Genomic DNA, 57,475 nt, shown 5'->3' on the forward strand with positions numbered 1-57,475 from the left:
CTCGCTCCGAAAGCGAGCGCTGCTGCGTGAACTCCTCGCCGGTCGCGTCGGCACCTATGACCTGTGCGACGCGTCTCCCTACCTGAAGAACGCGGCTCGGTTCCACGGCGAGTCCACGGACCAGCGATGCCCGATTTGCCGGAGCGAGAACCTCACGCACGTCCATTACATTTATGGCGACGAGCTCAAGCAGTCAGCCGGCCAAGCCCGCACGGTCGCGGAGCTGTCCGTGCTGGCAATGACGCTGCGTGAGTTCCAGGTCTTCGTGGTGGAGGTGTGTCTCGGCTGTGACTGGAACCATCTCGTCGAGCAGTACCTGCTCGGGCGGGACGGGTTGACCGGTGGCGAGTCGGAGCAGGAGACGCCGGGTGGAGTGGCTGCCGCGAGTGGAGCGGGTGCCCGGCGAAGGCGAGAGGCGCAACGGTGATTCGAGCTCGATCGGCCGGCCCCGGCCGTACTGCACGTGACCGGGGTGACCGACGGCTTGTAGGTCTGAATAGTCCGAATGATTCGGATGTGGCACTGATGCGGCGGCACCCCCGTGCCCCGCGCTCGGGGTGTCCCAACTCACGGCAAACCGGTGGCGGTGCGAGTGCGCCCCACCGCGACGGCAGGGTGTGAGGAATGAATTCGTACGGCGATCCCAGCTCCTCGCGCGGACGGGCCCGGATTCCGGGCCAGGACGACCCGGGGCAGGCGGACGACGCGTACCGCTATCCGGGTGGTGATCCTCGCGGAGGCAACTGGTCGAGCGGTCCGGAGTCGTCCGGCCCGTCGGCCCGTGCCTCGGCCGGTGGCCGCGCCTCGGTCGGCGGATCGGCGAGCGTACCGCCGCGCGGCGGTACCGCCGCCGGTTCGGCGTCGGTCGGTTCCGCCTCCGTCGGTCGCGCCGGCCCCGGCCGGGCCTCCGTGCCGGTCTCGCCGGCCGGGCCCGGTCGCGCCTCGGTGCCCGTCTCGCCCGCCCCCGGTCGGTCCGGGCGGGCTTCGGTGCCGGTGAGCCCGGCCCCGGGCGGGCCCGCAGGCCGCGCGTCCGTCGGCGCGGCGTCGGCCGGCCGGGCGAGCGTCGGTGCGGCGTCCGTGGGCGGTGCCGGTGGCCGGGCCGCGGTGGCCCGGGCCAGTGTCGGCGGTCCCGGTGGACCCGGCGGGCCTGGCGGCCCGGGCGGTCCGGCGGGTCCCGGTCGCGGTGGCCGCGACCCGGACGCGGTGTCCCGCGCCCGCAAGCGCAAGCGGATGAACATGCTGATCGCCAGCTTCGCGGTGTTCATCATGCTGGCCGGCATCGGCGTCGTCGGGTTCACCTACTACTCGACGAACGTGGTGCTGCCCAAGGAGATCCCGCTGCCGCTCTCCACCACGGTCTACGCCAAGGACAACAAGACCGTCGTGGCCAAGCTGGGCAACGAGAACCGGATCTTCGTCACCATCGACAAGATCCCCGAACATGTACAGCACGCCGTCGCCGCCGCCGAGGACCGCAACTTCTACCGGCACTCCGGCGTCGACTACAAGGGCATCGCCCGGGCCGCCTGGAACAACCTCTCCGGCGGTGACCGACAGGGCGCCTCGACCATCACCCAGCAGTACGCCCGTAACGCCTACGAGAACCTTCAGGACGACAGCTACGGCCGGAAGGTGAAGGAGGCGATCCTCGCCTCCAAGCTGAACGACAACTTCGGCAAAGAGCAGATCATGGAGAACTACCTCAACGTGATCTACTTTGGTCGAGGTGCGTACGGCATCGAGGCGGCGGCACAGACGTACTTCAAGACCACCACCGAGAAGCTCACCCCGGCACAGGCGGCGGTGCTCGCCGCGCTGATCAAACAGCCGGTCGCCAGCGCCACCCACCAGGGATTCGACCCGGAGGTCAACGAGGTCGACGCCAAGTCCCGGTGGGAGTACGTCATCAACGGCATGGTCGAGGAGGGCTGGCTGGGCGTGCCCGGCAAGCTCGAGCGGCCGACCGAGTACCCGAAGGTCCAGAAGATCAAGAAGGACAACGGGTTCGGTGTCGCCACCCCGGTCGGCAACGTGATCAACTATGTGCGCAAGGAGATGGAGGAGTGGGGCATCTGCTCCAACTCCGGCGCGCCGGAGTTGCCGAACTGCGTGACCGAGCTGCGTGAGGGCGGCTACCGGATCACCACCACCATCGACCCCAAGATGCAGAAGGCCCTGGAAGAGGCGGCCCGGCCGGACCGCAAGGGCTCGGTGCTCTACGGGCAGCCGAAGAACCTGATGGCGGCGGCGGTCTCCATCGACCCGAAGACCGGGCGGGTGCTGGCCTACTACGGCGGCAACAGCGGCGCGGACTTCGACTACGCCGGGATGAACACCAACAGCAACGGCGACATCGTCGGCGGCCATCCGCCGGGCTCGTCGTTCAAGGTCTACACGCTGGCGGCGGCGATCGACGAGGGGATCTCGGTCAAGTCCCGCTGGGACGCGAGCCCGTTCAAGCCCGAGGGCTACGCGAACGAGATCATCAACGCCGGCCGGGACGTTCGGCAGAGCTGCAACAAGTCCTGCACGCTGCAGGAGTCGACCGTGCTCTCGTACAACGTGCCGTTCTTCCACATCGCCGAGCAGGTGGGTGAGGACAAGGTCATCGACATCGCCCGCCGGGCCGGCATCCGGACCATCTGGTCGGTCGACCCGCCGAAGCCGTACGACCTGACCAAGAACAAGCCCGAGGAGCTCGGTAAGAAGACGTTCGACCGGGTCATCGGCTTCGGGCAGTACCCGATCACCGTCTTCGACCACGCCAACGGGCTGGCCACGCTCGCCAACAGCGGCAAGTACAACAAGGCCCACTTCGTCCGGGTGGTGGAGAAGCAGAACAAGGCGACCGGCAAGTGGGACAAGATCGCCGGTGAGAAGCTGACGAAGGGCGGCGGCACGCAGGTGATCAGGTCGGAGGTCGCCGACGAGGTGACCGCCGTGCTCAAGGAGATCCCGGGCCGCAGCAACGCCGGACTGAGCAACGGCCGGCAGGCCGCCGGCAAGACCGGCACCTGGGAGCACAACAACACCGACAAGAACGCGCACGCCTGGATGGTCGGCTACGACAAGAACGTCGCCACCGCCGTCTGGGTCGGCAGCAAGGACCCGAAGAGGCCGGCCATCGTCGACAAGAACGGCGACAACGTCGGCGGTAACGGCTTTCCGGCGGCGGTTTGGAAGCGCTACATGGATGACGCGCTGAAGAGCTCCGACCCCGTCGACCTGCCGAACGTGACCGGAGTCGGCGACGACAAACTGGGCAACGGTGAGGAACCGCCGCCGCCTCCGCCGCCCGCGCCGCCGGCCGGTCAGAACAACTGTGACCCCACCGACCTGCCCTGTCTGCTGGAGCGCGGCATCACTGGCGGTCCGGGCAACAACGGCCCCGGCAACGGCGGTCCAGGCGGCGGTAACGGTGGCCCGGGCGGTGGCAACAACGGTCCCGGCGGTGGCGACCCGAACAACGGCGGCCAAGGACCGGGGGGTGGTGGCGGCGGTCTGCTGCCACCCAGAAGCACCCGGAACTGACATCCGGTCCACGTGATGGGCGGCCCGAACCTGGTTCGGGCCGCCCACGCGGCGTTCATGGCCCCTGGTGGATCGGCATCCATCGACGAATGATCCGCGAGCGTTGCCGTGGTTCGACTTCTGCGCGGTCAACTGATACGGCAGGATGCACGGTCATGAGCACCCAGTCGACGCCCGGCATCGATGAATCCGGTGTACCCGACCACCCATCCCGCTCCGACGGCTTCGTGCGGGGCCTCTCCGGGCTTATCGGCGGTCCGCTCGGTGACCACGCCACCGCGCGCGACCGCCAGAGCGGCTCGGAACGCCGGTTCTGGACGGCCGTCCGCATCGTCCTGGCGTTGACCTGCCTGACCCTGGCCCTGCACTGGGTGCAGAAATCGCCCTGCCAGGACGGCGCATGGGTGGACAACAAGCAGTACACCCGCTTCTGCTACACCGACGTACTGGCGCTCTACTACGCGGAGCGACTCCACGAGGGTGCCGTGCCCTACCGGGACCACCCGGTCGAGTATCCGGTGTTGACGGGGTACTTCATGGGGGCGCTCGGGCTGCCCGTGCACGCCGTGGGTGACGGCAACCCGCAGATCAACCAGGGACAGTGGTTCTACAACCTGAACGTGCTCGTACTCGGGGCGCTGGCGGTGGCCACCGTGGCGGTGCTGCTGTCGCTACGCCGACGACGACCATGGGACGCCGCACTCTTCGCCCTGGCCCCCGCACTGCTGATCACCGCCACCGTCAACTGGGACCTGCTCGCCATCGGACTGGGCGCGTTCGGGCTGCTGGCCTGGGCACGCAGCCGACCAGTCCTGGCCGGGATCCTGCTCGGGCTGGCCGGGGCGGCGAAGATGTGGCCACTGTTCATACTCGGCCCGATCCTGGTGCTCGCCTTCCGTACGGCCCGGCTCCGAGCCGCGTTCACAGCGATCGGTGCGGCAGTGGTCACGGTCCTGGCGGTGAACCTGCCGGTGGCCCTCCCGGAAGCCACCCGGGACGGCTGGAAGCGCTTCTTCGAACTCAACACCGAGCGCCCGATCGACTGGGGCACACTGTGGTACATCGGTCGCTACCTGGACGGCAAGGTGGGCGATCCGGCGAGCATGGGTCCGTTCCAGTGGCTCGACGCCAACATCCCCACCCTCAACAACCTGTCGTACGTACTCTTCGGACTGGCCTGCCTCGGCATCGGGGCCCTCGGGCTGCTGGCACCGCGCCGGCCCCGGCTCGGCCAACTCGCCTTCCTCGTGGTCGCCGTCTTCCTGATCTTCAGCAAGGTCTGGTCGCAGCAGTTCGTCCTCTGGCTGCTGCCGCTGGTGGTGCTGGCCCGACCCAAGTGGGGTGCGTTCCTCGCCTGGCAGGCCGCCGAGATCTGCTACTTCGTCGCGTTCTACGGCCAACTGCTGGGTGCCTCCACCGGCCGGCCCGTCTTCCCCGAGGGCGTCTTCGTGCTGGCCGCCAGCCTGCGACTGACCACGGTGGTGGTCCTGTGCGTGCTGGTGATCCGGGAGATCCTGCACCCCGAACGGGACGCGGTCCGCAGCACCTACCAGGACGACCCCGACGGGGGCGTGCTCGACGGCGCCCCCGACGCCCCCTGGCTGGACCGATGGCGAAGTCGCCACACCACCACTTCCATTGATCCCGTCTCTATTAAGTCATGAAATTGGCTGCTCCAAGATCGCATCTACTTGAAGTGTTCAGGCGGCCCTGGAGAGGATAAGAGGTTGGATTCGACGTAGGCGGGGATTCGGCATGAGTTGGGTGGTCGGCGAGGCGAAGCAGTAGTGTGAATGGTTGCAGGCTCTCTGCGGAGAGCCTGCAACCATTTAATGCTAGTAGGCTACCTGGCCGCCGAAAGTCGTGCTCCAGTCCCGATAGTTGTAGATCTGAACCCGGAACCTCGTGCCGTCCAGTACGTCGGTAGCGATGACCTTCCAGGCGGAGTCCATCAATAGGGTCTTGTACGAGTTGCAGGTGCCGTGGGACACCCAGCAAACCCGGACCTGCACGTTTCCGCTCTCAGGGTTGGCGAACTTGATGTTGATGTCCTGGCAGCGAGAGCTCGTCGTGTAGTAGCCCGAGGAGGAGGGAAGATATCGTGTGGATGCTGGGCCCAAAGTCTGAGACGGGAAGGAGACTGCGCCACCGTAACAACTGGCGGCTGCGGCTTCCGAAATGTCAGCCGGCTCTGCCGAGGCTGAAGTTGTGCTCGCGAGTGTGGTGGTCACGATAGTTGTCGCGACTACTGCCGTGGCCGCGAAGAGCTTCCTCAGTTTCACCCGAACGCCTCCCGTTGGTCAACTCGCCAACCCATTGAGGTTGACGATTTTGATTGTTGGCCATTCAGGTAGGCACTGTATTTGACGGGAAACGATAATGTCAAATGTATGGATCGCGGCAAGCTGCGCATAGCTGCCTAAATGAGACGATGCATGCACTGCTGTTGGTTTCCCGGAAATAATTCGTTCTTGCCTGGGTAACACTTCCCCGAATCACCGCTGCGGGTGCTAGCATGTGCAGGCCTTCTGGGCTGTCGCGGATATGGTGACCTTCCGCGCTGTGTTAGAATCCGGTAATTAGTGTCATGTAACGAAGAGTGGTCGCTAAATTGGTCGTGGCGGAGATGTCAGCGCTTCGCGATGTCGGCGCACATCATGTCGTTTGCAGCCCTACCTCGATAGGTAGCTTCTCGAAGCTGTAGGCACCAGCAATACGTGGATTAGAGCCGGAAGACGACGACCGAGCCGATCTCCTCACGGGTGATGCCGAGCCCGTCGACCGGTGCGTCGATGCTGATCTCCCAGGGCGTGCCGACGACCAGGTCCCGCAGGATCAGGACGTTCTGCACGCCCAGGGTGCGCAGGTAGTCGACGCTGGTCTGGTCCGGGAAGGCCATCGTCACCCGGCGGACATCGTCCAGTTGCCGCGGCACGAAGCCGCTACCGCCGTTGACGACCTGCTGGAACCGCGAGGTCGACCAGAGCATCACCGGCTGGTCGTGGCCCTGGCTACTGGGCAGCACCAGCATCGGACCGTCGACCTCGCGCATGGCGGCCGGCTGCGGGGGCACCACCGGCTGCGGGGTGGTGTTCGTGCCCTCGGCGACGACCAGCACCAGCGGGACCAGGGTGGCCAGGCGCAGCCAGGGGCTGGGCCAGGACGGAATCCGCGCGGCGGAGATCTCCCGTACCCGCTCGGCGAACGCGCTGACCGCGCCCGCCGCGAGCAGCCCCAACAACAGGGTGGTCCAGAGCATCAGCCGTCCCGGCGTACGGATGCCGTTCCAGCCGGGCAGGTGGTCAAAGAGCGGTACGTAGGTGAAGGTGCCGCCGAAGAACTCGGTGCCCATCGCCAACACCATCGTGACCAGCACGCCGAGAAGGAGCAGCAGACGCTGGCGGGCCGTCCAGATCGAGAAGAACAGGCCGCCGGCAGCCAACGCGTACAGCACGAAGCCGGGCAGCAACGTCATCTCCGGGTGCCAGGGCAGGATCGCCCGAGCGCCCTCGTGCAGCTCGCCCCAGACGCGGGACTCACCGGGAGCGGTGACGAAGCCGGTCGCCGGAGGGGAGAAGACGGCGATGTCGGCGATGGAACGTTCCGCGTGCGGGTGGAGCTGGGTCACCGTGAAGTACGGGATGGCCAGCAGAATGCCGACTCCGGCGAAGATCAGGCCACCGATCAGGTCGGCGGTCAGGAGCCGTTGACCGAAGGGCCGCTTCACCCGCCAGAAGATGCGCTTGGCGTACCAGATGACGGCGGCCACCACGACCGTGCCGGCGAGGACGTACGCGAACGGCAGACCGATGCCGAAACCGAGGCTCAACTGCCAGGCGGCGACCAGCCAACCGGCGTACACCCAACCGGGGTTGCGACGTTCGGGCCGGTAGCCGTGCCGTAGCGACCAGCCGTGCCCCCGCGCGAGCATGGCCAGCGCCAGCGGGATACCGCCGTTGGAGATCACGTGCAGGTGGCCGGCCTGCGCCAGCAACCAGGGCGCGTAGGTGTAGCTGACCCCGGCCACCGCAGACCCGATCCGGCTCGCTCCGAGCTGCCGCGCCAGCACGTACGCGCCGAACGTGGCGAGCGCGTGGGCGAGCACGAACATGATGTTGTACCGCAGGAGCGCGTGCTCGGGGCCGGTCCCGATCATGCCTGCCGGGGCGTACCCGAGCAGGGTGTCGGAGAACGCGAAGCTCCACCGCTCAGGGAAGAACGTGTTGGCGTGCCAGAGTTGGGCCGGGTCGGTCTTCAGGATGTGCCCCGACCATGCCATCTGCCATGCCTGCAGGCTCGGGTCCCAGTAGTCCTGCGGCAGGGTGTGCCGTGGGTAGCGCAGCGTCGGCCAGGTCATCAGGACGGCCAGCGCCAGCGACCCGAGGGCGGCCAGGGTCCACTCGTGGATGGCGAACCGGCCGAGCCGGCGACCGAGCCGCCCGTACCAGGTGGGTACCGGCACGGGAGCCGGTCCGAAGGCGGCCCACGGGTCCGGCTTGCCGTCGCCCGGGGCGCCCTCGCCGGCTTTCTCCTTGCCCGATTCGCCGGCGTCCTTGCTGGGTGCGTCCTTGCTCGTATCGTCCTTGCTCGTCGGGTCCTTGCTCGTGGCGTCCTTGCCGGTGCCACCAGCCGTCTCGCCGGTGGAACCCTGGTCATCGCCGGTGCCCGCGCCGAGCGCGGCGGCCTCGCTGGACGTGCTCGTGCCGGGCGTGGTCTTGCTGGCGGGGGCGCTCTGGTCGCCGGGCCCGGCCGTCCCGCCTTCGCCGACGGTGGCCTTGCCGGTCGTGCCCGTGCTGCCGGTCGTGCCCGGGTCCGCGTCGAGGGCGGCGTCGTCGCCGCTTGCGGCCGTGCGCGCACCGGAGGCGGCGGTCCCGGCGGTCGCACTCTTGCCGGTGCTGTCGCTCTTCTTGCCGTCCGGGGTGCCTCCGCCGTCGGCGTCGGTGCCGGTATCGGCCGCTGCGTCCGTGGCCGCCGAGGGCGGAGGTGTCTCTGCCGACCCGCCGGAGGCGGGCGGCTCGGCCGTGGTGCCGTCCTGGGAGGCCGACTGTGAGCCGCCGGTGGCGGACTGGTCCGTGGTCATGCCGCCGACGTCTCCGAGCCGAGTTGTCCACGCAGGAAGGCGATGTCACCGCTCTGCCCGTCAGCACCGCCCGGGGTCTCCACGATGACCGGAGCATCGGCCGCCCGGACCACGGCCACCAGGAGGTCCGGCTCGATGGTGCCGCCACGCAGGTTGTCGTGCCGGTCCCGGCCCGAGTCGAACGCGTCCTTGGAGTTGTTGGCGTGCACCAGGTCGACCCGCCCCGTGATCGCCTTGACGCGGTCGACCAGGCCGAGGAGTTCCTCGCCGCCCGCGTGCGCGTGGCAGGTGTCGAGGCAGAAGCCCACGTCGTACGCGCCGATGACGTCCCAGAGCCGGGCGAGCGCGTCGAGTCGACGGGCGCAGGCGTTCTCGCCGCCGGCCGTGTTCTCGATCAGCACCGGCAGTCCGAAACCGCCGGAGTCGGCCGCGTACGCCAGGGCCTTGCGCCAGTTCTCGATGCCGCTCGCCGGATCGTCACCCGCGTTGACGTGACCACCGTGCACCACCAGCCCCTTGGCTCCGATCGCCGTGGCCGCCTGGGCGTGCGCGAGCAGGAGTTTCCGGCTCGGGATACGGATCCGGTTGTTGCCGGTGGCGACGTTGACGACGTACGGCGCGTGCACGTAGACGTCGACCTCGGCGGTGCGCAACTGTTCCGCGTCCGCACGGGGTTGTGGGGCCTTCCAACCCTGCGGGTCGGAGAGGAAGAACTGCACGGTGTCGGCCGTTCGGGCGGTCGCCTCCGCCAGCGGGTCGGTCGGATCGACGTGGGCTCCGATACGCATGCAGGGGAGCCTACGTCCCGCGACCGACGGTCGGGGTGACGCCCACCGGCCCGGTGGCGTCACCGCGCCCGTCGGAACTCGTTGATACCGATGGATCCGGCGCTTCGGACGTCCCCCGATCCCGGTGTCGACGGACCGGTGGCCTGTCGATGCCCGACCGGGCCGGTCGGGCGCATCGGCATCAGCGGGACGTCGACGGATGTCGACGGAGAAAAATGTCGGCAATTCTGGGATTTGCCCCATGAAGAGCCGACTTCCGGGATATCGTCAGATAACAACGTGATAAAGCTCCGCGGGGCGTCTTCGGTCCAACCTCATCGGTGTGGTCGTTCCTCCCCAGGTCCCACCCAAGGAATGCGGACGGGACGCCCCGCGGTCCCGTGACCGGGGGTCCGGGTCGACAGCGACGTCGACGCGGACCCCCGGTTCGCTGTGCCGGTCACCTCGGTGATGGTGATCGTCCGGGCCGGGTATCCTGGTCCGGTTGTCCGCTCCCGGTCGGGTTCCCCCGGTGCGGGACGGGCAGCGACGCACGACCTCCTGCCACGGAAGGACCGTGGCCGCTTAGCCCACAGGAGGTGAGCACGTCTTGCGTCATTACGAGATCATGGTGATCCTCGACCCCAGCCTCGAGGAGCGCACCGTCGCACCGTCGCTCGACACGTACCTGAACGTGATCAGGACCGCGGGTGGCTCGGTGGAGAAGACCGACGTGTGGGGCCGCCGGCGCCTCGCGTACGAGATCAACAAGAAGGCCGAGGGCATCTACGCCGTCGTCGACCTTCAGGCATCGCCTGAGGCGGTGGCCGAGCTGGACCGCCAGCTGCGACTCAACGAGTCCGTGCTGCGCACCAAGGTCATCCGCCCGGAAATGCGCTAATCCATCCACCTAGCCCCACCCGGAACAGCCTCACCCGCGCTGTCAGAGGGTTCTGAGAACCTGTACGGCGGAACGGTTGAGTGTGCGAGGAGTTGGTCATGGCAGGAGACACCACCATCACGGTCATCGGGAACCTGACCGATGACCCCGAGTTGCGGTTCACCCCCTCGGGGGCAGCCGTCGCCAAGTTCCGGGTCGCCTCGACGCCCCGGTACATGGACCGGCAGTCCAACGAGTGGAAGGACGGCGAGCCCCTGTTCCTCGCGTGCACCGTCTGGCGTCAGGCCGCGGAGCACGTGGCGGAGTCGTTGCAGCGCGGTGCCCGCGTGATCGTGTCGGGCCGGCTGCGTCAGCGGTCCTACGAGACCCGCGAGGGCGAGAAGCGCACCGTCATCGAGCTGGAGGTCGACGAGATCGGCCCGTCTCTGCGCTACGCCACGGCGAAGGTGCAGAAGATGTCCCGCTCCGGCGGTAGCGGCGGCGGCTTCGGCGGCGGCGGCAACAGCGGCGGTGGTGGTGGCCAGGGCGGCGGCGGAGGCAACTTCGACGACCCCTGGGCTTCGGCCGCACCAGCCCCCTCCCGTTCGGGTGGCGGCAACTTCGACGAGGAGCCTCCGTTCTAATGGCGCCGAGCGCCCGTGATCGTAAACCAGGAGCAAGAGCAATGGCGAAGGCTGCGGCACTGCGCAAGCCGAAGAAGAAGGTGAACCCGCTAGACAAGGACGGGATCACCTATATCGATTACAAGGACACCGCCCTGCTGCGCAAGTTCATCTCCGACCGCGGCAAGATCCGCGCTCGGCGGGTGACCGGCGTGACCTCGCAGCAGCAGCGGCAGATCGCCCGTGCGGTCAAGAACGCCCGTGAGATGGCGCTCCTGCCGTACACCGCTACGGCCCGCTGAGAGGAGGCGCCGCCATGAAGATCATCCTGACTCAGGAGGTGTCCGGACTCGGCACCCCCGGCGACATCGTCGAGGTCAAGAACGGCTACGGCCGTAACTACCTGCTCCCGCAGGGCTTCGCGATCGCCTGGACCAAGGGCGCGGAGAAGCAGGTCACGCTGATCAAGCGGGCCCGCTCGGCACGGGAGATCCGCGATCTGGGCCACGCCAACGAGGTGAAGGGCCAGCTCGAGGGTCTCAAGGTCAACCTGAAGGCCCGCGCCGGCGACGGTGGTCGGCTCTTCGGCTCGGTCACCTCCGCCGAGATCGTCGACGCCGTCAAGGCGGCCGGCGGCCCGGTGCTCGACCGACGTCGGCTGGAGCTTCCCGGCCACATCAAGGCGATCGGGTCGCACGCGGTGCGGGTCAAGCTGCACCCCGAGGTGACCGCCACGTTCAACCTCAACGTCGTGCAGGGCTGAGCGCCCCGCTGACGTACGCGACAGGGCCCGCACCGATCAATGGTGCGGGCCCTGTCGCGTACGCGTACCCGGTCGACGAAGGCCGACTCACGGTGCCCGAACCCCGTCAGCCGATGGGCTGGCCCGTCACCGCACTGATCATCACCGTGGAGAGACCACCACCCACGACGGCAGCGGCCAACGCCACCGTGGTCGACCGCCACGTCGTACCCACCCGACGCAGCAACATCGCGACCGCCAGGCTGCTCATCAACGCCAACCCGAAACGGGGCAACCCGGCCACCATTGCGCCGAACGCCCGCGCCCGTGGCGAATCACAGCCGCCACCACTGATATCGGTCACACAACCGGCCGGTGGCGCCCCGTCGAGCGTCAACAACCAGACGAAGATCACTACCGCCGGCAGCAGGTAACAGGCCGCCGTGTACAGCAGCGGCAGCCACGGACCACCCGGATCCGGATCGAGCAGGTCGTCCTCGAGCCGCCGGTTCCAGCCCCCGGAACCGACCGCCTCGATCCGCCGCCGTACGGCCGCCATGCCGACCGGCCGAGGCGGAGCCGGCGCGGGCGACGAACGCCGACGGGGCGCGGGTCGTGGCCGAGGCGCGGTGTACCCGACCACCGGCGACCGAGGCGCCGACTCGGGCGCATCCACCCACCGCGGATCGTCGCCTGCCAGACGCGTACCCGGCCAGAAGGGCTCCCGCGCCTGCGCCTGCTCCGGCTCCTGCTCCGCACGCTCCATCCAGGACCACTGCCCCGCACCCGAGGTCGCCGGAACCGCACCCGAACGCGGCGGTTCCGTCCGGTCCCACCGGTCCGGCTCGGAGTAACCGGCCTGCCGCTCCGGTGGCCGCTTCCGCTCCGGTGGCCGATCCCGCTCCCGCGGCTCCGGCTCCGGCTCCGCGAACCGATCCCACTGACCGGTGCTGTCCGGCTCGAGCCACGGATCCGCACCCGCCGCCTGAAGCCACTGGCTCGTACTGTCCGCGTCCCAGGGATCGGTCGACGCGGAGTCCTTCCGGCGACCGTCAACCGCCGACTGGTCCCACGCGTGCAGGCCGGAGGCGTCCCACGGATCCACCGCCGGCTGCTGGTACTCCGGCTCCGCCGCCCGCTCCGTGCCCCGTTGCCACGGATCCACCGCCGGCGTCGAGGGCTCCGCCGCACGACGTCGACGCCGGGTGGGAGTCTCGACAGCCGGCTCGGACGCGCCGGCCTCGGCCTCCTCCTCCGCAAGCCCCGACCATGTCACCTGGCGACGTTGCGACGGGGCCCGACGCGGCCGGCTCTGCGGCGTCACGCCCGAGACCGGGTCGTCGTCCTCGGCGCGACGACTACCGACGTACCCCTCTTCCTGTGGACGGTCGAACGTCCACTCCCGGGTGTGATCGGACGCCGGCCGGGCGGCCCGTGCCGTGGGCTCGCGCCGACTCGACTCACCGGCCCGGCGACTCCCGCCGCGCTCGGCCGAACGCCGACCACCCGCGTACCGTGGCCGCTCGACCTCGTCATCCTCATCAGGAGCAGCGTGCCGCCCGCCGCCGTCGACACTGCGCACGCCGGACTCCAGCGCCCAGCGCGGCAGGTACGGCTCGGCCGGCTCCTCCTGGCCGCGCTCGGCGGCCCGGCGGCGACTCGGGGTGCGGTACCGCTCGACCGCGGAGTCGTATCGCTCGTCCGGGTCCCGATCCACGGGCTCGGCCCACGAAGCGGTCGGCCGCTCACGCGGGCCGTCCTCCCCGCGTACCCAGTCCCGGTAACTCACGGCCGGAGCGTGACCCTTCTCAACCGAAAGCGCAATCCGCTGTCCAGGTGTAGCCGTAGGGCACCGATCCTACGGGACGTTCAGGACAAAGCCCTACCCAGAAATTCCTGTCCACAGGCTGTGGACATTACCTGTCCAGCTCAATGGCGTGCGCCCCACTGTTCCCCAGGAGTTATCCACATGCTGTGCACACGCTGCGCACATGCTCGCCCACCGCCATCCACAGGTTGTCCCGAGGCTCATCCACCGGGCTGGTTGGTGGCTGACCTCGGGTTCCGTATCGTTAGCCCCCGGCCCGCCGCCAGATGCCCCCGATCGACGGCCGGTCGACCGTCGCACCCGGGCGGTGAGCCCGGGCACGATCCGACGCAGTGGAGGGGGACCCGGTGTCGGTCACGGATGACATGCGAACAGAGTCGTTTCCCGGCGGAGGGCAGCCGTCCGGTCCGCCACCGCGCGACGGCCAGTTCGACAAGACGCCACCCCAGGACGTCGCGGCCGAGCAGTGCGTCCTGGGCGGGATGCTGCTGTCCAAGGACGCCATCGCCGACGTCGTCGAAATCCTCAAGACCAACGACTTCTACCGGCCGGTGCACGCCACCATCTTCGACATCATCCTGGAGATCTACGGTCGCGGTGAGCCGGCCGACGCGATCACCGTCGCCGCGGCGCTGGCCGACTCCGGCGACCTGGCCCGGATCGGCGGCGCCCCGTACCTGCACACGCTGATCGCGAGCGTGCCGACCGCCGCGAACGCCGCGTACTACGCGCGCATCGTGAGTGAACGGGCGGTACTCCGACGGCTGGTCGAGGCCGGCACCAGGATCGTCCAACTCGGATACGGCACCGGAGGCGGCGGCACTCGCGACGTCGACGACGTCGTCGACCTGGCTCAGCAGGCCGTCTACGACGTCACCGAACGTCGCGTCAGCGAGGACTTCGCCATCCTGGCGGACATGCTTCAACCGACCCTCGACGAGATCGAGGCCGTCGGCGCGCAGGGCGGCGTGATGACCGGCGTACCCACCGGCTTCACCGACCTGGACCGCCTGCTCAACGGCTTGCACGCCGGACAGTTGATCATCGTGGCAGGTCGACCTGGTTTGGGCAAATCTACGGCAAGTATGGATTTTGCCAGAAATGCGGCAATTCGAGCGAACCATGCGGCGGCCATCTTCTCGCTGGAAATGAGCAAGGTCGAGATCGTCATGCGGCTGCTCTCGGCCGAAGCGCGTGTGCCGTTGCACGTACTGCGCAGCGGGCAACTCTCCGACGACGACTGGACGAAGCTCGCCCGGTGCATGGGTGAGATCAGTGAGGCGCCACTCTTCGTGGACGACACGCCGAGCATGAACCTGATGGAGATCCGGGCCAAGGCTCGTCGACTCAAGCAGCGACACGACCTCAAGCTGATCGTGGTCGACTATCTCCAGCTGATGACCTCACCGAAGCGCACCGAGAGTCGGCAGCAGGAGGTCGCGGACCTGTCCCGAGGCCTGAAGCTGCTGGCCAAGGAGGTCGAGTGCCCGGTCATCGCGGTCAGCCAGCTGAACCGTGGCCCCGAACAGCGCACCGACAAGCGTCCACAATTGTCCGACTTGCGGGAATCTGGATCAATTGAGCAGGATGCCGATGTTGTCATACTTCTGCATCGCGACGACTACTACGACAAGGAATCGCCTCGGGCCGGAGAGGCGGATTTTATAATTGCCAAGCACCGAAATGGTCCGACCGACACGGTGACCGTCGCAGCTCAGTTGCATCTGTCGAGATTTGTTGATATGGCTATCGTGTGAGCTATTATTCTGCTCGGCTATCCCCGGCGGACATCGAGGAAGTCGTTCGCCGGGACGCGATCGGCGAAAGCCTTACCGCGATTGCTCAGTCGTTCGGAGTGAGCCGACAGGCGATCCGTGGCCTCTTACGGAGGCGAGGCGTTCCGGCTAGAACAGTGGCGAAGTTGGGTGAACCGCGGCGGGCCGAAGCCGCTCGCCTGTACTCAGACGGTATGGCACTGGCAGAGGTCGCTCGAACCTTCGGCCTGACCGAGCCCGGAATGCGTGGCCTGCTGTTGCGTCGTGGGGTTGTCCTACGCAGGAAAGTGCACACGCTGCGGCACGATGCGTTCGACACCCTGGAGCCCGAGGCCTGCTACTGGCTGGGCTTTCTGTTCGCCGATGGATGTGTGACCTATCGCTCCAACTATCTCCCGCAGATCTCCGTCGGACTTGCCGCCCGAGACCGTGATCACTTGGTTTCCCTGCGCTTGTTCCTCGGGTCTAGCAGCAGTATCTCGGCGCCGAACCTGATTCGCCAGTCGTGTCAGTTTTCAGTGCGGTCAAGGCAACTGGCAGAGCGCCTGATCACGTTAGGGAGGTATCAGGGGCCGGTGAACGCGCGGCTGACGGAATCACGAGACTTCTGGCGTGGTGTAGTCGATGGGGACGGATCCTTTGGCGTCTATCGCAGAAGCAACCCGAGTAAGTCGACGTTCGCGCAGTTCAGGCTTGTCGGTAGTCAACGCTTGCTCCGGGCCTTCGTTGATTTCCTGGGCGTGCACGGGATTCACGGCCTCAGCGTGCGGCCGCACAAGACGATCCATACGGTCGGAACGACCTGTAAGCCCGCCGGAAGGATAGTGGCTCTGCTTTACGACGGCGCATCCGTTGCCCTGCCTCGCAAGGCGGAGATCGCTCGCCGGATCCTCGCTGAGAGAGTGTTGTGATACCTGGAGGTGATCTTCGCTGACTGTGTCAGCGAAGATCACGTCTGTGTCGTTGTGTCTGTAAACCGGCGTACGAGTCGTCGTTGACTGATGGGCAGTGGGCGGTGATCGAGCCGTTGCTGCCGGTGCGGGACCGGCGTAGGGGTGGTCGGCCGTTGCGGTATCCACGTCGGCTGGTCATTGACACGATCCTGTACGTGCTGCGGACCGGGGCGGCGTGGCGGCACGTCCCGCACGACCTCGTGCCGTGGGACGTGGCCTACCGGTGGTTTCGCTGCTGGAGCGCCGACGGAACCTGGGACCGGGTTCATGACCGGCTGCGAGACGCGGTGCGGGTGGCCGAGGGACGTGACCCGCAGCCGTCGGCGGCGGTGTTGGATTCGCAGACCGCGCACAGCCACCAGGGCGGTGAGGCAATCGGCTACGACGCCGGCAAACGTACTCGGGGCCGTAAGCGGCATGTCCTGGTCGACACCTGCGGACTGCTGCTCAAGGCCGTGGTGCATGCCGCGTCGATCCAGGAACGTGCCGGCGCCAAGCTGGTCCTCGCGGGGATCACCGAAACGTTCCCGCTGCTAGGCCTGGTCTGGGCCGACGGCGGCTACGTCAACCGCGTCGACGCCGGGCTGCTGGACTGGGCCCGCAGCCACGCCGGGGTCGAGTTGCAGATCGTGGCCCGCAACGCCGACGTGAAAGGCTTCCAGGTGCTGCCCCGCAGGTGGGTGGTGGAAACGAACCTTCGCCTGGTGGGGACGGTGCAGACGGTTGGCCCGCGACTACGAGCGCAAGCCCGCGCACGCCGAAGCGATGATCAAGGTGGCGATGATCCGGTTGATGGCCGCGCGCCTGGCCGGCGAGGATGTCGAGCCGCAAGGTCCGATCGAGACCGAGGCAGCTCGACGCCTCAACGACGAGCTCAACCAGAAGTAGCTACCTGGTTACCCAACACTTTCTGAGGCTGAGGTTCCGGCGAGCGATTTGGAGCCATGATGAGCGAGGGACAGCAGCGTGAACAGATGCGCTGAAGGTAACCGGTCGAAGGTGGCTGTGGCCGAGACCGTCTGATCACCAGCGGACTGAGCCGTCCGAGACCGGCCCGGTCTGGCAGGCGACCGGGCCGTCCGAGGTGGCGGCCCGGTCGCGATGTTGCTCAGCCGAACATGTCGTCCAGGAAGCTCTTGCGCTTCTTACGCCGGTAGTGGCCGTGGTAGCCGTAGTGCTGCTGGGAGTGGCCGTACGCGGGTGCCGGGGCCGGGTAGCCGTGCGGCGGGGGCGGGGGCGGCGGGACCGCGCCGTAACCGGGCTGGTGCGGGGCGGGCGCCGGGGGCGGCGGCGGGGGCTGGTAGCCACCCTGGGGGGCGGGCGGGGCCTGCTGAGCGGCGCTCCAGTTGGCCTCCGCCTCGAACAGTTTCTCCAGCTCACCACGGTCGAGGAAGATCCCGCGGCACTCGCCACACTGGTCGATGACGACCCCACTGCGCTCGTACTGGCGCATCTCTCCACGACACTTGGGACAGGTCAGGCTCATGACCCGAAGGTACCTGGTCGGTTCACCCGATAGTGGTCAGCGCCGCCGTGACCTCGTGGTCGGAGACCTCGTGGAAGTCGTCGTAGTAGGCGCCGACCGCGCCGAAGTCGGCGGGGCACAGCGCGCTGACCACCTCGTCGGCCTCGGCGGCCAGCATCTCGTGGGCCTGCGGCGCACTGACGGGTACGGCGACCACCACGCGGCGGGCGCCGAGGTGGCGGGCGACCTGGACTGCGGCGCGGGCGGTCGCGCCGGTGGCCAGGCCGTCGTCGACGATCAGGGCGGTACGGCCGGTGAGGTCCAGTGGCGGTCGGTCGGCCCGGTAGAGCTGTTCCCGCCGGTCCAGTTCGGTCTGTTCGCGTTCCTGTACTCCGGCGATGTCGTCGGGGCTCAGCCGTTCGGCGACGACGTCGTTGAGGACGCGTTCCCCGCCGGGACCGAGTGCGCCGAAGGCGACCTCGGGGGCCCACGGCATGCCGAGTTTGCGGACCACGAGAACGTCGAGGGGTGCGTCGAGGCGTTCGGCGACGACCTGCGCCACCGGTACGCCGCCGCGTACCAGGCCCAGCACGACGAGGTCCGGTTCGCCGGCCAGGGCGGTGAGTCGGTCGGCGAGTACCTGGCCCGCCTCGGTGCGGTCGCGGTAGGTGGTCATGTCCTCAGGTCTACGCCCTGTGGGTCGTCCGTGCTCGGCGGTTGCCGGATCCCGAGGTCGAGCGCGGGGGCCCAGAGCAGGAACGCGATCGGGTACAGCAGGTAGCCGAAGCGGGTGGCGGGCATCAGCAGGATCGCGACGAGCAGGCCGTACCCGCAGATCAGGGCGGCGCTGCGGGCGGTGCGGGGTGGGCGGCGGGCGAGCAGGACGGCGATGGCGATCCCGGCGGCGACCAACAGCGCGGCGGCGATCACCCGGCCGGCGGGCAGGGCGTTCGCGATCAGGTAGCCGGGGAACGGGCTGGCGGCGGGGCTGGAGACCAGGCCGTGCCCGAGGGGGAAGCGCAGGACGTTCTCCACCAGCGCGTTGCGGTCGACCAGCAGGGTGGGGAGCAGTGCGGCGGCGGGGAGTCCGAGGGCTCCGGCGGCGACGCGTAGGCCGGCGCGGCGGGTGAGGCCCCAGATGATCAGTACTGCGGCGACCGGCCAGGCGAAGAGTTTCAGGGCTCCGGCGAGCCCGACCGCGACGCCGGCCCAGCCGGGTCGGGCGGTGGCGGCGAGGGCGAGCGCCAGCAGGCAGAGCGCGAGTACGGGCAGGTCGTCGCCGCCGGTGGCGAGCGTGAGCGCGCATACGGGCAGGACGGTGGCTGCCTGTACGCCGCGGAGCAGCAGGGCGTCGTGGCGGGTGGTCCCGGTGCGGGCGGTGGGTGGTCGCAGGACGCGGATGGCGAGCAGCAGCGCTACGGCGGTGCCGACGGCGAACCAGACCCGGGCGTCGGTCCACCAGGTGTCGGCGAACGCGCGGGGTATTCCGAAGAGGGCCATGCCCGGCTGGTAGGGGGTGTAGCCGAGGAGTCGTTCGTCGGCGGGCAGTGCGGCGATGGCGTCGGGCCCGAGGTAGGGGGTGCCGGTGTCGACGAGGCGGGTGCCGGAGTCCTCGACGACCAGGACCTCCTCCTGGGCGCGGTCGGTGCGTCCGGACGCGCGTTGCACGCTCTGCCAGATCAGCGGGAGCAGGGCGGTGCCGGCCCAGGCGAGTGCGGTGACCAGTGCGCGTCCGGGCAGTGTGACCAGTTTCGAGTGCGGCCGGTGGCGGCGTAGGAGGAGCTGTCCGGTGGCGGCGAGTGCGGCGGCGAGGTAGCCGAGTGCGGCGATGGTGCCCCAGGCCCGGTGGGGTACGAGGGTGCTGGTGGCGGCGGTGATCGCGGCGAAGACGGCTGCGGTGGAGTACAGGCCGAGGTCGAGGGCGAGGCCGTCGGCGGCGGTGTCGAGGCGGTGCCACCTGCCGGTGCGGTGGGGGGTCGAAGTGGCGGCGCTCACGTCGGCCAGTGTGTCAGGCGGGCTGGTGGTGGCCCCGGCCCCCCTGCCGTCGTCCCTTGGGTAGCCGGACGACGGAGCCGGCGTCGTGCAGGGGTGCGGCGAGGCTTCCCGGTCGGCCGCCGGCGCCGCGTTGGAGGGCGGCGAGGAGTGTGCCGGCGGCGAGTGGGCGGGCGAAGAGGTGGCCCTGTCCGGCGGTGCAGCCGAGTTCCCAGAGTGCGCGGCGTTGGGCTTCGCGTTCGACTCCCTCGGCGACGACGGCCAGGTTGAGGCTGCGGCCGAGGTCGAGGGTGGAGCGGATGATGGCGGCGGCTTCGGTGGCGGACTCCATGGCGGTGACGAAGCTTCGGTCGATCTTGAGTTCGTGGACCGGGATGCGGGAGAGCAGGGAGAGCGAGGAGTAACCGGTGCCGAAGTCGTCGAGGGCGAGCCGGATGCCGGCCTCGCGTAGTCGGGTGAGTCCCTGGTCGACGACGTCGAGTTGGCTGAGGGTGAGGGTTTCGGTGAGTTCCAGGACCAGCCGGTCGGGGGGCAGGTCGTGGGCGCGTAGGCGGGCCAGGACGGATCCGGGGAAGCGGGCGTCGAGGAGGCTGCGGGGGGAGACGTTGACCGCGACCGGGACGTCGAAGCCGGCGTCGCGCCAGGTGCCGGCGGCGATCAGGGCCTGGTCGAGGATGGCGTCGGCGAACGCGGGGAGCAGTCCGGAGCGTTCGACGGCTTCCAGGAAGCGCAGTGGGTCGATCATGCCGTGGGTGGGGTGGTGCCAGCGGGCCAGTGCCTCGGCGGCGATGACTTCGCCGGTGCCGAGGTCGACGATGGGCTGGAAGTTGACCGTGAACTCCTGGTCGGCGACGGCACGGGGCAGCTCGCCGCCGAGCGTGAGTCGGCCGATGTCTGCGGTGTCGCGTGCGGGTGCGTAGGTGGCGATCCGGTTGCCGCTCCGTTTGGCCTGGTACATGGCGACGTCGGCGCGTCGGAGCAGTTCGACCATGCCGCCCGTGGCGGGGGCGACGGCGATCCCGCCGCTGGCTTCGACGCTGATCCGCATGCCGTCGACGTCGAACGGTTCGTGCAGGGCTGCGAGCAGGGTGTCGGCGCGGTGCGTGGCGACGGCGGGGGCGGGAAGTGCCCGCAGGAGTACGGCGAACTCGTCGCCGCCGAGGCGGGCGACCAGGTCGTCGGCGCGGGCCGCGGTGCGGAGCCGTTCGGCGACCTGCATCAGCATCTGGTCGCCGGCGGCGTGGCCGAGGGTGTCGTTGACCTCTTTGAAGTGGTTGAGGTCGATGAGTACCAGGGCGGTGATTCCGTCGGCGTGCCGGTGGTGCAACTGCTCGTTGCCTTCTTCGAGCAGGTGGCGTCGGTTGGCCAGCCCGGTCAGTGCGTCGTGTGCGGCGGCGTGGGCGTGGGCCTGGGCCACCCGGGCGAGTTCGGCGTACGCCTGGGCGTTGCGGACGGCCGTGCACAGTGCGGAGGCGAAGGTGTGCAGGGTGTACCGCTCCCGTTCGGAGAGCCGTACCGGGCCGCGGAAGCGTAGCCGCAGCATGCCGACGTCGACGGTCTTGTCGTGTCCTTCGAGGCGTACGGGGACGGTGGCGCCGTGTACCTCGGTGGGTTCGCCGAGGGGGCCGTCGTACGTGATGGTCTCGGTGGAGCCGCGTACCACCCGGCCGTCCTCGCGCAGCTCGATCTCGACCTCGTCGGCGGAGAAGAGTTCGGCGGCGCGGGTGACCGCCGTGGTGAGTACGTCGTCGAGTTCGACGACGTTGAGCGCGTCGGTGGTCTGGGCGAGCCGTTGCCAGGCTTGTTGTTCGGTGCGGGTGCGCACTCTGCTCGAGTAGAGCAGGTGAAGGCTGAGTACCAGAGGTGGTACGGCGAGCAGCAGCCGAATGTCGATCTTGATCGTCAGAACGGTACCGACAATGACGAGGAGCCGGGTGAGTGCCGCAGTCAGGCGGAGATCCCAGTCGTCGCGGAAGAGCTTGCGTAGTGAAGTGCCGGTCGCCATCGCGATCACCGGCAGGGTGATGATTTCGTCGAGGAGTACTGCGGTCAGGTAGGCGGCTGCCAGTGGAATGACCGTCTGTGCGACGTCTGGATTGTTCGGTGTCCATTCGAGGATCTCGAGAACGAGTCCTGCGCCGCCGGCGACGAGCATGTTCTTGCTGATGCCGAAGGCTCTCTTTAGTGGCGTCAGTCGTGTCGGAGTCGTGGCGATGGCGATTCCCAGGCCGGTGGCCAGAATGACCACCGGGGTCGGTGCCACGGCGAGGCCGATCACGATGGCGGTTTCGGTCCAGGCGATCTCGTGATTCGTCGAACGAATTCGAATCCTGACCGTCACGGTGAAGGCGACGGCGACCAGCGAGATCAACGTGGCCCAGACGATGGTGGCCTCGCGGCCGCCGTAGCTCGGCAGGTGGGCGGCGGCCACGGCACCTGTCAGCCCGGCTGAAACGACGACGAGACCGACTAGCGGGCGTAGCCGCCGATCGGTCCCGGTCTGTCGTTGCTGTGGAGCCAAGCCTCGTCCTCATTCGTCACCGAGGGACTGCGCTCCGCAATCGTACTCGTGTCGACGCTGGCGCAGAAGAAGACGGATCACTTCCATTCGTGCGAGTACATCTCAACCCCCTGGCTTGTTCCCGGCCTGCCTGATGACCGAACACTAGGGGGCGTTTGCTCAATTTAGCTATAATAAATGTCGTATTGCGCAGAATGGGCCAACATGATGGTGTTATGTAACGTTCTGTCCCACCCTCCTGACGGAGGGTCTAAATGCCGTAGCTGTTGAGTTGTGGCCCTCCGCGTCGGTGATGTCGCGCTTTCTGTTTCGAACAGGGTGGCCGAAGTGTCTGCGCATATCATCGTCGCTTCGGCCAGCATGCCGCATCAGGGCGGGATATCTGCTCGGGCTGTGGTCGCTAAGCTGCACACGGTGATCAGGTGGATGCGGTAGAGGAGCACGTGCGGGTTCAGGTCCTCGGTGGGCTCGTCGTCCATGTCGGCTCGATCACGCTCACCCTCGGCACACCGAAACAACAGACCGTGCTCGCGGTGCTCGCGTGCAACGCCGGGCATCTGGTCTCAGTCGACCAGCTCGTCGACGAACTGTGGCCGGATGGCCCGCCCCCCTCCGCCGTGCCGAACGTCCGGACGTACGCCGCGAATCTGCGTCGTGGCATCGAGTCGATGCTTCCCGGACGTGAGGTACTGGTTCGCACTCGAGACGGCTACCGACTTCTGGTGGAGCGGACGGAGGTGGACGTCTACGCCTTCCAGTCGGAAGTCGGCGCGGCACGGGCGCTCATCGGTGTGGACGAGGCGGCGGCGGCGAAGCTGCTCGACAAGGCTCTGGCTCGCTGGCAGGGACCCATGCTCACCGGCGTGGCCCTCGGGCCGGCCCTGCTCGCGCACGTGGCCTCGGCGACTGAGGACAGGATGCTGGCGGCCGAGCTCTTGGCCGAACTGCAGATCCGGCTCGGTCGCTACGAACCCGTCCTGCCGCTGCTGCGGGAGTTGCTTGCCAGGGAACCGCTGCGGGAGCGGGCCCATCTGCTCCTCATGCGTGCCCTGCACCTCAGGAACGACCACGCCGGTGCCATCGCAGCGTACGCCGCAGCCCGCCGGATGCTGCGGGAACACCTCGGTATCGAACCCGGGGCCGAACTCCGGAAGCTCTATCGACAGATAGTCGAACAGGAGCGTGCGCCTCGCCGGCCTCCTGCCCTGACATCGGCCTCGTCCGTCGTCACGTCCGGGTTACCTGGTCAGTCACGCCTGCGCTCAGCACCCGGGCGGGGTGTGGTCTGGCTGCCGCGCGCGGTCCCGGACTTCGTGGGCCGGGATGCCGCGGTCGAACACCTGCTGACGGAGACGCACCGGGTCGGACGACAAGCTTCCGCCGTGCATCTCGTCGACGGGATGGCCGGCAGCGGTAAGACCTCGCTCGCCGTCCACGTGAGCGGCCGGTTGAGGGAGCACTATCCGGACGGCGGACTGTTCATCGATCTCAAAGGGCACGACCGGACGGAGAAGCTGGACACGTCTGCGGCACTCGCCACGTTGCTGCGGCAGCTCGGCATTCCCGGTGACCGCATCCCTCCGGAACTCCAGGACCGCCTCGCCCTCTGGCGTCAGGAACTGGCCGTCCACAGATTGATCATCGTGCTGGACAACGCGGCCGATGCCGAGCAGGTCGCCGCCCTGCTGCCCACGTCCCCGGGATGCGTGGTGATCGTGACGTCACGGCGACGGATCAGTGGCCTGGACGTCAGCCCGCCGTTGTCCCTGCCGGTGATGGATCGGGCGGAGGGTGTGGCGCTGCTCGCCTCGGCCGTCGGCGCGGAACGGGTGGCCGCGGAACCGGAGGCGGCAGCGGCGGTGGTGGAACACTGCGGGCGGCTGCCGCTGGCGATCCGGCTCGCCGGCTCGCGATTGGCACATCGCCCGACCTGGCGCCTGGCCGACCTCGCGAAGCTGCTCGACGACAACGTCCGTCGGTTGGATCACCTGACGTCGCGTGACCGGACCGTCGTCGGTGCTTTTGCTGCTTCCTACGAATCGTTGCCCGGTGCGGCCAGGCGACTTTTCCGATTGCTCAGCGTGCATCCGGGTGATCAGTTCGACACGACGATGGCGAGCGCATTGTCCGGACTCGCCACCGAGGTGGCCGTCCGGACACTCGACGAGCTCCTGGATTGCCATCTGATCGAGGATGTCGGGATCGGTCGCTACCGAATGCACGACCTCATCCGGCAGTACTCACGCGAACTGTCGTTACGGAACGACACGAAGGCCGTTCGCGATGAGGCACTGGGCGACCTGATCGACACCATGCTCCATCTGAGCTTTCCGGTCGCCGATCGTCTCGAGTCCCGATTCGTCCGACGACACGTGACCCTCGATCCACCTCGCCGCCCCGACTTGCAGAGAGCTGCGGACGAACCGACCGAGGAGTGGATGGCGGCGCAGCGCGTCAACCTGGTCGCACTCGTCGCCCGCGCATACGAGGAGGGACTTCACGACCAGTCGTGGCGACTGGCCCGACTGCTCTGGCGTTTCCTGTACGTCCGTGCCTACTTCGACGACATCGTCTCCACCCACCGCCACGGGCTGCTGGCGGCCCGAGCAGCCGGGGCCGAGGACGCCGTGGCGGCGATGCACAACTACCTTGCCTCCGCCTACCTGCGCAAAGGCAACTACGGCGATGCGCTCGCTCACGTCACCGAAGCCGTGCGGATCTCCGAGCGGCACGACGACCTGCCGAACCTCGTCCGGTACCGGACGAACCTCGTAGCGGTGCACTGGATACGTGGTGAACTCCAGGAAGCAGCGCGGGTAGGCGAACGCTGCCTACGCGGTGCCAACGGGTACGGTGCCGACGAGGTGCCCAGCTTCCTGCCGAACATCGGGCTCGCCCTGATGCTGTTGGGCAGGTACGAGGAGGCGCTGCACCTCCATCGGCTGCACCTGTTCGCGGGGCGCCAGGCGGGTAGCACCTTCCACATCCTCAACGCGCTGAGTCACATCAGTGGGGTGAAGTGCCGGATGGGACGGTACGAGGAGGCACTCCGGGCCCTGCGGACCGTGCTGATCCTCCGCAAGCGCACCGGCCACCGGTACGCCGAGCCGGAAGCCCGGAACGAGATGGGCATCGTGCTCCGGTGCCTCGGTCGGATAGAGGAGGCGGTGGACCAGCACGAGACCGCCCGGAGACTGGCGATCGAGTCGGGCGAGCGTCACGTCCACGCCGCCGCCCTCAACGATCTGGCGCTGACCCTCGCCGAGTCCGGTGCCGCCGAACGGTCGATCGGCCTGCACCATGAGGCGTTGCAGGTGGCGACGCGGATCGGCCATCCGTACGAGCAGGGCAGGGCACTGATGGGACTGGCCGACCAGCTGTGGGCCGACGATCCGGTCGCCGCGCGCCGCCACGCGGAACGTGCGCTGGCGATCTTCCGTCGGATGGGGGTACCGGAGCGGTTCGAGGTGGAACGCCGATTGGCGGACCCCACCGGGACCGACCACCGCCACACCACGGAGTCCTCCTGAGGCACCGGTCCCAGGCCGTCGCTTATCGATTTCTTATCGACCGGGTGGGTAGCGTCTCGACGGTCGCCGACGGGGGGAGATCCGCCATCGACGGATCTCGTCGCGACGCCTGCCACCGGCATGTCCCAGCTGCCACGGCAGGGTGCGGAAGGGGGCGGCGCGCAAGCGCCACTCCTTCCGCGTAACACCGCACGACCGGGTCCGTCGGTGCGGGGCGATAGGCTCGCCGCCGTGACCGAACCCGCCCAGCTCACCCACGTCGACGCGACCGGTGCGGCGCGCATGGTCGACGTCTCCGCCAAGCAGGTCTCCGGTCGGGTGGCCGTCGCGGCCGGTCGGCTGCGCACCACGTCCGAGGTGATCGAGCTGCTCCGCCGGGACGGGCTGCCCAAGGGGGACGCGCTGGCGGTCGGCCGACTGGCCGGGATCATGGGCGCCAAGCGCACTCCGGACCTGATCCCGCTCTGCCATCCGATCGCGCTGCACGGTGTCACGGTCGACCTGGTGCCCACCACGGACAGCGTCGAGATCACCGCCACCGCCCGCACGGCCGACCGGACCGGCGTCGAGATGGAGGCGCTGACCGCCGTGGCGGTCGCCGGGCTGGCCCTGGTGGACATGGTCAAGGCGGTGGACCCGGCGGCGAGCGTCGAGTCGGTCCGGGTGGTGCGCAAAGAGGGCGGCAAGACCGGCCTCTGGGAGCGTCCGGCGGACCGGCCGTGATCCGCGCCCGGGTGGTGGTGGCGTCCAACCGCGCCGCCGCAGGCGTGTACGCCGACACCAGCGGCCCGCTGCTCGCCGACGGTCTGCGCGAGCTGGGCTGCGAGGTGGACGACCCGGTGGTGGTGCCGGACGGCGAACCGGTGGGCCACGCGATCCGGGCGGCGGTGGCCGCCGGCGTCGACGTGCTGGTCACCAGCGGCGGGACCGGGATCACGCCCACCGACCGCACTCCGGACGTGACCCGGGCACTGCTCGACTACGAGATCCCCGGCATCGCCGAGGCGCTGCGCGCCCACAGCCGGGACCGGGTGCCCACCTCCGTGCTGTCCCGGGGCGTGGCCGGGGTGGCCGGTCGCACCCTGGTGGTGAACCTGCCGGGTTCCACCGGTGGAGCGCGCGACGGTCTCGCCGTGCTGGGGCCGATCCTCGCGCACGCCGTCGACCAGTTGCGCGGTGGCGACCACTAGCCGAAGCGCTAGGCTCGGCCGGGTGAGAACGGAAACCGCATCCGCCACCGAGGGCGCCGCCGCACCGCCGCCGGCCGGTTGGGCGGAGGCGCGCTCCCGGGTGTACGCGGTGGGCCTGGCCGCCGTGCTCCCCGCGATCGAGCGCCCGCTCGCCGACATCGACGGGTACACCCTCGCCGAACCGCTCACCACCCGGACGGACCTACCGGCGTTCCCCACGTCGAGTGTGGACGGCTGGGCGGTCCGGGGCGCCGGTCCGTGGCGGGTGGTCGGGCGGGTGCTGGCCGGTGGTACGCCGGACCCGTTGACCGAGGACGGGACCACCGTCGAGATCGCCACCGGTGCGATGGTGCCGTCGGGCACCACCGCCGTGCTGCGGGTGGAGGAGTCGACGCGTACCGCCGACGGGTCGGTCGACGGCGTGCCGCGCGGTACGCCGGAGTGGCGGCGTCCCGGTGAGGAGGCGGCGGCCGGCGAGGAACTGCTTCCGGCCGGTACCCCGGTCGACCCGGCGGTGATCGGACTGGCCGCCTCCTGCGGTCACGACACGCTGCGGGTACGCCGGCAGCCCCGGGCCGCGCTGCTGGTCTTCGGGGACGAACTGCTCACCGCCGGTCCACCCGCCGCCGGGCGGGTCCGGGACGCGTTGGGCCCGACCGTGCCGAGCTGGTTGCGGCGGTACGGCTGTCAGATCCGTCCGGCCGATGTGGTCGGCCCGGTGGCCGACACGCTGCCCGACCACGTGGCCGCGCTGCGCACCGCGTTGGCCCACGCCGACCTGGTCTGCACCACCGGCGGGACCATGCACGGGCCGGTCGACCATTTGCATCCGGCGCTGGCCGAACTCGGCGCGGACTACGTGGTCAACACCGTCGCGGTACGCCCCGGTTTCCCGATGCTGCTGGCCCGGGTGGTCGGCGGCGACGGTCGGGTCCGGTTCGTCGCCGGGCTGCCCGGCAACCCGCAGTCCGCCGTCGTCGCGCTGGTCTCGCTCGTCGCGCCACTGCTGGCGGGTCTCGCCGGCCGGGTGGCGCCGGTGCTGCCGCATGTCACGCTGGCCGAGCCGGTGCCGGGACGCGGCGACCACACCCACCTCGCCCTGGTCCGCCTCGACCAGGCTGCCGGGACGGCCCGCCCGGTCCGGCACGTCGGGTCCGCGATGCTGCGTGGGCTCTCCGGCTCGGACGGGTTCGCCGTGATCCGGCCGGGCAGTACCGGCGAGGTCGGCGATCGGGTGCCGCTGGTCCCGCTGCCGCTGCTGCCCGGGGAGCGGGCATGGTGATCGTGATCGGGGACGTGACCGAGCAACCGCTGGACCTGGCGGCCCACGAGGCCGCCGTCGCCGACCGGCGGGCCGGCGCGGTGGTCTCCTTCGCCGGAGTGGTCCGCGACCACGACCACGGCCGCGCGGTGGTGAGCCTGGAGTACGAGGGTCATCCGAGTGCCGCCACCATCCTGCGGGAGGTGGCGGCCGAGATCGCCGCCGATCCCGACGTCTACGCGGTGGCCGTGTCGCACCGGATCGGTCCGCTCGCCATCGGCGACGCGGCACTGGTCGCGGCCGTCAGCACCGCACACCGGGCGGCCGCGTTCGCCGCCTGCGCCAAACTGGTGGACGAGGTGAAGGCCCGGCTGCCGATCTGGAAGCGGCAGGTCTTCGCCGACGGCACCGAGGAGTGGGTCAACTGCCCGTGACCGGAGGTGCCGGGTCACGTCGACCCGGCACCGCCGACGCTCCGCTGTCAGCGCCGGTGATGCAGCAGCGCGGCGGTGCGGGCCATCCGGTCGGTGTAGAAGGCGGGTTCCGCACCCGGCCGCCAGGGCAACGCGGCGACCAGCACGATCAGGGCCAGCGCCAGCGAGTTCTCCATCAGCGCCCCGAACAGCCCGTTCTCGTAGTGCGAGACCTCGGGGAGTTGGTGTTCGTACGGCCAGATCGGCGAGATCAGGAAGAGCAGGTAGAGCCCGATCGCGGCGATGCCGTGGCGGAGCCCGGTCAACGTCGGGTACCAGATCGGCGGGCGCAGCGTGGAGACCCCAGGTGGGCCGCCGTACGTGCCGGAGGGGGACCGCACGGCCGGACCTCGACTGGCGTCGTGACGGCGGATCGCCGCGTCGGCCAGCACGATGATCGCCGGGATCACCCAGACGAGGTGGTGCGTCCAGGAGATCGGGCTGATCACGTTGGCGGTCAGGCCGACCAGCGTGAAGGCGGTCAGCTCGTCACCGTCGGCGTGTGACTGCGAGGCCCGGGACAGACCCAGCGCCAGCACCAGCACCGCGAAGGCGAGCCAGAGCAGCGTCGGCGTCTCGATCGAGTCGTACAGCCGCGCCAGCAGACCGGCCAGGGACTGGTTGGGCGTCATGTCGGCCGCACCGACCCGCTCGGTCTGCCACAGCACGTTGCCGAAGTAGGCCCGGGACTCGGCGCCCACGACGCCGAAGCTGCCGATGGTCACGGCGACGGTGGTGCCGATCGCGGTCGCGGCCGCCCGCCACTGGCGAGTGATCATCAGATAGAAGATGAACAACGCCGGGGTGAGCTTCACGGCCGTGGCCAGGCCGATGCCCACACCGGCCCAGGCACCACCGTAGACGAACCGCAGCAGCGGACCGTCGCTCTCCGCCTGGTGCGTGCCGCGCCGCGACCGCCAGCGCAGCGCCACCAGATCAGCCATGATCAGGGCGAACAGCAGCAGGTTGACCTGCCCGTAGCCGAGGGTCTCCCGGGCCGGCTCGATGGCGAGGGCGATCGGCGTGGCGAGGGCCACCGTGTACCACAGTGGCCAGCCCAGCCGGTCCACGATCGGCCGCAGCAGGGCGGCCAGCACCACCGCCAGCACCACGATGCTGACCAGCGCGTTCACCAGGCCTGCCACGCTCACCGGCAGGTGCGCCATGGGCAGCATCGCCAGCCCGGCGAAGGGTGGGTAGGTGAAACCCAGGGTGGTGTCGGGCGCGACGAACTCGTACAGCTCGTGACCGCTCGCCCACCAGACCACCGCGCCGTGGTAGATCTTCATGTCGAAGAAGTTGTACGGACGCCCGAAAGCGCCGATGGCAAGCCATGCGGCATAGGCGACGGCGGCGACGATGCCGGCCCGTACGACTGTCCTACGATCGATCCCACGCGTTACGCGGCGGACTGCGGCGAGGCGGTCCGGCCTTTTACCGACGCTCGTCGGCATGGCTCGGCCACCCCCGTACCAAGGTCGTCCTACCCGTCCAGGTCCGGTAGGGAGCCTAGAACGGCGCCTCACGTCAGTGCCTCCCGCGTTATGCGACCGTGTCCGATCCCACACAATCTTTTGACATTTCCACCGCGTTAACGCCTACCGGGCGGTTCAGGTGATTCGCGGCCTTAGCCAGTGTGGGGGTGGGATAAATGCAGGTCAGCGAGGAGCGACTGCGACTCAGCCGGGGATTCGGCGCGCGGTTGCCGCCGAGCGGACGGCGATCCGGGCCTCACGGCGTGCGGTCCGGACGGCACGGCGTACCGACCGTCGTGAGTGGCCGATGCGGTGACCGGCCCGCCACCGCAGTCCCGGCTTCCCCTCGGTGTCCGCCGCCGCGAGCAACAACCCGCCGAGGAGGCCGAGGTTCTTCAGGAAGTGAATCTGGTTGTTGTTCCGCGCCGCCGGGTCGTCGTTACGCCAGAAGGGATGTCCGGCGAGGGTGACCGGGACCAGCGTGCCGGCCAGCACGAGGGCCGCCGGCCGGGTGAACCTCCCGGTGGCCAGCATCAGCCCGGCACCGAACTGGACGGCGGCGTTGGCACGGATCAGGCTCACCGTGTCGGTGGGGATGCGGGCGTCGGCCCGTTGCAGCAGCGGCGCCACCCGGTCGGTGACCGGCTGCGCCGCAGGCACCAGGCGTTCGGGGTTGGTGAAGTTGCGGGCGCCACTGACCACGAAGATGCCGCTCAACATGGCGCGGGCGAGGGATCGTACGGGCGTCATGGAACAGTCATACCCCGTCCGTGACCTCGACATGCCCCGCAACGGCCCATCTCGATCGATCGGGTGGGTCGGATGGGCCGAGTGGTGAGGACGCCACGCCGATTCCAGCGACCGTCACTGATGCGTGCGTCGCGCGCGGTAACCTCCCGGCGTGACGACGCTGCGGCTCCGACCCGAGGACCCGGCAGACACCGGCGCGGTCCGCCGGGTACTGGCCGCCGCCTTCGCCCGCCCCGACGTGGCCACGCCGCCGGAGGTACGCCTCGTCGACGAACTGAGGGCCGGCGACGCGTGGCTGCCGAGGCTGGCGATGGTCGCCGAGTACGGCGGCGAGATCGTCGGCTACGCCCTGCTGACCCGGGTCCGGGTCTGCGCGGACGGGCTCAACGCCCCGGCGCTGGTGCTCGGGCCGGTGGCGGTGGCACCGCACCGACAACGGATCGGGCTCGGCAGTTCGGTGGTGCAGGCCGCCCTGGAAGCCGCCACGGAACTCGGCGAGCGACTGGTCGTGGTGCTCGGCGATCCGGCGTACTACCGGCGTTTCGGCTTCAGCCGAGCCGACCGAATGGGCCTGACCAGCCCCTGGTCCGGTCTGGGCGAGCCATGGCAGGCCCTGGTCCTGCCCCCGTCGACGAGCAACGAACCACCCCCACCCCACGGCGACGTCGTCTTCCCCCCACCCTGGTCCAAGGTCTGACCCCCGCCCCCCGCCCCCGCCTCACGTGCCCCCGGGCCGCCCGCCCCACCCGCCCCTGGCCCCGTCGATCATGGAGTCGTGGCGCTACGAGAACGGGTGATTCCGGTACATAACCTCGACCAGAAGTCCATGATCGGCGGGGCGGGGCGGGGCGGGGCGGGGCGGGGTGCGGCGCGGTGGGTGTCAGGCGGGTTGGGTGCGGAGGTAGCGACCGAAATGCGGGACGGTGAAGGCGACCGTGCCGCGCTCCCCGGAGTAGATCAAGCCCTTCTTGATCAGGGCGTCCCGGGCCGGGGAGAGGCTGGCGGGCTTGCGTCCGAGAGCACGGGCGATCTCGGCGGTCGGTACCGCGGCGTCCATGTCGTCCCGGCCGCCTCCGTCGGTTGCCCCCTCGACCAGGGAGAGCGTCGCCATCGCCCGCATGTACTCGCGTTCGGCGGGAGTGGCCCGCTCGAAACGTGAACCGAAGAAGCCCACCGCCAACTCGGCCTCGGCCTCCGGGGCGGCCACCCGTACGTCGGCGTCGGTGATCGGTGATCGGGGGGCATGGTCCCAGGTCGCCTTCCCGTACGCCTGGACGAAGTACGGGTACCCGCCGGACTTCTCGTAGAGCAGGTCGAGCGCCTTCGCCTCGTACTCCACGTTCTCCCGCTCGGCCGGCGCGCAGAGTGCCTGGTCGGCCGCGATGCGGTCGAGCCGGTCGATGCGCTGGTAGCGGAACAGCCGCTCGGAATACGACTTGGCGGCGCTCAGCACCGCCGGCAGGTGCGGCAGTCCGGCGCCGACCACGATCAGCGGTGCGCCGAGTTGGGAGAGTTCGTGGCAGGCCGCGCAGAGTGCGGAGACGTCCTCCGGCCCGAGGTCCTGCATCTCGTCGATGAAGACGGCGACGCCGGTGCCGACGTCGCTGGCCACCGATGCGGCGTCGGTGAGCAGCTCGACCAGGTCGATCTCGATGTCGCCGGAGTCGGCCCGGCCGGTTGCCGCCGGTACGTCGATGCCGGGTTGCCACCGGTCGCGTAGCTTGGCGGCCCCGGCGCGACCGGTCGGGGCGCCCCGTTGGGCGAAGGCTTTGAGGACCCCGAGGAACGCGTCGATCCGGTCCGGTGCGCGATGCCGTGGGGCCAGTTCCCGGACGGCCATGTGCAGGGCGGCGGCGATCGGTCGGCGTAACGACTGGTCCGGGCGGGCCTCGATCTTGCCACTGCCCCAGAGGCTATTGATCGCCTGCGAGCGCAGCGTGTTGAGCAGCACGGTCTTGCCGACGCCCCGCAAACCGGTGAGCATCAGGCTCCGTTCCGGGCGACCTCGGGCGATGCGTTCCAGCACGATGTCGAAGACGTCCAGTTCCCGCCCCCGCCCGGCCAGTTCGGGCGGGCGCTGACCAGCGCCCGGAGCGTACGGGTTGCGGACGGGATCCACGAATCGCACAGTATCGGCCCGTCTAGGCGGGGAGCTAGACATGGATAGACGGGGCTACCGGCGTGTTGCCGGTCGAGCAAAAACTAGTGCTGTCTAGCGTGGACGCTAGACAGCACTAGTTTTACCGATCGTCGGTACGCTCCTGGTTCAGCCGCGTTGTTTGAGGCAGAGCACGAAGTCCAGCGAGTCCAACTCGCTGTCGTAGAAGTACCAGTTGGTGTAGCCGTCGACCGGCGCGCACTTCGCCTCGGCGTCCCGCTCCCCGCTGGTCTCGCCGTCGAAGCGGCGCAACACCTCGTACGACTTCGGCGCGCACTCGCTGATCACCAGCTTGGGCTTGCCACCGGCCGGACCCTCGTTGCGCACGCACTGTCCCGGCTCGACGAACCGAGGATCGGTGGACGAGCCCTCCGACGGCGTACCGGCCGGAGTCTCGTCCTCGTCGTCCGGCTCTGCCGGGGTCACCGGTGCCTCCTCCGGCGTGGGGGCGGCCACCGGCGTCGGCGTCTCGTCGTCCGTCCCGAGCAGGTAGAACGCGGTCGCGCCGCCGAGCACGAGCACCAACACCGTCGCCAGCACCGCGAAGATCCGGCCCCGACCGCGTCCCCGCTCCGACGGCGACACGGGCTGTCCCGCGTACGCGGTCTCCGCCGCGCCGTCCTGATAGGGCGGGTACGCCGCGGTGTCGTGCGAGTCGTCTCCGTGGCCCGCGTCATGTCCGCTACCCCGGTACGGCGACCCGCTCGCTCCCGGACCGTAGCCGCCACCGTAGGACTGCCCACCGTGGTGGGACTGCCCACCGCCATAGGACGGGCCGCCGTCGTAGGACCGGCCACCGCCGTGGCTCTGACCGTCGTCGTAGGACCGGCCACCATGGCCCTGGCCACCACCGTAGGGTTGCCCGTCGCCGCCATACGGCTGCCCGCCGTGGCGCTGGCCGCCGTACGCCTCGTCATGGCCCGGCTCGTGCCACGGCGACGGGCCGCCGCTGCCCGGTGGTCCGTAGTTCGCCATGCACGCACTCCTGAGGCCGTGGGTGGAAACGCTGGGCCGGTGGCGGGCCGTCGTCCACGTCACCGTAGCGCGTGGCCGTCTCACCGACTGTCCGTACGCGATCACGGACCGGTCACTCCGCCCTCCGCTCGCCCTACGGCGGGCGGAGGGCGAACGCTCAGATGAGCCGGAGCTGATGGTCCTTCGGTCGCCGAGGTCCGGCGGCGTCGCCGAGCCGCTCGAAGAGGCCGGCGTCGATCACGTCGAGGAATGGAGACGGTCGGCAGTCACGTTCCGAACCGTGCCGGACCCGCCGTGCCGCGTGGCTGACGTAGAGCCGGTCCTGTGCCCGGGTCAGCCCGACGAAGAACAACCGTCGCTCCTCGGCGATCGCCTCCTCGTCCGGGGTGGTGCCCGGCCAGCGCAGCGGCAGCAGTCCGTCCTCGGCCCCGACCAGGAAGACCACCGGGAACTCCAGGCCCTTGGCGGCGTGCAGCGTCAGCAGGGTGACCGCCTCGGCACGGGGGTCGAGCGCGTCCACCTCCGCCCCGGTCGCGAGCTGGGACAGGAACGACTCCAGGTCGTCACCGCACCGGCGGGCCAGCGGGGTCAGCAGGTCGACCGCGGTTCGCACGTCCTCCGGCCGGACCCCGTGCGAGCCGTCGAGGGTGGGGGTGGCGAACCGTTCCGCGAGCGACTGGCCGGCGAGGCGTACGCGGGCGGGCAGTGCGCCGTCGACGCCGGTGAGGTGCCGCAGTTCGCGGGCGATGGCCATCACGCCGGGCCGGTCCCGCAGCCGGTCGTGCGATCGCTTCTGTACCGGGACGTTCGCCCTGGCCAGAGCGTCCACGATCGGCGCGGCCTGGGAGTCGGTGCGGTAGAGCACCGCGATGTCGGAGAAGGACAGGGTGCTCGACCGCCCGTCGATGCGACCGGAGTCCAGCGAGCGGTGGGACAGGCCGCCGACCAGTTCGTCGACGGTGCGTACCACGAAGTCGGCCTCGTCGGCGACGGACGCCGCAGCGTACCGCCCGACCAGCGGGGCCTCCGGGTCGAGCCGGGCCGGGTCCAGCCGGCGTCCCCGGACCAGCGACGAGGGCGCGATGGCCTGCACGGCGGCGGCCAGGATCGGCGCCGACGACCGGTAGTTGCGGTTCAACCGGACCAGGCGGGCGTCGGTGAAGTCCTGGGAGAAGCGCAGGAAGTATCCGACGTCGGCGCCCCGGAACGAGTAGATCGCCTGGTCCGGGTCACCGATCGCGCAGAGGTTGCCGTCGGCGGGGCTGAGCAGGCGCAGCAGGTCGTACTGCACGGCGTCGACGTCCTGGTACTCGTCGACGAAGATCCACTGCCAGCGGTCCCGGTAGCGCTCGACCAGCCTGCGATCGTCGCGCAGCAATGCCACCGGCAGGGTGAGCAGGTCGTCCAGGTCGACCATGCCCTGCTTGCGCAGCAACGACGTGTACCGGGCCGCATCGTCCCCGGCCTCCGCACGGGCCGCCGTCCGCTCCGCGTCGTCGGCGATCCGGAAGTCGTCCGGCAGACCGGCGGTGGCCGCGTTCTCGCGCAGGATGGTCAGTCCGAGCGAGTGGAACGTGCCCACCGTGACGTCCTCGGCGACCGGCCCGAGCAGCCCGTCGAGTCGGTGTCGCAGTTCCTCGGCGGCCCGCCGGGTGAAGGTGATCGCCAGGCACCGCTCGGGGAAGACGTTCAGCTCCGCGCAGAGGTACGCGATCCGGTGGGTCAGCGTACGGGTCTTGCCGGTGCCCGGTCCGGCGACGATCAGCAACGGGCCGCCGGGTGCCGAGGCGGCCACCCGCTGCATGGCGTCGAGCCGGTCCAGCAGCCCGCTGCCCACCTCCTCCATGCCGGCGAGCATCGGCTCGAACGGTTCGTGCGGGGAGGGCGGCGGCGCGATCGGCGGGGCCGGGGCGGGCGCGGGTGCCGCCCTGCGCTTCGGCTCCGCCTTGGCCGCCGTCCGCTTCGCCTTCGCCTCCGAGCCGGTCGACTCGGCCGGTCGCCGCTGCGTGGGCACCTGCACCGGTACGTCGAACAGCGTCTCCTGCCCGCTCGATGCCGCACCGGCACCCAGCTCGGCCGGGTCGAAGAGGGTGATGACGCCGTACTCGCCGTCGTAACCGGGCACCCGACGGACCTCGTCGCGGCGCAGTCGGCCGATGCCCTCCGCGAGCAGTTCACCGCCGACCCGCCCGATGTCGTCCAACGGGGTACGGGTCAGGATGTCCAGCTCGGCGCCGAGCGCGGCGACCAGGTCGGTGAGCTTGCCCTCGACCTTCTTGGAGCGCGGGCCCACCTTGTTGATCTCGCCGAGGATCTCGGCGAGCTGGATCAGGTGGGTCACCTCGGGCGCGTGCTCCGGCCGGTACCCCTCGGGCCGGTCGGCCAGGTCCTCGACCCGGCTCAGGACACCCACCGTCAGCGGCTTGCCGCACTCCGGGCAGCGTCCGCCGGCCGCCCTGGTCCGCTCCGGTGCCCAGTTCACCCCGCACAGCCGGTGGCCGTCCGCGTGGTACTTGCCCTCCTCGGGGAAGAACTCGATCGTGCCGGCCAGCCCGTCGCCGGTCCGCAACGCCTCCCGGATGCCGAAGTAGTCCCGTTCCGAGGCGAAGACGGTCGCCTCCCGGGCCAACGCGGGCGGCGAGTGGGCGTCCGAGTTGGAGACCAGCCGGTAGGCGTCCAGGCTGCCGACCCGCCAGTTCATCGCCGGGTCCGAGGAGAGCCCGGTCTCCACCGCGAAGATGTGCTCGGCCAGGTCGGCGTAGCAGTCGGCGATCGCGTCGAAGCCGGACTTCGAGCCCAGCGCGGAGAACCACGGCGTCCAGATGTGCGCCGGTACGAGATAGCCGTCCGGGCTCGCCTCCAGCGTGATCTCCAGCAGGTCGCGGGAGTCCAGGCCGAGGATCGGGCGGCCGTCCGACCCGAGGTTGCCGATCCGGCCCAACGCGGTGTTGAACCGGCCCACCGCGTCCAGGTCCGGCAGGTAGATCAGGTGGTGGACCTTGCGGGTCCGGTCGTCCCGCTTGTAGATCGTCGAGATCTCGACGCTGAGCATGAACCGGACCGGGTCGATCTCGGCGTGACTGGACAGCCGGGGCGGCAACCTGCGGGCGATGTCCCGCTCGGCATCGTCGGACAATCGGTATAAACCGGGCTCGGCGGGACGCAGGGTCTCGCGCAGGTGGTCATACCAGGCGGGGTGGGTGAAATCACCGGTGCCGAGCACCGCGATGCCCTTACGTTTCGCCCACCAGCCGAGGTTCGGCAGGGTCAGGTCACGGCTGCAGGCCCGCGAATATTTCGAGTGGATGTGCAGATCCGCGACGAAGGGCGGGCGGCCACCGGGGGGTACGGCGCTGAACGGAGGCACGCCGCATCCTGCCACGACCGGCCACGCCCGTGCGCGCCGCCACGCTCGGGCGTGAGGTTCGCTATGCCGAACGCAGTTCCACGAGAGTGACCTGAGGCTCCGCGCCCACCCGCACCGGCGGGCCCCAGAAGCCGGCCCCGTTGGTCACGTAGACCTTGGTCCCGTCCACCTCGCCCAGGCCGGAGACCACCGGCTGCTCCAGCTTGACCAGCAGGTTGAACGGCACGATCTGACCGCCGTGGGTGTGACCGGAGAGTTGCAGGTCGACGCCGTACTTCGCGGCCTCCATAGCGGCCACCGGCTGGTGGGCGAGGAGCACCACCGGTCGGGACGGATCCCGGTCGGCGAGGGTGGCCGCGTAGTCGGGCGGTGCGGAGACGCCGGTGCCCACGGCGCTGACGTCGTTGACACCGGCCAGGTCGAGCACGCCACCCCGGGCGGCGATCTCCAACCGCTGGTTCTGCAGGACCCGCAACCCGAGCCGGTCGACCTCGGCCACCCACTCCTCGACGCCCGAGTAGTACTCGTGGTTGCCGGTGACGAAGTAGCTGCCGTGCCGGGCCCGCAGGTCGCGCAGCGGAGCCGCGTCCTCGCCCAGCTCGGCCACCGTGCCGTCGACCAGGTCACCGACCACGGCCACGATGTCGGCGTCCAGGCGGTTGATCGCGGCGACGATGCGCTCGGTGTGCGCCCGACCGGTCAGCGGCCCGATGTGGATGTCGGAGACGGTGGCGATGCGCAGGCCGTCCATGCTGCGCGGCAACTTCGCCAGCGGAATCTGCACCCGGTCCAGTCGGGGCGGACCCATCGCGGTCCGCACCCCGTACCCGACCAGGCCGGTGGCGGTGAGCCCGGCGAAGATCGCGGCGCCACGGGCGAGCAGCAACCGGCGGGACGGGTCGTGGTCCGGGCCGACCGCGCCGACGGCCGGCCGGTCGGTCGCCCCGGCACCCGCGTCGTCGGCTGCCGGGGCGTTCGGCCCGGCGTCGTCGGTGCTCGGCGGATCCGCCGGGGTGGCGCTGCCGACCATCGCCGGCTCCGGTGCGGCGGTCGCCGCCCGGCGGCGCAGCACCCGCCGCGTCACCAGCATCGGCACTTCCAGCACGACGAGGATCACCAGCAGGTAGAACATCACCGCGAGCCAGAGGTATCCCGGCCAGGCGAGCCAGTACATCCCGGACCGGGTGCCGATCATGGTCGCCGGTACGAGCAGCGCCAGCACCACCGCGCTGACGGTGCCGATCCGCCGCCAGCGCCCGGCGGCGGTGGTGTCCTTGACCAGCCGCTTCCAGAGGTAGAGGTGGATCAGCCCGGTGATCAGGGCAAGCGTGGCCACGAAGCCGAGTACCGCGAACACGTGTGTGGATCCCCCTCAGCCACCGGCGAAGGGAGGCAGGACGTCGATCGTCGCTCCGGCCGGCAGCGGCTGCTTCCGATCATGACAGGTGACACCGTCGACCAGAAAACTCGCCACCTTGAGCACCGGCACCAGTCGCGCGCCGTGCCGGTCGGAGAGCTCCGCCAGCACCTCGTCCAGCGATCGCCCCGCGGTGGTGGTCTCCTCGGCGCGACCGGCGGCAGCGCGGGCCCCGGCGAAGTAACGGACGGTGACGGTCGCCACGGTCACCCTCCGATGGCCGACATGGGCCGGGTCGGTTGCAGGAAGGTCGGGTCGTCGATGCCGTGCCCGGCCCGCTTGCCCCAGGTCGCCGCCGTCCAGCGGCGGGCCACCTCGTCGTCGTCGGCCCCGGCCCGCATCGCGTCGCGCAGGTTCGACTCCTCGGTGGCGAAGAGGCAGTTGCGGATCTGGCCGTCGGCGGTGAGCCGGGTCCGGTCGCAGTCGCCGCAGAAGGGCCGGGTCACCGTGCCGATCACGCCCACCCGCGCCGGGCCGCCGTCGACCAGCCAGGTCTCGGCGGGTGCGGTGCCGCGCGCGGTCGGGTCCGGGCTCAGCGCGTACGCCGAACGCAGCGTCGTCAGGATCTCCTCGGCGGTGACCATGGCGGCGCGGTCCCAACCGTGCTGGGCGTCCAGCGGCATCTGCTCGATGAACCGCAGCTCGTAGCCGTGGTCGAGGGCGAAGCGGAGCAGTGCCGGTGCCTCGTCGTCGTTGACGCCCCGCATCAGCACCGCGTTGACCTTGACCGGAACCAACCCGGCCTCGGCGGCACCGGCCAGACCGGCCAGGACGTCCGACAGCCTGTCACGTCGGGTGAGCCGGGTGAAGCGTTCGCGGTCCAGGGTGTCCAGCGAGACGTTCACCCGGTCCAGCCCGGCCGCCCGCAGCGCCGGAGCCAGCCGGTGCAGTCCGATGCCGTTCGTGGTCAACGACAGCCGGGGGCGGGGTTCGAGTGCGGCAGCGGCCGAGACGATGTCGACCAGACCCGGACGGATCAGTGGCTCGCCGCCGGTGAAGCGGACCTCGGTCACGCCGAGTCGGCACACCGCCACCCGGATCAGCCGGATCACCTCGTCGTCGGTGAGCAGCTTCGGCCCGGCCAGCCAGGGCAGTCCCTCGGCGGGCATGCAGTAGGTGCAGCGCAGGTTGCACTTGTCGGTCAGGGAGACACGCAGGTCCCGGGCGACGCGGCCGTACCGGTCGACGAGGGCGCCGGCGGTCGGCGGGGCGACGCTCACCCGTCGACCGTAGCGCGCTCGGCCCCGCTCAGGGTGGCCCGGGCGGCGTGGACGACCGAATCCCGGTACGCGCCGCCGAACAGGGCGGTGTGCACCAACAACAGGTGCAACTGGTGCAACGGGACCCGGTCCCGCCATCCGTCGGCCAACGGCCAGGACTCGTCGTACGCGGCCAGGATCCGGTCCGCGTGGGGTGCCCCGCCGAAGAGCGCGAGCTGGGCGAGGTCGGTCTCCCGGTGTCCACCGTGCGCGGCCGGGTCGACCAACCAGACCCGGTCGTCGGCGCCCCAGAGCAGGTTGCCCGGCCAGAGGTCACCGTGGATGCGGGCGGGCGGCTCGTCGCCGCCGAACTCCTCGATGCGGGCCACGACCTGCTCGACGTGCGCGGCGGCGGTGGCATCCAGGGCGCCACCGTCGACCGAGCGACGCAGGTAGGGCACGATCCGGAACTGCGCGAACCAGACCGGCCATGGACCGGCGTGCGGAGTGTTGTCCGCCGGCAGCGCGCCGATGAAGCCCGGCCAGGGTGCCCCGAAGGCGGGTGCCCCGGCCCGGTGCAACTCGGCCAGCTCACGGCCGAAACGGTCGGCCGCCGTCCGTCGAGGCTCGCCCGGCTGCACCCATTCCAGCGCGAGCAGGTCGGGCAGCGCCACCAGCACCTCCGGTACGCCGACCGCACCGGCCTCCCGCAACCAGCGCAGCCCGGCCGCCTCGGTGGCGAAGAAGCCCTCCGGCACCTCTCGGTCGGCGTGCTCCGGCCAGGTCTTGGCGAACACCGAGTGCCCGTCGTCCAGGGTCAACCGGCTGGCGGCACAGATGTCGCCGCCACCCACCGGCGTCTCCCGGATCCGCTGATGGGTCAGGAAGGTCGGCAACTGCTCCGGATGCGCCCGCAGGTACGCCAGATCCATCCCCGCAAGGTATCCCTTCGGATGCAAGGAAGGGCCCCCTACTAACGCCTTGTGTATAGGAAGGGTCCCCTCCTTACATCCGTACGCCGGGCGCCGAGGTCGGGTGAACCACGCTGAACTGGGTGAATACCTAGGGTGACTGTGGATAACCCGCGTGTCGTCCACAGGGGCGGCGGCGGGAAGGGGGCCGCTCGCAGGCTGGCCTCATGAACTCCACGGACCTGCCCCGCCTCACCGTCAGATCCCCCGCCGACCTCATCGCGGCCGTGCCGTACCTGCTCGGCTTCCACCCCACGGACAGCGTCGTGGTGGTGGCGCTGGCGGGCTCCCGGATCGTCTTCGCCGCCCGGGCGGACCTGCCCGGCGAGGGTGATCCTCGGGAGTCGGCGGAGCACATCGCCACGGTGACCGGGCGGCAGGGCGCCGACTCGGCCACGGCGATCGGGTACGGCCCGCCCGAGCGGGTCACTCCGGCCGTGGACGCGGTCCGGGTGGCGCTTGCCGACGCCGGGCTCACCGTGGTGGACGCGTTACGGGTGACCGGTGACCGGTGGTGGTCGTACGTCTGTCAGGAGCCGGAGTGCTGCCCGCCCGAGGGCACCCCGTACGACCCGAGGGCCAGCGCGGTGCCGGCGGCGGCGGTCTTCGCCGGCCAGGTCGCGTTGCCTGACCGGGCCGCTCTCGCCGCTGCGGTGGCCCCGGTCGGCGGGTCGGAGATGCGGCGCGCCGCCGAGCGGGCCGATCGGCGACTCGCCGACCTGCTGGCGGAGGCGCCCCCGGCCGACCTCCTCGGCGGTCGGGCGCTGCGGACGGCGGGGGTGGCGGTGCTGCGGGCCACCCGACGCCGTCACCGCGACGGGACGCCATTGGCCGACGACGAGGTGGCGTGGCTCTGCCTGCTGCTGACCCACCTGCCGGTGCGGGACCACGCCTGGGAACGCACCGACGGCCGGGACGAGGACGTGGCGTTCTGGACCGAGATGGTGCGCCGGGCCGAGCCGGACCTGTCCGCCGCGCCCGGAGCCCTGTTGGCGTTCGCCGCCTGGCGGGCGGGGCAGGGCGCACTGGCGGCGGTGGCGTTGGAGCGGGTGTTGGCCGAGCATCCGGACTACTCGCTCGCCCTGATCGTGGACGACCTGCTCCGCCGGGGAGTGCCGCCGTCACGCCTGGACGGCTGGCCGAAGGCGCTGCGGCGGGGCGGGCGTCGGCCCGGCCGTCGCCCGCGATGATTAACAAGAAGTCTTGTACGTCACTTCTTGTATGTCTAGGGTGGCGACATGCCGAACGACGAGAACGTGCTGCACCTGACCGACCCCCGTGCCATGCGGGCGCTCGCCCACCCCACCCGGCTCCGGCTCCTCGGCGAACTGCGGCTGCGGGGGCCGCAGAGCGTCGGGATGCTCAGCGACGTCGTCGACGAGGCGGTCGGTTCGGTCAGCTACCACCTGGGCAAACTCGCCGAGCACGGCTTCGTGCGGGAGGCTCCGGAGTGTGCGCGCAACCGTCGGGAGAGGTGGTGGCGCGCTGCGCACACCACCACCTCGTGGGAACCGCTGGAGGCACTCGACGACCCGGAGCGGAAGGTCGCCTCGGACCTGCTGCGACGCGCCGTGCTGGAGCGGTACCAGGAGGCCCTGAACAGCTACCTCGCCGCCGAGGCGACCTTCGAGCCCGAATGGGTACGCGGCACCGCCAGCAGCGACAACGCCTACCACCTGACTGCTGCGGAACTACGGGAACTGCGGACCGACCTGGAGGCGCTGGCCGTGCGCTGGCAGAAGCGCAGCGACCCGGATCGCGCCGACGCCCGCCGGGTCACGATGATCTATCACGCTTTCCGGCGGCCGGAATGAGTCGCCCGACCCGTGTGCCGTTGGTCGGTCTGCTGGTCGGACACACGGTCTCGCTGACCGGCAACATGCTCACGATCATCGCGCTGCCCTTCTACGTACTCGCCGAGACCGGTTCGCCGGTCGCCACCGGCATCACCGGTGCTGTCGCGACCGCGCCGATCGTGCTCGGTGGCGCACTGGGCGGCGTCCTGGTCGACCGGATCGGCTACCGCCGCGCGAGCGTGCTCGCCGATCTGGTCTCCTGCCTGACGGTCGCCGCGATCCCCCTCCTGCACGCCACGGTCGGACTCCCGTTCTGGGCGCTGCTCGCGCTGGTCTTCCTCAGTGGTCTGCTCGACACGCCGGGCCAGACGGCCCGGGTCGCCCTGCTGCCCGAGGCGGCCATCGCCGCCGGCCTGCCCACCGAACGGGCGATCGGCTGGTTCGAGGCGACCGAGCGCGGTGCCCGGCTGCTCGGTGCGCCGGTGGCGGGTCTGCTGGTCGCCACCCTGGGGGCGTTGCCCGTGCTGGTGCTCGACGCGGCCACGTTCGTGCTGTCCGCCGTGGTCGTCGCCGTACTGGTGCCGGCGAACCTCCAGCCCGGTGCCGACGAGCCCGCGACCGGCGACGCCACCGGTTACTGGCGCCAGTTCGCCGCCGGCGTCCGGTTCCTGCTCACCGAGCCTTTGTTGCGGGTGCTGGTCCTGTTGGTGCTGGTGACCAACTTCTTCGACGCGACCAAGACCAACGTGCTGCTGCCCGTGGTCGCCCATCGTGATCTCGGCGGAGCGGCGGCCCTCGGGCTGCTCGTCGGCGCCATGGGCGGCGGGGCGCTGGCCGGCTCGTTGCTGTTCAGCGCCGTCGGTCACCGGCTACCCCGCCGGGCCACCTTCGTGGTGGCCTTCGCGGTGGCCGGTCCACCACCGTTCCTGGCGATGGCCGCCGGGCTGCCGTTGCCCGGTCTGCTCGCCGTGTTCGCGACCGCCGGCTTCGCCGCCGGGGCGATCAACCCCATGATCGGCGCGATCAAGCTCGAACGCGTGCCGGTCCGGATGCGTGCCCGGGTGTACGGCGTGATCGGCGCAGGAGCCTGGGCCGCCATCCCGCTCGGCGCACTCGGCGCGGGCTTCGCCAGCGAACACCTCGGCACCACGACCACTCTCGTCGCGGTCGGCGCCGGCTACCTCCTGGTGGTCCTCACCCCACTCCTCGGTGGCCCGTGGCGGAACATGGGTCGGCTACCGACCCCGACTAGGAAAACCGTCCCGGGGGCTCGACAGGCCACGGCACCAGCGCCGCAGTCGGACCGGGATACACGGATAATCACCGGATGAGCGAGTGCCCGGGTGGTCCGGTATGAGTGTCGCGCTGCTGCTGTCCCTCGTGGGACTGGCACTCGTCGACAGCACCAGCATCGGCACCCTGTTCATCCCGGTCTGGCTGCTGCTCGCCCCGGGTCCGGTTCGCCTCGGACGGGTGTCGACCTATCTGGGCACCATCGCCGGCTTCTATTTCGTGGTCGGGCTGCTGCTCTACTTCGGCGGCAGCGGGTTGGCCGAGATGTGGGGCGGTGCGCTGGACAACCGACCGGTGCTGTGGGGGCAACTCGCGCTCGGTGTCGGGTTGTTCGTGTTGAGCTTCCGGTACGACGGCAAGCGCGGGGGCGGTGGCGGTCGGGTGCTGCGCTGGCGCGACCGGGCGACGTCTGGTGACGCGTCGGCGCGTTGGCTGGTCGGGTTGGCGGTGTTCGCCGCGTTGGCCGAGGTGGCGACCATGCTGCCGTACCTCGGTGCACTGGGCCTGCTCACCACCTCGGGCCTGGGCGTGCCGCAGGTGATCGCGTTGCTGGCGGAAACTGCCTGGTCATGATCCTGCCGGCGGTGGTGCTGCTGGGCGCACGGGTGGCCTGGCCGAGGCGGATCGAGCCGCTGCTCGCCCGCCTCAACGCGTGGATCGTGCGGTCGTCCGGCAGCATGCTGGGCTGGGTCCTGGGCATCGCGGGCTTCCTCATCGCCCGGGACGCCGCAGTTCGGTTGGAGCTGTTCGACCTGCTGGCCAACCGCTGAGCAACGGTCAGCCGGTCACCCGCTGGGCGCCGGTGTAGACGTTCATCGTCCGGCCGCGCAGGAAGCCGACCAGGGTGAGCCCGGCCTCGGCCGCCAGGTCGACCGCGAGCGTGCTCGGCGCCGACACCGCTGCGAGCAGCGGCAGCCCGGCCATCCACGCCTTCTGGGTCAGCTCGAAACTGGCCCGGCCGGAGACCAGCAACAGGTGCCCGGCCAGCGGCAGCCGCCGTTCGCGGACCGCCCAGCCGATCACCTTGTCCACCGCGTTGTGCCGGCCGACGTCCTCGCGCAGCACCAGCAACTCGCCGTCGGCGGAGAACAGTCCCGCCGCGTGCGACCCGCCGGTGCGGTCGAAGCCCCGCTGTCCGGCCCGCAGCCGCTCGGGAAGCTCGGCCAGCACCTCGGCGGGGACGGCGAGTGGGTCGGCGGCCACGTCGAACCGGGACCGGGTACGGACCGCGTCGATGCTCGCCTTGCCGCAGACCCCGCAGGCGCTGGTGGTGTGGAAGTGCCGGGTCGTGTCGGTGCCGGGCGACGGTACGCCCGGAGCCAGCGTCACGTCGACCACGTTGTAGGTGTTCGGCGTCTCGGTGCCGGCGCAGAGCTGCGCGGTGGACACGTCGTCCGCCGAGCCGATCAGCCCCTCGGTGAGCAGGAAGCCGAGCGCCAGATCCAGGTCGGCGCCGGGAGTCCGCATGGTCACCGAGAGGGGAGGACGTCGGTCCGGCCCGGCCGGCCCGACCCGGATCTCCAGCGGCTCCTCGGCGGCGAGCGTGTCCGGCCGGCGGACCCGGATCCGTCCGGCGTCCGTCGCGTCGAGGTCGATGCGGAGCACCCCGCGTCGCTCACTGGCCCGTCCCATCCCGCCATCCTGCCCCGCCCGCTCACCCCACCGCATCCGACCGCTCACCCCGGCCACCCTGTCCGGCTGGACCGCCCGGCCGAGAGCCGCCTCGGGCCGGTTGCAGGGTCGGAAACGGCCGATCCCCTGCGGGTTACCGTGATCCGGTGACGGTGTACGCGGCGATCGTGCTCGCGGGTGGGTCCGCGCGCCGGATGGGCGGGCGGGACAAGCCGGCGCTGCCCGTCGGCGGCGTACCGATGCGCGAACGCGTGCTCGCTGCTGTCGCCGACGCGACGCCCCGCATCCTGGTCGGTCCGGGGCCGGCCCCGTCGGGGGTGCTCCCGACCCGGGAGTCACCGCCCGGTGGTGGTCCGGTCGCCGCCACCGCAGCCGGGATGGCCCTGCTCGAACCGGGTGTACCGGTCGTCGCGCTGCTCGCCGCCGACCTGCCGTTGCTGACCCGACCTGCCGTCGGTGACCTGCTGCGTCAGCTGGACACACCGCCGGTGGACGGGGTGTGTTTCGTGGACGCCTCGGGACGGCGACAGACGTTGTGCGGCGTGTGGCGTACCGCTGCCCTGCGCGCGGCGCTGGACCGGCTCGCCGGACGGCACGCCGGAGCGCCGCTGCGGGATCTGCTCGCCGGGCTCACCGTGCGCGAGGTGAGCTGGTCAGGTGGCGGCCCGCCGCCGTGGTTCGACTGCGACACTGACGGTGACGTACGCCGGGCGGAGGAGTGGGCGCGATGACGGTGCTGGACGACTGGGTCACGGCGGCCTGCGCGGAACTGGGACTGGAACCGGCTCAGGTGCCGGTGTCGACCGTGCTCGACCTGGCCCGCGACGTCGCCCACCAGGTGGTGCGTCCGGGTGCCCCGGTCACCGCGTACCTGCTCGGCCTGGCCGTGGGACGCGGCGCCGACCCCGTCGCGGCGGCGGCCCGGCTCGCCGACCTGGCCGGCACCTGGCCGGTGGAGTTGGGCGGCGACCAGCCGGCCGACTGACCACGACCGAGGGTTGTCCGATCACGGTCCGGGCCGCGCCGACCGACACGGCGGCTGGGTAGGGTGACCGGAACGGACGGAGGCGATCATGACGGCAGACCACCCCTCGGCGCCGCCCGGCACGCCGGCGCATCACCACGAGTCGATCCTGCTCGACGAGCCGACCACGGCCGACCTGCGGGCGAAGGTGACCCAGGCGTGGCGGGAGTTCGCGAGGGCGCTGGCCGACCGGCTGGTCGACCTGCCGGCGGGAGCGCGCGTGGAACTGACGCTCGACCCGACCGCCTCGGGTACGGACGACGCGGTCTATGCCGTCGGGGCCGACGTGGGCGCGGACGGCCGGCTCAACGCGCGCGCGGTCGGCAACGCCACCCTGCCGCAGGGCTACCGGCTGGATCGTGCGGCCGTCGCCGACATGGTCGCGCTGGGCTGGTCGCCGCCGGGTGTGGTGGAAGGCTCCGGTGACCAGTTCGGTCTGCACTGCGGGGTCGACGAGGCGACCCGGCTGGCGGCGGTCCTCTCCCGCACGTTGCGGGACATCTACGGTGCCCCGCATCCCGCGTTCCTGGTCTATCAGATCGAGGACGCCGAGGGTGAGCCGCTTGCGGGTCCGCCGCTGGGCACGGCGCGCAGCGAGTTCGGCCTGGTGCGGGAGATCGGCACCGAGCTGGAGGAGGCGCTGGCCGCCGCCGGTGGGGACGGCGCGGAGACCGAGGTGCTGGATCTGGCCGAGCGGGTACGCACGGTCGTCTCCACCATGCTCAAGTCGGACTCGGATCGGGTCCAGGTCGACTCCGACGGCGACATCAACATCCGTGCGGGCTCGGCGATGGTCTTCGTCCGGGTCCGGGACAACCCGCCGCTGGTCGACGTCTTCTCCCCGGTCCTCACCGAGGTCGAGCCCACCGAGCGGCTGTACGTCAAGCTCTCCGAGCTGACCAACCGAATGCCGATCGGTCGGCTCTACTGTGCCGACGACACCGTGTGGGCCTCGATCCCGGTCTTCGGCCGGAACTTCCAACCCACTCATCTGATGCTCGCCGTGCAGGTGATGACCGGCCTCGCGGACGAGTTGGACGACCGTCTGCACGGCGAGTTCGGCGGCAAGCGCTTCTTCGGCGAGGGGGACAAGCCGGGACGGGGTGAGCACCGCACCGGCATGTACCTCTGACCGTCGACCGCCTCGCGCCGCTGTGCGGTGGAGGCGGGTGGGACCCGGAAACCCCGAGAAACCGGGCCCCACCCGCGTGGGAGGAAGGTTCAGGTCGTCGCGATCCAGCCGACGCTGCGTGCGGTGGTCGGGTCGGTGGCACGCAGGCCGCTGGCGGAGACGGTCCAGAGCACGTCACCGACCACCAGCGACCGGCGTACCGGGGACCACGTCCGCCGGTTCTCGCGGTCCGTGGACGGGTGGGTCACCTCGCCGATCTCGCGGACGGTGTCGCTGCCGACGCGCAGCAGCCGGATGCCGCCGCCCACCGGCAGGGCCACCAGGCCGCTGTCCGGCCGGTACAGGAAGGCATGCGGGTCGTGCTCGGCACCGGACCACCCTCGGGGCAGATGCCACTGGTCCAGCCGGTGCGGGCGGCCGGGCTCGCGAACGTCGAAGAGGGAGACCTGTACGCCCTGGGTCCGCCCCCGCGCGTCAGCCTCCTGACCCACCCCGAGCAGCCGGCCCTCGGGCAGCGGGTGCAGGTAGCCCGAGTACCCGGTGATCTTCAGTTCGCCGGTGACCCGGGGCGCGCCGGGGTCGGTCAGGTCGAGTGAGTAGAGCGGGTCGGTCTGCCGGAAGGTCACCACGTACGCCACCGGCCCGAGATAGCGCACCGCATAGATCCGTTCGCCCCGGCCGAGCCCGCCGACCATCCCGGCGGGCACCAGTGATCCGCCCTCGCGGCGCAGCACCCGCACCGCGGACTCGGAGGTCCGGCCCTCTGCCCTGCCGCCCCAGACGTCACCGGTGGTGGTGGCCACCCGCAGGTGCCCGTTCCACTCCGACAGCGCGTACTGGTTGATCAGCCAGCCGGGCACGGTGCCCGAGGCGACGAAGCGGGGACGCGCCGGCGACGCGGTGTCGAACTGGTGGATCTCGGTGACCTCGTCGGTCGACGGTCGCCCGCGGGTCGTCGCCACGACCGGCCGTGCACCCGCGAGGTAGAGACTGGTCGCGGTGCCGTAGACGGTGCTCGCGTCGGCGACCACGCCGACCGGGTCGCCGTCGCCGAGACGGTCGGTGGCCAGGTCGAAGCTGAGCACGGTCAGCGTCGACGTGCCGGTCATCCGTGCCGGGCGGCTCAGCCGGTCGCAGCCGACCCGTCCGGTGTGCCGTTCGCCGCCCGCCGTCCACTCGTACTCGGGCAGCCATGCCCCGATGCCCGCACGGGCGATGACGCCACGGTTGCGCGCGGTCCGTTCCCGGTCGCTGCCGTCCCTGTCGAACGGGAACTCCAGACGGGGCGACGAGTTCACCACCACCCGGGCGGTCGTGCCGGTCAGCCGCGCGTCCACGGTGCGGCCCTGGATGCGGTACGTCGCCAGCACCCGTGGTGCACCGGAGAGGTCGACCAGGACCAGCCGGGTGTCACCGAGCGGACCCCAGATCCGGCGCGCGACACCGGTGGGCGTCTCGCGCGGGGTGGCCTCGGTCAGGACCAGCGCCCGGTCACCGAGCAGCAGCAGTCGCTGATCCGTCCAGCGCAGGCGCTCGTGGCCGTCGGTCAGGTCGAGTTCGCCGGTGATCCGCCGGCTGGCCGGGTCGACCACCCGCAGCACGCCGCCGGTGGTCGTGACGATCCGCCGTCCGTCGGTCTTGACCAGGTCCGGCTCGTCCACGCCGACTTCGTGGTTGTTGGTCGTCGAGTGCTCCGGCGCGGCTCCTGTCGGCGCGGAAAGGGCCTCGGAACCCTTCGCCACGGCACCGGCTCCGAGGGCGCCGCCCCGGTCGCTGAACGTGCGCCAACCCCCACCGAAGCCGTACGGGCCGACCGAGGCGGCGGCCGCCGCGCGCAGCTCGGTGAGGGCGTCCGCGCAGGAGTCGAAGGAGACCAGACCGACCGGCACCATCCGCCCGTCCGTCCCGACGGGTGGCGCCGGGGCCGGTGCCGCCGACATGCTGCCGGCCAGCAGCGTCAGCGCGACCAGTGTGCCGCCGGCGGCGGTGGCCTTGATTCCCCGTGTCATGCGCGGTTCGACGCGGCGTCCCGCGCTCCGGTTCCCCGACGGGTGGCATCGGCCGGGGAACCGGAGGTGGACCGGAGAGCTATGTGGACGGCAGCCAGGCCAGACGCGACCGTGCCTGGGGCGGCTGCGACGATGCGGGGAGCCGGGCCCGCCCCGGTGGCCGGGTCGGACGTCTGCGGATCTGCCGTCTGGTTCAGTTCGTGGAGGGTCCGACGCCCGGGGACTCCACCAGTCGGGAGAGCACGATGGTGCTGCGGCTGGAGGTGACGAACGATTCGGCCCGCAGTCGCTCCAACGCTTCTTCGAGGTGGGCGATGTCGGCGGCCCGCAGGTGGATGAGCGCGTCCGCCTCGCCGGAGACGGTGTACGCCCCGACCACCTCGGGGTGACGGCGTACCGCCGCACCGAGCTGGGCCGGAGTGGTGCGGCCGGCGCAGAACAGCTCGACGAACGCCTCGGTGGTCCACCCGACGGCGGCCGGGTCGACGATGGCGGTGAATCCCCGGATCACCCCGGCCGCCCGCAGTCGGTCGACCCGTCGCTTGACCGCCGGAGCGGAGAGTGACACTCGGGTGCCGATGTCCGCGTACGAGGCGCGAGCATCCGCGACGAGCAGCGCAATGATTCGTTGGTCGACGACGTCGATCTGCAATGTTCTGCTCCTGAGAAGCAATGTTTGCGGCTGTTACTAAAGTGGCACCCTACCTACCCTTGGTGACCGTGAACCAGCAGCGAGTACCGCGAAAGCGGACATATCTCATGTGCTCGCCCGAGCATTTCACGGTCGAGTACGCGATCAACCCGTGGATGGACGTGACCGCCTCGGTCGACCCGGAACTGGCGGTCAAGCAGTGGGCCCGCCTACGGGAGACGCTGGTGGGCCTCGGCCACGACGTGCACCTGCTGGTTCCCGAACCCGGCCTGCCCGACATGGTCTACGCCGCCAACGGCGCGTTCACGGTGGACGGCACGGCCTACGGGGCGCGGTTCAAGCACCCGCAGCGGGCCGCCGAGGCCGCCGGGCACCGGGCGTTCTACGAGTCCCAGGGCTGGCGGTTCATCGCGCCGAACGAGACCAACGAGGGCGAGGGTGACTTCGCGTACCTGCCGGAGGCGCACGGCGGGCTGGTCCTGGCCGGGTACGGCTTCCGCACCGAACTGCCCGCGCACGCCGAGGCACAGGAGGCGCTCGGCCGTCCGGTGGTGTCGTTGCACCTGATCGACCCGCGCTTCTATCACCTGGACGTGGCGCTCGCCTCGATCGACGACGGCAACGTCGTCTACTACCCGGGTGCGTTCTCCGCCGCCAGCCAGCGGGTGCTCGCCCAACTCTTCCCCGACGCGGTGGTGGCCGACGACGACGATGCGCTGTCGTTCGGCCTGAACCTGGTCAGCGACGGCGCCAACGTGGTGCTGAACAGCGAGGCGACCCGGCTGGCCGGTCGGCTCAAGGCGGCCGGGTACACGCCGGTGCCGGTGGAGCTGGCCGAACTCAAGAAGGGCGGCGGCAGCGTGAAGTGCTGCGTCGCCGAGCTGCGGCCCTGATCCGACGCCCGGGGCCGGCCGTCGCACCGGGCCGGCCCTGGACCCTGCGTCGACTCAGCCGAGCGTGGCCAGCTCGCTGACCAGCACGTTGGACAGCAGTTGGCCGTCGCGCTGCACCTCGCGCAGATACCACTTCTGCTGCGGGGTACGCGGCTGGTTGAACTGCCACGCGCCGCGCGGGCTGTCGATCTGCCCGATCCGACCCAGCGCCAGATTCACCTCCTGCGCCGTCGGGGTCGCACCGGCGAGGCGGATCGCCTGGTCGAGCACCTTGGCCGCGTCGTAGGAGGCCATCGCGTACGTGGTGGGCGAGGCGTTGTGCTTCTTGCGGTACGCCGACGCGAAACGGCGGTTCGCGGCGTTGTTCAGGTCGGCGGAGTAGTTCAGGGCGGTCCGGATGCCGAGCGCGTCGTTGGCCGGGCGGATGCTCTCCAGCACCGTGCCCTCGGTCAGGAACCCGGGCGCGTAGATCCGGCCCCGGAATCCGGCGTCCCGCAGCTGCATGACGAACTCGACCGCCGCCGCACCGGAGTAGAAGCAGAAGACGGTCGACGGGCTGCGGCTCAGCGCCTGGCTGATGTCGGTGGCGTACGCCGCCTTGCTGGGGCTCGGGCTGCCGGTGGTCCAGATCACCGGGTCGGAGATCCTCGGGTCGGACTCACCGAACTCCTGGCGGAAGCCGCGCAGCACGTCCTCGCCGCCGCCACCGCCCTCGGGCAGGATGATGGCGACCCGGTCGGCCGTACCCAGCTCGTCCTTGAGGTAGCGGCCGAGCGCCCGGCCCGCCTCGTCGAGCACGTACGACGTACGCCAGATGTAGACGACGCTCTGCAGGCTCGGTGGTGAGGCGTTGGAGCCGATCAGCGGTACCCGGGCCTGCTCGACCGCGTCCCGGATGCCGAACATGACGGCGGAGCTGGCGACGCCGGTCATCGCGAGCACGTTCTGTTCGAGCAGGGTGCTCACGGCGGCCTGGCCGGACTTCACGGTGTCTCCCTCGTCGGCGACGACCAGGTCGACGGGGTGGCCGCCGAGACTCCGGTCGTTCAGGTCGAGGTAGAGCTGGAAGCCGTTGGTGAGTTCGTCGCCGATGGGTTTGTCCGGGCCGGCCTGCGGCGCGATCAGACCGATTTTGATCGGACTGCCGCCCGTGACGGTGGTGGTCCCCTCGTCGCCGTCCGTGCCACACGCGGCGACGAGGCTCCCTGTTCCGAGCGCGGCCAGCAACTGTAGTGCTCGCCTGCGGTTCATCTGCGACACCGGGTTCCCTTCAACACGTGTTGCCTGGGCGGGTACGCCCCATCGGCGTTCTACCTGCTTCGCGACGCTGCGTCAATGATTAATGATCTTCGCCAAGAGACCGCAACACGCTGGTTACCTTGGGCCAGGCCGGCGCCTCGGGGTCGATGAGCCCGAAATGCTCGCATCCGGAAAGCTCTACAAGGCGCATATCGGCCCCGGCTGCCTGGTTTGCGGCCACGTACGCCCTGCTCATGGCGACCGGAACCTGTTCGTCGAGCGTGCCGTGCATCACTACGGTGCGTGTCGGGAGCGGTACCACGGATCGCGGGTCGACAGCCGCGTACCGGTCGGGTACGTCGGCCGGACCACCACCCAGCAGGGCCGCCACCGCACCCCCGTCCAGGTCCAGCCGGTACCCCTCGGCGAGGTCGGCGACCGGCGCGAGAGCGAGCACTCCCGCCACCGCCTCCGGCACGTGTCGCGCCGCGTGCAGGGCGAGGTGGCCACCGGCGGAATGACCGACCAGGACCGCTGGTGTCGGTGTCACCAGACCGGGCAGCACCTCGGCCGCCAGCCGGGGAAGTGCGGTCACCGCGGCCAGGACGTCGTCCGTCGTGCCGGGCCAGCCGCCGCCGGGTTGCCCGGTCCGCCGGTACTCCACCTGTGCCACCGGATGACCGAGCGCGGCGAGCGCGGCGGCCATCGAGTCGGTGTGCCGCCGGTCGTACTCGTGGCGCCAGAAGCCCCCGTGTACCACGACCACCAGCCGTCGGGAGGACCCGGTGCCGGACGGCCGGCGCAGGTCGGCGACCTGGTCGGGGTGCTCGCCGTAGGCGACGGTGACGTCCGGGGCGGCAGCGGGACGGGTCAGCACGGCCCGCGGGTCGGAGGTCATCGGCCGACCGTAGCGCGCAACGCGCCGGGCCCGGTGCCGGGTGGAACGCGCGGTGACCGGTGCATCGCAGGGCGGAGAGAACGGGCGAGTAGTCCGTGCACCGGGCCGCCGGGCGGGAACGGCGGGGACTGGGTAAAGATGGGTGCCATGACCGAAGCACACTCAGCTGGACAGAACGACGAGCCTGGCCAGGACGATGCCGGGCGCTCCGGCACGGTGGTGGTGGTCGGGCCGGACGGCCGCCCGGTCGGCACCGTACAGACCGACGAGGGCCCCGGCGAGGACCCGACGCGCCTGGTCGAGCAGCCGGCCAAGGTGATGCGGATCGGCAGCATGATCAAGCAGCTCCTGGAGGAGGTCAAGGCGGCCCCACTCGACGACGCCAGCCGACACCGGATGCGGGAGATCCACGAACGCTCGATCGTCGAGCTCAAGGAGGGCCTCGCCCCCGAGCTGCGCGAGGAACTCGAACGGCTCTCGCTGCCGTTCGCCGAGGACCAGGCGCCCAGCGAGGGCGAGCTGCGGATCGCCCACGCCCAGCTCGTCGGCTGGCTGGAGGGCCTGTTCCACGGCATCCAGGCCGCCCTGGTGGCGCAGCAGATGGCCGCCCGGGTACAGCTCGAACAGATGCGTTCCGGCCGGCAGGCGCTGCCCAGCGGCCCCGCCGGGGCGGTGCTGCCGGGGATGCCCGGCATGGGCCAGCCGGGTGGTGCCGGTGGCGAAGGACACAGCACCGGTCAGTACCTCTGACCACCGCGCGCGTCGTGCGACCTCACCGGGTCGCACGACGCGCCGCGCCGTCAGTCGGCCCCGAAGACCTTCTCCAGGTACGCGGCCACGCCGTCGGTGGAGTTCGTCGAGGTGACGTCGTCGGCGACCGCCAGCACGGTGGGGTGCGCGTTGGCCACCGCCACCGCCCGGCCGGCCCAGGTCAGCATCGGTACGTCGTTCGGCATGTCGCCGAAGGCCAGCACGTCGGCCGGGTCGACGCCGATCCGGTGGCAGTACCAGGCCAGCCCGGCCGCCTTCGTCACCCCGGCCGCCGAGATCTCCACCAGTCCGGAGTTCGACGAGTGGGTGGCCTCCGCCAGCCCCGCCAACGCGGTCGAGATCATCTCGGTGAACCGGTCCGGATCCTGGTCACCGGCCCGGACCAGCAGCTTCACCGCCGGCGCCGACAGCAGCTCCTCCGGCTTGTCCACAACCCTGATCGCCGCGTCACCGGCCTCCCAGCGCACCGGATAGTGCGCCTCGTGCCGCATCTCCCGGCTGTCGACGATCTCCACCGCGAGGCTCACGCCCGGCACCTCCGCCCGCAGGCGCTCCGCCACCTCGGCGAGCAACTCCGGCGCCAGGGGATCGGCACGCAGCACCTGGTCGTCGACGGGGTCGTAGACCACCGCGCCGTTGGCGCAGACCGCCGGCACCGGCTCGGCGAGCTGCTCGTACACGAGTCGGAGCCAACGGATCGGACGGCCGGTGACCAGCACGACCGGCGTGCCCCGGGCGGAGATCCGGGCCAGCACCGCAGCGGTGTGGGCACTCAGCGTGCGGTCGTCGCGGAGCAGCGTGCCGTCGATGTCGGTGGCGATCAGGCCGGGCGTCGCGTCCATCACCTGGACAGTAGCCGGTCGAGGTAGACCGCGACCCCGTCGTCGTCGTTACGCAGAGTGATTTCGTCGGCGGCGGCGCGTACGCTCGGGTGCGCGTTGGCGACGGCCACCCGCGCCCAGCCGGCCCACTCGAACATCGGCAGGTCGTTCGGCATGTCGCCGAAGACCAGCACCTCGGCCGGGTCCACGCCGAGGGACTGCGCGACCACGGTCAGGCCGGATGCCTTGTCCACCCCGGGCGGGCAGATCTCGATGAAACCGAGCCCGGCCTGGGTGAGCGTGGCCAGGTGCGGCGGCACGATCTCCCGGGCGACCGCCAGCAACTCGTCGACATGGTGGTCGGCGGTCCGCACGAACGCCTTGATCACGTCACCGGCGAGGCACTCGTCCCGGGTGCGGACCTCGAACCGGTCCGGGTAGGGCCAGTCCGGGTGGTAGTCGCCCCAGAGCGGCGCCTCGTGCTCGTCGGAGGCCTCGACCATCACCGTCAGCGGGCCGACCGCGACCTCCAGATCGGCCAGCAGACCGGCCAGCACGTCGCTTGCGAGGCGCTCGTCACAGAGCACCACCGGCCCGGCCGGGTCGCTCTGGTCCACCACCCGACCGCCGCCGGCCAGCACCAGGAAGTCGGCGGCACGGATGTCGTTTCGGGTCAGCTCGGTCAGCCGGGGTCCGCGACCGGTGGCGCCGACCACGGGGATGCCGGCGGCACGCACCCGGTCGAGAACCTCATGGGTGTACGCCGAGACGGTGTCGTCGCTGCGGACGAGAGTCCCGTCCAGGTCGGTGGCGATCAGCTTGGGCAGGCCCGGGCGGGTCATGGTTCCTCCTTCGCCCGCCGCCGTCGCGGCCAGCCGTACTGGTCGCCGGGTAGGCGACCCGGCGTGACGGCGGGCAGCAACCGTACCTCGGTAAACAGGTCGCAACCACGGCTTCCCGGCGAATCGGATGCCAACGGACGGCTGCCGCGAGGTGACGTTTCGGGCAGGACCGCCGCCACTCTGGTCGCCACTCCGGTCGGCGCTCTTGTCGGCGCTGAGATGTAAGGAGGGGACCCTTTATATACACCAGGCGTTAGGAAGGGGCCCTTCCTTACACCTCAGTCGGGCGGGGACTCGCGGGCGAACGGGACCGTCGGGGAGACGGTGATGTCGGCCGGCGGGCGCCCCTCGTCCGGGTCCTCCTGGGCGGCCCGCCGTCGGGAGCGCCGCCGTGCCGTAGGATCGGTGGCTGCGTCGTCCGGGTCGGCCGGTGCCCCGCTCGGCGCCACCTCGGCCCCGGCGGGCACGATCCGGACGAGTGCGGCGGCGAACAGCAGCACGGCCGCGAAGGCCATGAACAGGCCACGTCCGTGCTCGGTCCGGAAGGTCTCCTCGCCGGAGTAGAACATCAGCCCCCGGCGGGCCGCGTCGCCGAGCGACGACGTGGTCGCCGCGAGCAGCGCGATCATGCCGGCGGCGAGCGCCAGACCGGCCACCCGGGCGTTGACCTGTGCGGCCCTGGTGCCCCGCAGCGCGAGCGCCACCGTGCACCCGAGCCCCAGGAGACCGGTCAGGTAGCCGGTGCCCAACCCGCCGATCTCGGCGACCCCGTTGGTCACCTCCAGCGGACCGGTGGGATCGGGGCCGGTGGGGATGGTCATCGTCACCCACTCGCCGAGCAGCGAGGCGACGGCGGCGGCCGCGCCCAGCCCGGCCAGGAGCAGGGGCACCCGGTGGTCCCGGCCGAGGCCGGAGACGGCCCGCCGGAGGCGACTCCCGCCCGTCGACTCGTCCGCCGCACCCCATTCGAGGACGCTGGCACCGTCGGCGCGTTCGTCCTGCCGGGGGATGGGGAGGTCGTTGGTCATCGTTCGCCCTCTCGTCGGAGCCTGGACGCCGGGTGCGGCGCTGACCAGGACGGTGGGTCGGCGTGAATCATTCCACAGCAGGCCGGTGACGTGCGGTTCCCCGCAGTGAGCCCCGCTGGTCGGTCGCCTGCCGGCGTCCGGTGGACTAGCGTCAGGTGCATGCCTATCCGTACCGCTTCCGCACGCTGGCAGGGCAACCTTCCCGAGGGCTCCGGCACGATCAGTACCGGCAAGGGAGGGATGCAGGGGAACTACTCCTTCAAGTCCCGTTTCGAGGAGGGAGAGGGCACCAACCCCGAGGAGTTGATCGGCGCCGCGCACGCCGGCTGCTTCTCGATGGCCTTCTCCAAGGCGCTCGCCGACGCCGGGACCACCGCCACGTCGGTGGAGACCACCGCCAAGGTGCACCTGGACAAGACCGACGCCGGAATGACGGTGACCCGCATCGAGCTGGACACCGTCGGTGAGGTCCCCGGCATCGACGAGGCGCAGTTCGCGAAGCTGGCCGAGGCCGCGAAGCAG

At 70.6% G+C, this 57,475-nt stretch carries 51 protein-coding genes (2 of these 51 only partly in view); 27 read left to right on the plus strand and 24 right to left on the minus strand.

The genetic code is table 11. From position 1 onward, the window contains the following. From ACFYTT_RS27570 to ACFYTT_RS27580, 3 genes are all read left to right on the plus strand, one after another. Positions 1–427: the 3' portion of a DUF5318 domain-containing protein gene (locus ACFYTT_RS27570; protein WP_131052108.1), read on the plus strand. It extends 29 nt beyond the left edge of the window; the window shows 427 of its 456 coding nt (coding positions 30–456); the start codon falls outside the window, past its left edge; its stop codon occupies positions 425–427. Positions 428–624: 197 nt separating this feature from the next. Beyond that, positions 625–3,531 (plus strand): transglycosylase domain-containing protein, encoded by a 2,907-nt coding sequence (locus ACFYTT_RS27575; RefSeq protein ID WP_387263459.1) that lies wholly within the window; start codon positions 625–627, stop codon positions 3,529–3,531. Positions 3,532–3,686: 155 nt separating this feature from the next. Then, positions 3,687–5,195, plus strand: coding sequence for a glycosyltransferase family 87 protein (locus ACFYTT_RS27580; RefSeq protein WP_387263462.1), 1,509 nt, complete (start codon positions 3,687–3,689; stop codon positions 5,193–5,195). A gap of 1,058 nt (positions 5,196–6,253) precedes the next feature. On the opposite strand, the gene ACFYTT_RS27585 is transcribed toward ACFYTT_RS27580, so the two are convergent. Further along, on the minus strand, positions 6,254–8,611 hold the full coding sequence (locus tag ACFYTT_RS27585; RefSeq protein ID WP_387263465.1) for a hypothetical protein: 2,358 nt from the start codon (positions 8,609–8,611) through the stop codon (positions 6,254–6,256). Beyond that, positions 8,608–9,399, minus strand: a complete 792-nt coding sequence (locus tag ACFYTT_RS27590; protein WP_387263467.1) for a deoxyribonuclease IV — start codon at positions 9,397–9,399, stop codon at positions 8,608–8,610. The genes ACFYTT_RS27585 and ACFYTT_RS27590 overlap by 4 nt, the downstream gene beginning before the upstream one ends. 589 nt (positions 9,400–9,988) lie before the next feature. Between ACFYTT_RS27590 and rpsF the strand changes: the two genes are divergently transcribed. The 4 genes from rpsF (at position 9,989) to rplI (ending at position 11,644) form a co-directional block, all read left to right on the plus strand. Then, positions 9,989–10,279, plus strand: coding sequence for a 30S ribosomal protein S6 (gene rpsF, locus ACFYTT_RS27595; RefSeq protein WP_117228245.1), 291 nt, complete (start codon positions 9,989–9,991; stop codon positions 10,277–10,279). A 98-nt stretch (positions 10,280–10,377) separates the two neighbouring features. Next, the gene (locus ACFYTT_RS27600) at positions 10,378–10,902 is read left to right on the plus strand and encodes a single-stranded DNA-binding protein (RefSeq protein WP_131053609.1); all 525 of its coding nucleotides are present in this window, start codon (positions 10,378–10,380) and stop codon (positions 10,900–10,902) included. A 41-nt stretch (positions 10,903–10,943) separates the two neighbouring features. After that, positions 10,944–11,183 carry a 30S ribosomal protein S18 gene (gene rpsR / locus ACFYTT_RS27605; protein ID WP_007073789.1) on the plus strand — a complete coding sequence of 80 codons (240 nt, stop codon included), beginning with the start codon at positions 10,944–10,946 and terminating at the stop codon, positions 11,181–11,183. Positions 11,184–11,197: 14 nt separating this feature from the next. Beyond that, positions 11,198–11,644: a 50S ribosomal protein L9 gene (rplI, locus tag ACFYTT_RS27610; RefSeq protein ID WP_131053610.1), complete on the plus strand. Its 447-nt coding sequence runs from the start codon at positions 11,198–11,200 to the stop codon at positions 11,642–11,644. Between the two features lie 106 nt (positions 11,645–11,750). Here the strand turns inward: rplI and ACFYTT_RS27615 are convergent, their stop codons facing one another. Further along, positions 11,751–13,412, minus strand: coding sequence for a hypothetical protein (locus tag ACFYTT_RS27615; protein WP_387263471.1), 1,662 nt, complete (start codon positions 13,410–13,412; stop codon positions 11,751–11,753). A gap of 404 nt (positions 13,413–13,816) precedes the next feature. Here ACFYTT_RS27615 and dnaB point away from each other — a divergent pair, with 404 nt between their 5' ends. The 3 genes from dnaB to ACFYTT_RS27630 all read left to right on the plus strand — a co-directional run bounded on the left by dnaB (position 13,817) and on the right by ACFYTT_RS27630 (position 17,067). Further along, positions 13,817–15,208: a replicative DNA helicase gene (gene dnaB / locus ACFYTT_RS27620; RefSeq protein ID WP_387263564.1), complete on the plus strand. Its 1,392-nt coding sequence runs from the start codon at positions 13,817–13,819 to the stop codon at positions 15,206–15,208. A gap of 212 nt (positions 15,209–15,420) precedes the next feature. Next, complete coding sequence (locus tag ACFYTT_RS27625) at positions 15,421–16,137, plus strand: hypothetical protein (protein ID WP_387263473.1); 717 nt, start codon at positions 15,421–15,423, stop codon at positions 16,135–16,137. Between the two features lie 44 nt (positions 16,138–16,181). Then, positions 16,182–17,067, plus strand: a protein-coding gene (locus tag ACFYTT_RS27630) for an IS5 family transposase (protein WP_387263567.1) whose coding sequence is annotated in 2 segments (ribosomal slippage) — positions 16,182–16,868 and positions 16,870–17,067 — 885 coding nt in all. Because the reading frame shifts where the segments join, the coding sequence is not laid out codon by codon here. A gap of 220 nt (positions 17,068–17,287) precedes the next feature. Here ACFYTT_RS27630 and ACFYTT_RS27635 read toward each other — a convergent pair. The 4 genes from ACFYTT_RS27635 to ACFYTT_RS27650 are packed head-to-tail and all read right to left on the minus strand — an operon-like array spanning position 17,288 to position 22,157. Next, positions 17,288–17,665 (minus strand): zf-TFIIB domain-containing protein, encoded by a 378-nt coding sequence (locus ACFYTT_RS27635; RefSeq protein WP_176095591.1) that lies wholly within the window; start codon positions 17,663–17,665, stop codon positions 17,288–17,290. 22 nt (positions 17,666–17,687) lie between these two features. Next, entirely contained in the window at positions 17,688–18,320 is a 633-nt protein-coding gene (locus tag ACFYTT_RS27640) for a phosphoribosyltransferase (RefSeq protein WP_131053448.1), read from the minus strand. Next, the gene (locus tag ACFYTT_RS27645) at positions 18,317–19,639 is read right to left on the minus strand and encodes a glycosyltransferase family 87 protein (protein ID WP_387263477.1); all 1,323 of its coding nucleotides are present in this window, start codon (positions 19,637–19,639) and stop codon (positions 18,317–18,319) included. Before ACFYTT_RS27645 ends, ACFYTT_RS27640 begins: the two co-directional genes overlap by 4 nt. 13 nt (positions 19,640–19,652) lie before the next feature. Further along, complete coding sequence (locus ACFYTT_RS27650) at positions 19,653–22,157, minus strand: putative bifunctional diguanylate cyclase/phosphodiesterase (RefSeq protein WP_387263479.1); 2,505 nt, start codon at positions 22,155–22,157, stop codon at positions 19,653–19,655. Positions 22,158–22,600: 443 nt separating this feature from the next. Here ACFYTT_RS27650 and ACFYTT_RS27655 point away from each other — a divergent pair, with 443 nt between their 5' ends. From ACFYTT_RS27655 to ACFYTT_RS27675, 5 genes are all read left to right on the plus strand, one after another. Beyond that, entirely contained in the window at positions 22,601–25,687 is a 3,087-nt protein-coding gene (locus ACFYTT_RS27655) for a BTAD domain-containing putative transcriptional regulator (protein ID WP_387263481.1), read from the plus strand. A 231-nt stretch (positions 25,688–25,918) separates the two neighbouring features. Then, entirely contained in the window at positions 25,919–26,410 is a 492-nt protein-coding gene (moaC, locus tag ACFYTT_RS27660) for a cyclic pyranopterin monophosphate synthase MoaC (RefSeq protein WP_131053444.1), read from the plus strand. Continuing rightward, on the plus strand, positions 26,407–26,877 hold the full coding sequence (locus tag ACFYTT_RS27665) for a molybdenum cofactor biosynthesis protein B (RefSeq protein WP_131053443.1): 471 nt from the start codon (positions 26,407–26,409) through the stop codon (positions 26,875–26,877). The genes moaC and ACFYTT_RS27665 overlap by 4 nt, the downstream gene beginning before the upstream one ends. 22 nt (positions 26,878–26,899) lie before the next feature. Continuing rightward, positions 26,900–28,159, plus strand: coding sequence for a molybdopterin molybdotransferase MoeA (locus ACFYTT_RS27670; RefSeq protein ID WP_387263484.1), 1,260 nt, complete (start codon positions 26,900–26,902; stop codon positions 28,157–28,159). After that, positions 28,153–28,572 (plus strand): molybdenum cofactor biosynthesis protein MoaE, encoded by a 420-nt coding sequence (locus ACFYTT_RS27675; protein ID WP_131053441.1) that lies wholly within the window; start codon positions 28,153–28,155, stop codon positions 28,570–28,572. The genes ACFYTT_RS27670 and ACFYTT_RS27675 overlap by 7 nt, the downstream gene beginning before the upstream one ends. A 47-nt stretch (positions 28,573–28,619) precedes the next feature. Here ACFYTT_RS27675 and ACFYTT_RS27680 read toward each other — a convergent pair whose 3' ends face one another. Then, a complete protein-coding gene (locus tag ACFYTT_RS27680; RefSeq protein WP_176095588.1) occupies positions 28,620–30,065 on the minus strand; it encodes a glycosyltransferase 87 family protein in 1,446 nt (481 codons plus the stop codon). Between the two features lie 225 nt (positions 30,066–30,290). Further along, positions 30,291–30,836, minus strand: coding sequence for a DoxX family protein (locus tag ACFYTT_RS27685; RefSeq protein ID WP_131053439.1), 546 nt, complete (start codon positions 30,834–30,836; stop codon positions 30,291–30,293). 151 nt (positions 30,837–30,987) lie between these two features. Here ACFYTT_RS27685 and ACFYTT_RS27690 point away from each other — a divergent pair, with 151 nt between their 5' ends. Then, entirely contained in the window at positions 30,988–31,533 is a 546-nt protein-coding gene (locus ACFYTT_RS27690) for a GNAT family N-acetyltransferase (RefSeq protein WP_131053438.1), read from the plus strand. A 183-nt stretch (positions 31,534–31,716) separates the two neighbouring features. Here ACFYTT_RS27690 and ACFYTT_RS27695 read toward each other — a convergent pair whose 3' ends face one another. From ACFYTT_RS27695 to ACFYTT_RS27725, 7 genes are all read right to left on the minus strand, one after another. Continuing rightward, the gene (locus ACFYTT_RS27695; RefSeq protein WP_131056729.1) at positions 31,717–32,955 is read right to left on the minus strand and encodes an ATP-binding protein; all 1,239 of its coding nucleotides are present in this window, start codon (positions 32,953–32,955) and stop codon (positions 31,717–31,719) included. 147 nt (positions 32,956–33,102) lie between these two features. Next, the gene (locus ACFYTT_RS27700) at positions 33,103–33,579 is read right to left on the minus strand and encodes a hypothetical protein (protein ID WP_176096064.1); all 477 of its coding nucleotides are present in this window, start codon (positions 33,577–33,579) and stop codon (positions 33,103–33,105) included. Between the two features lie 547 nt (positions 33,580–34,126). Then, a complete protein-coding gene (locus ACFYTT_RS27705; RefSeq protein WP_387263490.1) occupies positions 34,127–37,336 on the minus strand; it encodes a UvrD-helicase domain-containing protein in 3,210 nt (1,069 codons plus the stop codon). 61 nt (positions 37,337–37,397) lie between these two features. Next, the gene (locus ACFYTT_RS27710) at positions 37,398–38,693 is read right to left on the minus strand and encodes a metallophosphoesterase (protein WP_387263493.1); all 1,296 of its coding nucleotides are present in this window, start codon (positions 38,691–38,693) and stop codon (positions 37,398–37,400) included. 15 nt (positions 38,694–38,708) lie between these two features. Continuing rightward, positions 38,709–38,963: a MoaD/ThiS family protein gene (locus ACFYTT_RS27715; protein ID WP_350698018.1), complete on the minus strand. Its 255-nt coding sequence runs from the start codon at positions 38,961–38,963 to the stop codon at positions 38,709–38,711. Further along, positions 38,960–39,973 carry a GTP 3',8-cyclase MoaA gene (gene moaA / locus ACFYTT_RS27720; protein WP_176095584.1) on the minus strand — a complete coding sequence of 338 codons (1,014 nt, stop codon included), beginning with the start codon at positions 39,971–39,973 and terminating at the stop codon, positions 38,960–38,962. Before moaA ends, ACFYTT_RS27715 begins: the two co-directional genes overlap by 4 nt. Then, a complete protein-coding gene (locus ACFYTT_RS27725) occupies positions 39,970–40,884 on the minus strand; it encodes a fructosamine kinase family protein (RefSeq protein ID WP_387263497.1) in 915 nt (304 codons plus the stop codon). The genes moaA and ACFYTT_RS27725 overlap by 4 nt, the downstream gene beginning before the upstream one ends. A gap of 206 nt (positions 40,885–41,090) precedes the next feature. Between ACFYTT_RS27725 and ACFYTT_RS27730 the strand changes: the two genes are divergently transcribed. From ACFYTT_RS27730 to ACFYTT_RS27750, 5 genes are read left to right on the plus strand one after another with little or no spacing between them, the layout of a single operon-like run. Continuing rightward, positions 41,091–42,113, plus strand: coding sequence for a DUF4192 domain-containing protein (locus ACFYTT_RS27730; protein WP_387263500.1), 1,023 nt, complete (start codon positions 41,091–41,093; stop codon positions 42,111–42,113). A 48-nt stretch (positions 42,114–42,161) separates the two neighbouring features. Beyond that, entirely contained in the window at positions 42,162–42,737 is a 576-nt protein-coding gene (locus tag ACFYTT_RS27735) for a helix-turn-helix domain-containing protein (protein WP_176095582.1), read from the plus strand. After that, a complete protein-coding gene (locus ACFYTT_RS27740; protein ID WP_387263503.1) occupies positions 42,734–44,050 on the plus strand; it encodes an MFS transporter in 1,317 nt (438 codons plus the stop codon). The genes ACFYTT_RS27735 and ACFYTT_RS27740 overlap by 4 nt, the downstream gene beginning before the upstream one ends. Before the next feature lie 22 nt (positions 44,051–44,072). Continuing rightward, complete coding sequence (locus ACFYTT_RS27745) at positions 44,073–44,585, plus strand: GAP family protein (protein WP_387263506.1); 513 nt, start codon at positions 44,073–44,075, stop codon at positions 44,583–44,585. Then, positions 44,582–44,782: a hypothetical protein gene (locus ACFYTT_RS27750; protein WP_387263509.1), complete on the plus strand. Its 201-nt coding sequence runs from the start codon at positions 44,582–44,584 to the stop codon at positions 44,780–44,782. Before ACFYTT_RS27745 ends, ACFYTT_RS27750 begins: the two co-directional genes overlap by 4 nt. A gap of 7 nt (positions 44,783–44,789) precedes the next feature. Here the strand turns inward: ACFYTT_RS27750 and fdhD are convergent, their stop codons facing one another. After that, a complete protein-coding gene (gene fdhD, locus ACFYTT_RS27755) occupies positions 44,790–45,644 on the minus strand; it encodes a formate dehydrogenase accessory sulfurtransferase FdhD (RefSeq protein WP_387263511.1) in 855 nt (284 codons plus the stop codon). Between the two features lie 146 nt (positions 45,645–45,790). On the opposite strand from fdhD, the gene ACFYTT_RS27760 reads away from it, so the two are divergent. The 3 genes from ACFYTT_RS27760 to ACFYTT_RS27770 all read left to right on the plus strand — a co-directional run bounded on the left by ACFYTT_RS27760 (position 45,791) and on the right by ACFYTT_RS27770 (position 47,800). Then, on the plus strand, positions 45,791–46,375 hold the full coding sequence (locus ACFYTT_RS27760; protein ID WP_387263514.1) for a molybdenum cofactor guanylyltransferase: 585 nt from the start codon (positions 45,791–45,793) through the stop codon (positions 46,373–46,375). Beyond that, positions 46,372–46,629: a DUF6457 domain-containing protein gene (locus ACFYTT_RS27765; RefSeq protein ID WP_176095578.1), complete on the plus strand. Its 258-nt coding sequence runs from the start codon at positions 46,372–46,374 to the stop codon at positions 46,627–46,629. The genes ACFYTT_RS27760 and ACFYTT_RS27765 overlap by 4 nt, the downstream gene beginning before the upstream one ends. An 88-nt stretch (positions 46,630–46,717) precedes the next feature. Beyond that, positions 46,718–47,800, plus strand: coding sequence for a hypothetical protein (locus tag ACFYTT_RS27770; protein ID WP_387263517.1), 1,083 nt, complete (start codon positions 46,718–46,720; stop codon positions 47,798–47,800). An 89-nt stretch (positions 47,801–47,889) separates the two neighbouring features. Here the strand turns inward: ACFYTT_RS27770 and ACFYTT_RS27775 are convergent, their stop codons facing one another. Further along, entirely contained in the window at positions 47,890–49,809 is a 1,920-nt protein-coding gene (locus ACFYTT_RS27775; protein ID WP_387263520.1) for a beta-propeller domain-containing protein, read from the minus strand. Between the two features lie 193 nt (positions 49,810–50,002). Beyond that, positions 50,003–50,461, minus strand: coding sequence for an Lrp/AsnC family transcriptional regulator (locus ACFYTT_RS27780; protein ID WP_176095575.1), 459 nt, complete (start codon positions 50,459–50,461; stop codon positions 50,003–50,005). A 59-nt stretch (positions 50,462–50,520) separates the two neighbouring features. Between ACFYTT_RS27780 and ddaH the strand changes: the two genes are divergently transcribed. Beyond that, positions 50,521–51,354, plus strand: coding sequence for a dimethylargininase (gene ddaH / locus ACFYTT_RS27785; protein ID WP_368660297.1), 834 nt, complete (start codon positions 50,521–50,523; stop codon positions 51,352–51,354). Between the two features lie 54 nt (positions 51,355–51,408). Here ddaH and ACFYTT_RS27790 read toward each other — a convergent pair whose 3' ends face one another. Next, positions 51,409–52,614, minus strand: a complete 1,206-nt coding sequence (locus tag ACFYTT_RS27790; RefSeq protein WP_176095574.1) for an ABC transporter substrate-binding protein — start codon at positions 52,612–52,614, stop codon at positions 51,409–51,411. A gap of 79 nt (positions 52,615–52,693) precedes the next feature. Then, complete coding sequence (locus ACFYTT_RS27795; protein WP_131052370.1) at positions 52,694–53,491, minus strand: S9 family peptidase; 798 nt, start codon at positions 53,489–53,491, stop codon at positions 52,694–52,696. A 138-nt stretch (positions 53,492–53,629) separates the two neighbouring features. On the opposite strand from ACFYTT_RS27795, the gene ACFYTT_RS27800 reads away from it, so the two are divergent. Then, positions 53,630–54,241 (plus strand): bacterial proteasome activator family protein, encoded by a 612-nt coding sequence (locus ACFYTT_RS27800; RefSeq protein WP_176095573.1) that lies wholly within the window; start codon positions 53,630–53,632, stop codon positions 54,239–54,241. Positions 54,242–54,291: 50 nt separating this feature from the next. Here ACFYTT_RS27800 and ACFYTT_RS27805 read toward each other — a convergent pair whose 3' ends face one another. From ACFYTT_RS27805 to ACFYTT_RS27815, 3 genes are all read right to left on the minus strand, one after another. Continuing rightward, on the minus strand, positions 54,292–55,104 hold the full coding sequence (locus ACFYTT_RS27805) for an HAD family hydrolase (protein ID WP_176095572.1): 813 nt from the start codon (positions 55,102–55,104) through the stop codon (positions 54,292–54,294). Continuing rightward, positions 55,104–55,925, minus strand: a complete 822-nt coding sequence (locus ACFYTT_RS27810) for an HAD hydrolase family protein (protein ID WP_387263526.1) — start codon at positions 55,923–55,925, stop codon at positions 55,104–55,106. Before ACFYTT_RS27810 ends, ACFYTT_RS27805 begins: the two co-directional genes overlap by 1 nt. A 278-nt stretch (positions 55,926–56,203) precedes the next feature. Beyond that, positions 56,204–56,953: a hypothetical protein gene (locus tag ACFYTT_RS27815; RefSeq protein WP_387263529.1), complete on the minus strand. Its 750-nt coding sequence runs from the start codon at positions 56,951–56,953 to the stop codon at positions 56,204–56,206. A gap of 159 nt (positions 56,954–57,112) precedes the next feature. Here ACFYTT_RS27815 and ACFYTT_RS27820 point away from each other — a divergent pair, with 159 nt between their 5' ends. Then, positions 57,113–57,475, plus strand: the 5' portion of a protein-coding gene (locus ACFYTT_RS27820; RefSeq protein WP_131052365.1) for an OsmC family protein. Its footprint extends 69 nt past the window's final position; the window shows 363 of its 432 coding nt (coding positions 1–363); it begins with the start codon at positions 57,113–57,115; its stop codon lies off the right edge, out of view.

The sequence above is a fragment of the Micromonospora sp. NPDC003816 genome (genome assembly GCF_042874705.1).
In the GTDB taxonomy this organism is placed as follows: Bacteria; Actinomycetota; Actinomycetes; order Mycobacteriales; family Micromonosporaceae; genus Micromonospora.

Excerpts from the sequence above, each read along its gene's own strand:
- ACFYTT_RS27750 (WP_387263509.1), top strand. The coding sequence starts at position 44,582 with ATGATCCTGCCGGCGGTGGTGCTGCTGGGCGCACGGGTGGCCTGGCCG.
- ACFYTT_RS27635 (WP_176095591.1), bottom strand. The coding sequence starts at position 17,665 with ATGAGCCTGACCTGTCCCAAGTGTCGTGGAGAGATGCGCCAGTACGAG.
- ACFYTT_RS27730 (WP_387263500.1), top strand. The coding sequence starts at position 41,091 with ATGAACTCCACGGACCTGCCCCGCCTCACCGTCAGATCCCCCGCCGAC.
- ACFYTT_RS27795 (WP_131052370.1), bottom strand. The coding sequence starts at position 53,491 with ATGACCTCCGACCCGCGGGCCGTGCTGACCCGTCCCGCTGCCGCCCCG.
- rpsR (WP_007073789.1), top strand. The coding sequence starts at position 10,944 with ATGGCGAAGGCTGCGGCACTGCGCAAGCCGAAGAAGAAGGTGAACCCG.
- ACFYTT_RS27805 (WP_176095572.1), bottom strand. The coding sequence starts at position 55,104 with ATGGACGCGACGCCCGGCCTGATCGCCACCGACATCGACGGCACGCTG.
- ACFYTT_RS27765 (WP_176095578.1), top strand. The coding sequence starts at position 46,372 with ATGACGGTGCTGGACGACTGGGTCACGGCGGCCTGCGCGGAACTGGGA.
- ACFYTT_RS27680 (WP_176095588.1), bottom strand. The coding sequence starts at position 30,065 with ATGCCGACGAGCGTCGGTAAAAGGCCGGACCGCCTCGCCGCAGTCCGC.
- ACFYTT_RS27775 (WP_387263520.1), bottom strand. The coding sequence starts at position 49,809 with ATGACACGGGGAATCAAGGCCACCGCCGCCGGCGGCACACTGGTCGCG.
- ACFYTT_RS27770 (WP_387263517.1), top strand. The coding sequence starts at position 46,718 with ATGACGGCAGACCACCCCTCGGCGCCGCCCGGCACGCCGGCGCATCAC.
- ACFYTT_RS27600 (WP_131053609.1), top strand. The coding sequence starts at position 10,378 with ATGGCAGGAGACACCACCATCACGGTCATCGGGAACCTGACCGATGAC.
- ACFYTT_RS27725 (WP_387263497.1), bottom strand. The coding sequence starts at position 40,884 with ATGGATCTGGCGTACCTGCGGGCGCATCCGGAGCAGTTGCCGACCTTC.
- fdhD (WP_387263511.1), bottom strand. The coding sequence starts at position 45,644 with ATGGGACGGGCCAGTGAGCGACGCGGGGTGCTCCGCATCGACCTCGAC.
- ACFYTT_RS27585 (WP_387263465.1), bottom strand. The coding sequence starts at position 8,611 with ATGACCACGGACCAGTCCGCCACCGGCGGCTCACAGTCGGCCTCCCAG.
- ACFYTT_RS27800 (WP_176095573.1), top strand. The coding sequence starts at position 53,630 with ATGGGTGCCATGACCGAAGCACACTCAGCTGGACAGAACGACGAGCCT.
- ACFYTT_RS27740 (WP_387263503.1), top strand. The coding sequence starts at position 42,734 with ATGAGTCGCCCGACCCGTGTGCCGTTGGTCGGTCTGCTGGTCGGACAC.
- ACFYTT_RS27810 (WP_387263526.1), bottom strand. The coding sequence starts at position 55,925 with ATGACCCGCCCGGGCCTGCCCAAGCTGATCGCCACCGACCTGGACGGG.
- ACFYTT_RS27625 (WP_387263473.1), top strand. The coding sequence starts at position 15,421 with ATGGCACTGGCAGAGGTCGCTCGAACCTTCGGCCTGACCGAGCCCGGA.
- rplI (WP_131053610.1), top strand. The coding sequence starts at position 11,198 with ATGAAGATCATCCTGACTCAGGAGGTGTCCGGACTCGGCACCCCCGGC.
- ACFYTT_RS27675 (WP_131053441.1), top strand. The coding sequence starts at position 28,153 with ATGGTGATCGTGATCGGGGACGTGACCGAGCAACCGCTGGACCTGGCG.
- dnaB (WP_387263564.1), top strand. The coding sequence starts at position 13,817 with ATGCGAACAGAGTCGTTTCCCGGCGGAGGGCAGCCGTCCGGTCCGCCA.
- ACFYTT_RS27640 (WP_131053448.1), bottom strand. The coding sequence starts at position 18,320 with ATGACCACCTACCGCGACCGCACCGAGGCGGGCCAGGTACTCGCCGAC.
- ACFYTT_RS27745 (WP_387263506.1), top strand. The coding sequence starts at position 44,073 with ATGAGTGTCGCGCTGCTGCTGTCCCTCGTGGGACTGGCACTCGTCGAC.
- ACFYTT_RS27685 (WP_131053439.1), bottom strand. The coding sequence starts at position 30,836 with ATGACGCCCGTACGATCCCTCGCCCGCGCCATGTTGAGCGGCATCTTC.
- ACFYTT_RS27590 (WP_387263467.1), bottom strand. The coding sequence starts at position 9,399 with ATGCGTATCGGAGCCCACGTCGATCCGACCGACCCGCTGGCGGAGGCG.
- ACFYTT_RS27815 (WP_387263529.1), bottom strand. The coding sequence starts at position 56,953 with ATGACCAACGACCTCCCCATCCCCCGGCAGGACGAACGCGCCGACGGT.
- ACFYTT_RS27580 (WP_387263462.1), top strand. The coding sequence starts at position 3,687 with ATGAGCACCCAGTCGACGCCCGGCATCGATGAATCCGGTGTACCCGAC.
- ACFYTT_RS27575 (WP_387263459.1), top strand. The coding sequence starts at position 625 with ATGAATTCGTACGGCGATCCCAGCTCCTCGCGCGGACGGGCCCGGATT.
- ACFYTT_RS27735 (WP_176095582.1), top strand. The coding sequence starts at position 42,162 with ATGCCGAACGACGAGAACGTGCTGCACCTGACCGACCCCCGTGCCATG.